The organism is Kolteria novifilia (genome assembly GCA_007748055.1).
Classification (GTDB): domain Bacteria; phylum Planctomycetota; class Planctomycetia; order Kolteriales; family Kolteriaceae; genus Kolteria; species Kolteria novifilia.
Genome location: CP036279.1, coordinates 1 through 57,671, shown reverse-complemented (window position 1 = coordinate 57,671; position 57,671 = coordinate 1). Strand labels below are relative to the sequence as shown.

The 57,671-nt window shown below is 62.7% G+C and carries 45 protein-coding genes (1 of these 45 running past the window's edge); 24 read left to right on the top strand and 21 right to left on the bottom strand.

Annotated elements, in window-relative coordinates; all coding sequences use genetic code 11:
- The 10 genes from fusA to Pan216_RS00180 all read right to left on the bottom strand — a co-directional run.
- Positions 1–357 carry the 5' end (the start) of an elongation factor G gene (fusA, locus tag Pan216_RS00225; RefSeq protein WP_145253247.1) on the bottom strand. It extends 1,686 nt beyond the left edge of the window, so 357 of the gene's 2,043 nt are visible here — the first part of the coding sequence; it begins with the start codon at positions 355–357; its stop codon lies off the left edge, out of view.
- A 52-nt stretch (positions 358–409) separates the two neighbouring features.
- Positions 410–1,129: a 1-(5-phosphoribosyl)-5-[(5-phosphoribosylamino)methylideneamino]imidazole-4-carboxamide isomerase gene (hisA, locus tag Pan216_RS00220; protein ID WP_145253245.1), complete on the bottom strand. Its 720-nt coding sequence runs from the start codon at positions 1,127–1,129 to the stop codon at positions 410–412.
- Between the two features lie 98 nt (positions 1,130–1,227).
- Positions 1,228–1,836 (bottom strand): imidazole glycerol phosphate synthase subunit HisH, encoded by a 609-nt coding sequence (hisH, locus tag Pan216_RS00215; protein ID WP_145253243.1) that lies wholly within the window; start codon positions 1,834–1,836, stop codon positions 1,228–1,230.
- 1 nt (position 1,837) lies between these two features.
- Complete coding sequence (locus Pan216_RS00210; RefSeq protein WP_145253241.1) at positions 1,838–2,428, bottom strand: redoxin family protein; 591 nt, start codon at positions 2,426–2,428, stop codon at positions 1,838–1,840.
- Positions 2,429–2,613: 185 nt separating this feature from the next.
- Positions 2,614–2,937, bottom strand: coding sequence for a hypothetical protein (locus Pan216_RS00205; protein ID WP_145253239.1), 324 nt, complete (start codon positions 2,935–2,937; stop codon positions 2,614–2,616).
- 583 nt (positions 2,938–3,520) lie between these two features.
- Complete coding sequence (locus Pan216_RS00200) at positions 3,521–4,327, bottom strand: sterol desaturase family protein (RefSeq protein ID WP_419193091.1); 807 nt, start codon at positions 4,325–4,327, stop codon at positions 3,521–3,523.
- 9 nt (positions 4,328–4,336) lie between these two features.
- The gene (locus Pan216_RS00195; RefSeq protein ID WP_145253237.1) at positions 4,337–5,560 is read right to left on the bottom strand and encodes an amidohydrolase family protein; all 1,224 of its coding nucleotides are present in this window, start codon (positions 5,558–5,560) and stop codon (positions 4,337–4,339) included.
- Complete coding sequence (lysA, locus tag Pan216_RS00190; protein ID WP_145253235.1) at positions 5,557–6,825, bottom strand: diaminopimelate decarboxylase; 1,269 nt, start codon at positions 6,823–6,825, stop codon at positions 5,557–5,559. Before lysA ends, Pan216_RS00195 begins: the two co-directional genes overlap by 4 nt.
- A 133-nt stretch (positions 6,826–6,958) precedes the next feature.
- On the bottom strand, positions 6,959–7,966 hold the full coding sequence (locus Pan216_RS00185) for a C-terminal binding protein (protein WP_145253233.1): 1,008 nt from the start codon (positions 7,964–7,966) through the stop codon (positions 6,959–6,961).
- Positions 7,967–8,099: 133 nt separating this feature from the next.
- A complete protein-coding gene (locus Pan216_RS00180; protein ID WP_145253231.1) occupies positions 8,100–10,337 on the bottom strand; it encodes a transglutaminase family protein in 2,238 nt (745 codons plus the stop codon).
- A gap of 329 nt (positions 10,338–10,666) precedes the next feature.
- Here Pan216_RS00180 and Pan216_RS00175 point away from each other — a divergent pair, with 329 nt between their 5' ends.
- From Pan216_RS00175 to Pan216_RS00140, 8 genes are all read left to right on the top strand, one after another.
- Positions 10,667–13,162, top strand: coding sequence for an ATP-binding cassette domain-containing protein (locus Pan216_RS00175; protein ID WP_145253229.1), 2,496 nt, complete (start codon positions 10,667–10,669; stop codon positions 13,160–13,162).
- Positions 13,159–14,136, top strand: a complete 978-nt coding sequence (locus Pan216_RS00170) for an ABC transporter permease (protein ID WP_145253227.1) — start codon at positions 13,159–13,161, stop codon at positions 14,134–14,136. The genes Pan216_RS00175 and Pan216_RS00170 overlap by 4 nt, the downstream gene beginning before the upstream one ends.
- A 239-nt stretch (positions 14,137–14,375) precedes the next feature.
- The gene (locus Pan216_RS00165; protein ID WP_145253225.1) at positions 14,376–15,395 is read left to right on the top strand and encodes a substrate-binding domain-containing protein; all 1,020 of its coding nucleotides are present in this window, start codon (positions 14,376–14,378) and stop codon (positions 15,393–15,395) included.
- Positions 15,396–15,703: 308 nt separating this feature from the next.
- A complete protein-coding gene (locus tag Pan216_RS00160) occupies positions 15,704–16,132 on the top strand; it encodes a secondary thiamine-phosphate synthase enzyme YjbQ (protein WP_145253223.1) in 429 nt (142 codons plus the stop codon).
- On the top strand, positions 16,129–16,932 hold the full coding sequence (locus tag Pan216_RS00155) for a HisA/HisF-related TIM barrel protein (RefSeq protein ID WP_419193090.1): 804 nt from the start codon (positions 16,129–16,131) through the stop codon (positions 16,930–16,932). The genes Pan216_RS00160 and Pan216_RS00155 overlap by 4 nt, the downstream gene beginning before the upstream one ends.
- A 26-nt stretch (positions 16,933–16,958) precedes the next feature.
- Positions 16,959–18,362 carry a hypothetical protein gene (locus Pan216_RS00150; RefSeq protein ID WP_145253219.1) on the top strand — a complete coding sequence of 468 codons (1,404 nt, stop codon included), beginning with the start codon at positions 16,959–16,961 and terminating at the stop codon, positions 18,360–18,362.
- 545 nt (positions 18,363–18,907) lie between these two features.
- Positions 18,908–19,426 carry a flavodoxin gene (locus Pan216_RS00145; RefSeq protein WP_145253217.1) on the top strand — a complete coding sequence of 173 codons (519 nt, stop codon included), beginning with the start codon at positions 18,908–18,910 and terminating at the stop codon, positions 19,424–19,426.
- Between the two features lie 46 nt (positions 19,427–19,472).
- Positions 19,473–19,832 carry a DUF4951 domain-containing protein gene (locus Pan216_RS00140; protein ID WP_145253215.1) on the top strand — a complete coding sequence of 120 codons (360 nt, stop codon included), beginning with the start codon at positions 19,473–19,475 and terminating at the stop codon, positions 19,830–19,832.
- Positions 19,833–19,837: 5 nt separating this feature from the next.
- Here the strand turns inward: Pan216_RS00140 and Pan216_RS00135 are convergent, their stop codons facing one another.
- Positions 19,838–20,596, bottom strand: a complete 759-nt coding sequence (locus Pan216_RS00135) for a class I SAM-dependent methyltransferase (protein ID WP_145253213.1) — start codon at positions 20,594–20,596, stop codon at positions 19,838–19,840.
- Positions 20,597–20,770: 174 nt separating this feature from the next.
- On the opposite strand from Pan216_RS00135, the gene Pan216_RS00130 reads away from it, so the two are divergent.
- Positions 20,771–21,955 (top strand): hypothetical protein, encoded by a 1,185-nt coding sequence (locus Pan216_RS00130; RefSeq protein ID WP_145253211.1) that lies wholly within the window; start codon positions 20,771–20,773, stop codon positions 21,953–21,955.
- 284 nt (positions 21,956–22,239) lie between these two features.
- On the opposite strand, the gene Pan216_RS00125 is transcribed toward Pan216_RS00130, so the two are convergent.
- Complete coding sequence (locus tag Pan216_RS00125) at positions 22,240–23,637, bottom strand: serine/threonine-protein kinase (protein WP_419193089.1); 1,398 nt, start codon at positions 23,635–23,637, stop codon at positions 22,240–22,242.
- Positions 23,638–24,594: 957 nt separating this feature from the next.
- Here Pan216_RS00125 and Pan216_RS00120 point away from each other — a divergent pair.
- Positions 24,595–25,824, top strand: coding sequence for a hemolysin family protein (locus Pan216_RS00120; protein ID WP_145253207.1), 1,230 nt, complete (start codon positions 24,595–24,597; stop codon positions 25,822–25,824).
- 291 nt (positions 25,825–26,115) lie between these two features.
- Here Pan216_RS00120 and Pan216_RS00115 read toward each other — a convergent pair whose 3' ends face one another.
- Entirely contained in the window at positions 26,116–26,481 is a 366-nt protein-coding gene (locus tag Pan216_RS00115) for a hypothetical protein (protein ID WP_145253205.1), read from the bottom strand.
- A gap of 157 nt (positions 26,482–26,638) precedes the next feature.
- Here Pan216_RS00115 and Pan216_RS00110 point away from each other — a divergent pair, with 157 nt between their 5' ends.
- From Pan216_RS00110 to ilvD, 8 genes are all read left to right on the top strand, one after another.
- On the top strand, positions 26,639–27,394 hold the full coding sequence (locus Pan216_RS00110) for a tyrosine-protein phosphatase (protein ID WP_145253203.1): 756 nt from the start codon (positions 26,639–26,641) through the stop codon (positions 27,392–27,394).
- Positions 27,395–27,746: 352 nt separating this feature from the next.
- Complete coding sequence (locus tag Pan216_RS00105) at positions 27,747–28,025, top strand: hypothetical protein (RefSeq protein WP_145253201.1); 279 nt, start codon at positions 27,747–27,749, stop codon at positions 28,023–28,025.
- Positions 28,026–28,213: 188 nt separating this feature from the next.
- Positions 28,214–29,638 (top strand): type 1 periplasmic-binding domain-containing protein, encoded by a 1,425-nt coding sequence (locus Pan216_RS00100; RefSeq protein ID WP_145253199.1) that lies wholly within the window; start codon positions 28,214–28,216, stop codon positions 29,636–29,638.
- A 403-nt stretch (positions 29,639–30,041) separates the two neighbouring features.
- Positions 30,042–31,487, top strand: coding sequence for a sensor histidine kinase (locus Pan216_RS00095; protein WP_145253197.1), 1,446 nt, complete (start codon positions 30,042–30,044; stop codon positions 31,485–31,487).
- 220 nt (positions 31,488–31,707) lie between these two features.
- Positions 31,708–32,469, top strand: coding sequence for a motility protein A (locus Pan216_RS00090; RefSeq protein ID WP_145253195.1), 762 nt, complete (start codon positions 31,708–31,710; stop codon positions 32,467–32,469).
- Positions 32,470–32,499: 30 nt separating this feature from the next.
- Positions 32,500–33,240, top strand: a complete 741-nt coding sequence (locus tag Pan216_RS00085; protein ID WP_145253193.1) for an OmpA/MotB family protein — start codon at positions 32,500–32,502, stop codon at positions 33,238–33,240.
- 267 nt (positions 33,241–33,507) lie between these two features.
- Positions 33,508–34,230, top strand: a complete 723-nt coding sequence (locus tag Pan216_RS00080; protein WP_145253191.1) for a flagellar motor protein MotB — start codon at positions 33,508–33,510, stop codon at positions 34,228–34,230.
- Between the two features lie 261 nt (positions 34,231–34,491).
- A complete protein-coding gene (gene ilvD / locus Pan216_RS00075) occupies positions 34,492–36,195 on the top strand; it encodes a dihydroxy-acid dehydratase (RefSeq protein WP_145253189.1) in 1,704 nt (567 codons plus the stop codon).
- Here ilvD and Pan216_RS00070 read toward each other — a convergent pair.
- A complete protein-coding gene (locus Pan216_RS00070) occupies positions 36,189–36,572 on the bottom strand; it encodes a YccF domain-containing protein (RefSeq protein ID WP_145263502.1) in 384 nt (127 codons plus the stop codon). The genes ilvD and Pan216_RS00070 overlap by 7 nt on opposite strands.
- Positions 36,573–37,223: 651 nt before the next feature.
- A complete protein-coding gene (locus Pan216_RS00065) occupies positions 37,224–38,003 on the bottom strand; it encodes a metallophosphoesterase family protein (RefSeq protein WP_145253187.1) in 780 nt (259 codons plus the stop codon).
- 437 nt (positions 38,004–38,440) lie between these two features.
- Between Pan216_RS00065 and clpB the strand changes: the two genes are divergently transcribed.
- From clpB to Pan216_RS00035, 6 genes are all read left to right on the top strand, one after another.
- Positions 38,441–41,047, top strand: coding sequence for an ATP-dependent chaperone ClpB (gene clpB, locus Pan216_RS00060; protein ID WP_145253185.1), 2,607 nt, complete (start codon positions 38,441–38,443; stop codon positions 41,045–41,047).
- 138 nt (positions 41,048–41,185) lie between these two features.
- Positions 41,186–42,394 (top strand): lactonase family protein, encoded by a 1,209-nt coding sequence (locus Pan216_RS00055; protein WP_145253183.1) that lies wholly within the window; start codon positions 41,186–41,188, stop codon positions 42,392–42,394.
- A 102-nt stretch (positions 42,395–42,496) separates the two neighbouring features.
- Positions 42,497–43,051, top strand: a complete 555-nt coding sequence (locus Pan216_RS00050; RefSeq protein WP_145253181.1) for a hypothetical protein — start codon at positions 42,497–42,499, stop codon at positions 43,049–43,051.
- 512 nt (positions 43,052–43,563) lie between these two features.
- On the top strand, positions 43,564–44,811 hold the full coding sequence (locus Pan216_RS00045) for an efflux RND transporter periplasmic adaptor subunit (protein ID WP_145253179.1): 1,248 nt from the start codon (positions 43,564–43,566) through the stop codon (positions 44,809–44,811).
- A gap of 343 nt (positions 44,812–45,154) precedes the next feature.
- On the top strand, positions 45,155–48,355 hold the full coding sequence (locus Pan216_RS00040; RefSeq protein WP_145253177.1) for an efflux RND transporter permease subunit: 3,201 nt from the start codon (positions 45,155–45,157) through the stop codon (positions 48,353–48,355).
- A 204-nt stretch (positions 48,356–48,559) separates the two neighbouring features.
- Positions 48,560–49,651, top strand: coding sequence for a potassium channel family protein (locus tag Pan216_RS00035; RefSeq protein ID WP_145253175.1), 1,092 nt, complete (start codon positions 48,560–48,562; stop codon positions 49,649–49,651).
- A gap of 17 nt (positions 49,652–49,668) precedes the next feature.
- On the opposite strand, the gene Pan216_RS00030 is transcribed toward Pan216_RS00035, so the two are convergent.
- From Pan216_RS00030 to Pan216_RS00005, 6 genes are all read right to left on the bottom strand, one after another.
- On the bottom strand, positions 49,669–50,358 hold the full coding sequence (locus tag Pan216_RS00030) for a DNA alkylation repair protein (RefSeq protein ID WP_145253173.1): 690 nt from the start codon (positions 50,356–50,358) through the stop codon (positions 49,669–49,671).
- 244 nt (positions 50,359–50,602) lie between these two features.
- On the bottom strand, positions 50,603–51,703 hold the full coding sequence (locus Pan216_RS00025) for a DUF1559 domain-containing protein (protein WP_145263500.1): 1,101 nt from the start codon (positions 51,701–51,703) through the stop codon (positions 50,603–50,605).
- Positions 51,704–52,230: 527 nt separating this feature from the next.
- Positions 52,231–54,765, bottom strand: coding sequence for a DNA gyrase subunit B (locus tag Pan216_RS00020; RefSeq protein WP_145253171.1), 2,535 nt, complete (start codon positions 54,763–54,765; stop codon positions 52,231–52,233).
- A 205-nt stretch (positions 54,766–54,970) separates the two neighbouring features.
- Complete coding sequence (locus Pan216_RS00015; protein ID WP_145253169.1) at positions 54,971–55,270, bottom strand: DciA family protein; 300 nt, start codon at positions 55,268–55,270, stop codon at positions 54,971–54,973.
- 2 nt (positions 55,271–55,272) lie between these two features.
- Positions 55,273–56,379, bottom strand: coding sequence for a DNA polymerase III subunit beta (gene dnaN / locus Pan216_RS00010; protein ID WP_145253167.1), 1,107 nt, complete (start codon positions 56,377–56,379; stop codon positions 55,273–55,275).
- A gap of 278 nt (positions 56,380–56,657) precedes the next feature.
- Positions 56,658–57,671, bottom strand: coding sequence for a DnaA ATPase domain-containing protein (locus Pan216_RS00005; RefSeq protein WP_145263498.1), 1,014 nt, complete (start codon positions 57,669–57,671; stop codon positions 56,658–56,660).

Sequence of the window (57,671 nt, the reverse complement as noted above, 5' to 3'; positions counted from 1 at the left end):
GAACATGCGGCGGGTGTTGACTTCGATGCCGCGATGGGCGTCGATGACGATGACGGCGGTCTCGACATTGTGGATCGCGCTGATCGCTTGCCCTTGGAAATCGGGCGAGCCGGGGGTGTCGATCATCTGGATGCGTTTGCCATCCCATTCGAGATGACAGAGGGAGGAATCGATCGAGTGTTTGCGATGTTTCTCTTCTTCGTCGAAGTCGAGCAGGCTGGTTCCGTCATCGACGGAGCCCTTGCGATCGGTGGCTTTGGCGGAGAATAAGAGGGCGTCGCAGAGCGTTGTTTTGCCCACGGCTCCATGGCCCGCGAAAGCCAGGTTCCGAATACTGCGCACGGACACGTTCCCCATCTCCGCCTCTCCTCAAGTTGTGTGGACATTAACTCGAAATCGTATCGCGACCTCACACCGCCCCAAGTTGATTCAAGAGCTCCGGGAGCTTCACCTTTCCTTCATAAAGTGTGCGTCCCAGGATGCAAGCACCAATCCCCCGACGCTGGAGTTCCAGGACATCCTCAATCGTTGTCACCCCACCCGAGGCGATGACTTGATGCGGCGACGACTCGGCCAAGCGGCACGTCGCGTCGACATTCGGCCCCGACATCATCCCATCGCGCGCGATGTCGGTGTAGACAATCGCCGCCAACGGCGCCTCGGCGTAATGCTTGGCCAACTCGACCGCGGTCGTTTCCGAGGCCTGTAGCCAACCATCGGTTGCCACCATGCCGTCACGGGCGTCTAACCCTAGTACGAGTTTTCCGGGGAATCGTTCGCACGCGGAGGTGAACCATTCGGGATCGCGCACCGCGCGGGTCCCGATGATCGCTCGCGAAACTCCCAGGTCGAAGGCGGCCTTGATCGCATCGTCATCGCGCAGCCCGCCGCCGAGTTGGCACGGGATCTCGACGTCGGAAACGATGGCGCGGATGACGTCGGTGTTGACCGGTCGTCCTTCCTTGGCGCCGTCGAGGTCGACGAGGTGGAGGAAGTCGGCTCCCTCCTCTTTCCAGCGACGCGCGACCGCGACCGGGTCGGCGTCGAAGACGGTCTCTTGTCCGTAATCTCCCTGACGAAGCCTCACGCAGCTACCGCCGCGCAGGTCAATTGCGGGAATGACTTGCATGGTGCCCCTTTTGGCCAATCCACGCCCCAGACGACACGGACCCTTCCCAGGCCGCGCTCGCGGGGTCTCGTATCGTTGTCAGTGGCTTGGCACTCGAATCAGACGCGTGTGACAAAGTTCTCGAGAATTCCCAGGCCAACACGCTGGCTCTTCTCCGGATGAAACTGCGTCGCGAAGACGTTCTCTTTCCAAACCATCGATGTAAAGCTTACCCCATACTCGGTCTCGGTGGCAACGACCGAACGCTCCTGGGGAGCGACATAGTAGGAGTGAACGAAGTAGACGTGCGGGGACTCCGGAAGTCCCTCCAGGAGCGGCGGACGACGGACGACGTTGAGCCGGTTCCAACCCATATGCGGAACCTTCAGCTCCGCGGGAATCTCGAAACGAACGACCTCCCCGGGAATGATTCCCAGTCCCTCGTAGGTCCCGTACTCGTAGCTGCGGTCGAAGAGCATCTGTAGGCCGAGACAGATCCCGAGAAACGGGTTGCCTCCCTTGACGAATTCCTTAATCGGCTCGATCAAGTTCGCCTCGCGCAGGTGGGCCATCGCGTCGCGCATGGCGCCGACCCCGGGAAGGATAAGCTTGTCCGCTTTGGCGACGGCGTCGGGATCGCTCGTGATCTCGACCGCTCCCCCCACCTTCTCGACGGCCTTCTCCACACTACGAAGATTGCCCATCCCATAGTCAACGATCCGGATCATCTCAGTCCTCGTAGTCGATGGTGCAGCCAAACGGATCGGTCGACGGCACCGCGATCGGTTCGCCCGCGAGCATCTGCCGCGCGGCTTGGCGAACGTAGGGCTTCTTCACCTTCGACGCCTTCCAGTGGTCGTCGAGGGCGCCGCGGTAGACGAGCCGCCCCGCCTTGTCGAGAAGGAAGAACTCCGGCGTCACCGTCGCCCCAAAGCTCTTCCCGAGCCGTTGCGCGGGATCCTTGACGTACGGCATCGAGAGATCGTGTTCCTTCCCGAATGCCTTCATCTTGTCGAGACTCTCCCCGTTTTCCACCGAGACGTTCACCAGGACCGTCGCAATGCCCTGCTTCTTCAGCGATGCGGCGGTCTCCCGGATGCGGTCGAGGTAGAGTTCGCAATCGGGGCAAGCGATAGAAAAAAAGACGATGAGGAGGCCTTGATCGTTGGCGAAGTCCGCGGAGCCGTGGGTTTGGCCGTCGGTCCCCTCGAGCTTCGACCACGCCGGCGCGACTTGGCCCACCGAGAGCCCTTCCGCATGCGCGGCGAATCCGGTCGTGAACAACGTGACCGCGACGAGACTACCCCAAAGTCGGCGCATAGCGCCCTCCTTCCACGAGATCGGACCGGTCTCCGCGCCGAACCGACGGCCGGGGAACGGTCTTGGGTCGTCCCGATCACGGGAACGACAACGCTCATTGTGGAAGGTTCACCACGGCGGCGGCAAGGAGGCAACGTGCTGACGGGTTGAGAAGTCGGCGTTCGATACCGGCGGTTTGCGGGCTGCTACGCCGCGCGGTGGCTCTCGTTGATCGGAATGGTTTGCGGCTGGAGCGATCCTTCGCCCGCGGAGGACTTTTTGGTCTTGCGCTCCTCGAGGTAGTCGATGCCCTTGTCGACGCCGTCAAAAAGGTCGGGAATCGACGCCAGGACATTGAGGAACCCGAAGATGCAAAGCCCATGATGGGCTCCCATCGAGAAGGACGCCAGATCGTCCGAAAGACTCCCCCACGCCTCGCTCAAGCCGCTGAAGAGCAGCATCAGGCCGATTGAGAGTTTCGTAAAGGGGTGCGTCGTCACGCCGCGCACGGCACGCATGATCTTGGACATCGCAACAGCTCCATCCGCTGGGCATGGTCCGGTCTATGGTTGGCAAGGCGGTCCCCATAGCCGCGCGCGGACAATCGATCAAGAGTTCTTCCCCTCTCCCTGTGGGAGAGTGAGCCTCTTGTTCCCCTCTCCCCGTGGGAGACCGAGTCTCTTGTTCCCCTCTCCCTGTGGGAGAGGGGTTAGGGGTGAGGGGGCTTCTCTTCGACTGTACCCACTTCGACGATCGAGACCGAAGCTCCCTCACCCGGCTCGCCGCGCTCGCCGACCTCTCCCCAAGGAGAGGTAGGGAAAATCGATCATGAGTTCTTCCCCTCTCCCCGTGGAAGAGTGAGTCTCTTGTTCCCCTCTCCCCGTGGGAGAGTGAGTCTCTTGTTCCCCTCTCCCTGTGGGAGAGTGAGCCTGTTGTTCCCCTCTCCCTGTGGGAGAGGGGTTAGGGGTGAGGGGGCTTCTCTTCGACTGTTCCCACTTCGACGATCGAAACCGAAGCTCCCTCACCCGGCTCGCCGACCTCTCCCCAAGGAGAGGTGAGAAGCCGACGCCCACGCTTCACGAGGGCCGGGAGCATCAACCTCGTTCGCCCGCGCTAGCCTTTCTCGCCATCTGACTCCGGCGGCGGATGATCGACAAAGGGAGTCGTCAGCATTCCCCAGATTCCCTGCCAGCGCCGTTCGGGGAACTCGGGCAGGCCAAACCGAATCGCCCCGAGATCATCGCGAAATCGAAACGAACGCCCGATGCGATCCCACCACGAGAAGACCGCCGAGTAGTTGGAGTTCGTCTCGTCGCGAATCTCGGAATGGTGAACCTTGTGCATCCCCGGCGTGACCAGGATCGACCGCAGCGGCGCGTCCCAGCGGCCGACCGACACGTTGGCGTGGTGCCACTGCGTCACCGCCAGCAGGCAAAGGTCGTAGAGAACCACCTCCCACGCCGAGGCGCCGATCAGCGGAATCAGCCACAGCCGATTGAGCCGCGCCCCGAGGTGCTCGCCAAGATGAAAGCGGGTGGCGGTGGTGACATCCATCCGCGTGTCGGTGTGGTGCATGCGATGAAATCGCCAGAGAAACGGGATCTCGTGGTTGAGACGATGCCAGACATACATCGCCGCGTCGAGCAAGACGATCACCAGGACCACGCGCCAGAAGCCCGACCAGCCGAGTAGGCCGGTGAGCCCCGCGTGGCGCGTCTCGGTCCACTCGGCGACGAGGACGGTCGCGGTGCCGAAAAGGACGCCGATCAGGAGGTTGTTGCCCAGGGCGAGCGCGAGGTTGTTCCCCGCGTGCTTTAGTCGATGGTCGGCGAACGGTCGTGCCGGGGCGAAGGTCTCCCACAGCCAAAAACTGGCGAGAAAGAGAATCGGTAGGAGGGTGGTCATCGATGCCGCGATCATCGTGACCACCTACGACGTGATGCGATTCCCTTGGACAAAGACCGCCTCGACGCTGCCGGGAAAGGTGACTCCCTCGAAGGGGCTCCAACCGCACTTGGAGCGAATGTCGCCCCGTTCGACCGTCGTCGGCCGCGCGAGGTTCAAGACAGTGAACGTCGCGTCGTGCTCCGGCAACAGGTGACCGAGCGTCCCTTCATGGTAGCGGCTGTAGAACGCGCCCGGTTTCGCGGAGCAGATCATCGCGATCCGCTCCGGCGTGAATCCCTTCTCCAGCAACAACCACGTCACGAACGGCCCATAGGTGTCGAGGTGGGGTTGCCCCGAGATGCCCCGCGCCTTCTCCTCGAGAAGGTGGGGAGCGTGGTCGGTCGCGAGCATGTCGATCATGCCGTCGCGCAACCCTTCAAGCAAGGTCTCGCGGTCGGCCCGCGTCCGTAGCGGCGGATTCATCTGCATGAAGGTGCGATTCTCGGGTGTGATTCCCGCTTGATCGAAGAAGAGATGATGGGGCGTCACTTCGGTCGTGATCGGCAGCCCCATCGCCTTGGCGACGTAGATGTAGGGAAGGGCCTCGCCGACGGAGAGATGGGCGACGTGCCCATGAAAGCGATGCTTCTTGATCATCTCGATCGCGAAACGAACCGCCGTGACTTCGCAGATCGGGGGCCGTTTCTGTTCGTGCGTCCCCTCGGAGGAGTAGGAAGCCAGCAGTTCCGGATCCTCGCAGTGAAACGCGATGTACTTCCCGGAGTAGTCGGCCAGCGTCTCGTCGAGCTGCGCCTGGGTGCGGAAGAAGAGCTGCCCGATGCTCGGCCCCATGTAGGCCTTGTAGGGGACTTTCCGCTCGAGTGGCTTGGTCCCCGGACCAATGCCGGCGTAGAAGGTGAAGCCGACCGGACAGTCATCGGGGACGAGGGCCTCCTTGCGAGCATAGGCGGCTTCGTCGACGGGGGCGTCGGGATTGTTGGGCATGTCGGCGATATGGACGACGCCGCCGTGAATCGCCGCGGCCGCCGCGGTGGCGAATTCCTCCTTGTGGCACTCCTTGCCGCTCGGATCTTGGCGCGCATGGACGTGAACGTCGCCAAAGCCCGAGAAGATCAGGCAGTCATCGGAGAAGACGTGATCGGGGTCGCCCAAGCCGGTGCCGACCTCGACGATGCGCCCCTCGTCGACCCGAAGTTGAGCCTTTTTGACGCCGTCGATGTCGGCCAAACGTCCTTGAATGATCATGAATGCGTCGAAACCTCGTCACGATGGGGAATCACTTCGCCGGCGACGAGATCCGAGAAGGTCTGCCGTTTCCGCACGAGAATCGGGGAACCATCGCGAATTAGCACTTCCGCCGCCATCGGCATGGAGTTGTAGTTGGAACTCATCGCGAATCCATAGGCTCCCGCGCAGTGGATCGTCAAGAGATCGCCGACGCGGGCCTTCGGCAGCATCCGCGTATCGACGAATCCCCCTTCACGCTGCGTGAAGATATCGCCCGATTCGCACAACGGGCCGCCGACGACGACCTCTTGTTCCTCCGTCGACTCCTCGTGCGTCGGACAGATCGTCATCGGATGGTAGGCGCCATACATGACCGGCCGGGCGAGGTTGTTGAATCCCGCGTTGACCAGATAGAAGGTGTGGGCGCCAACGCGTTTGATCGCTCGGATCTCGCAAAGCAGATGGCCTGCCTCGGCCACGAGATAGCGACCCGGTTCGACTTCGAGTTGCACCGGACGACCAAGGCGCCGCTCGAGCGACTCCTTCGTCTTGAGCCAGAGCTGGGCATAAGCCCCGAGGTCGATCCGCGCCTCGCCCGCCTTGTAGGGGACAGGCAATCCGCCCCCGGCGCTGATGATCTTGATGGTGTTGGCGACGACGTCGGCCGCCTTCTCCATCGCTTGGCAAACGTGCGAAAGGTGCTCGAAGTCGGTCCCCGAGCCGATGTGCATGTGCAACCCGGTGATCTTGACCTCATACTCCTCCGCGATCCGGCGACAGTCGAGCAGTTGCTCGTGCCAAATGCCATGCTTGGAGGACTCGCCGCCCGTGTTCGTCTTCTGGCTGTGTCCATGTCCGAAGCCGGGGTTGAGCCGCAACGTCACTTCGCCGCCCGGCTTGCGGGCCCCGAACTGACTGATCATGTCGGGCGAGCCGCAATTGACACGAATGTCGTGCTGCACGACCAGGTCGAGGGCTTCGTGATCGAAGATGTCGGCGGTGTAGACGATCTGGCTCGGGAGGTAGCCCGCCAGCAGGGCTCGGTGGATCTCGCCGGCCGAGACGGCATCGACCTCGACGCCGCGATGATGCATCAGGTCGAGGATGGCGAGGTTCGAGCAGGCCTTCTGGGCGTAGCGGACCACCGGAAACGCGGAAAGATCTTTGATCCGCCGCTCGATCATCGATTCGTCGTAAAGGTAGCAAGGGGTTCCGAACTTGCGAGCGATCTCGCGCAGGTCGACGCCGGCGATCTCGGTGCGCAGGAGTGATTCTTCGTGCATCCGTGGGGTCCTTCTCTCTCGACGGTGGCCGGAAGCGGCACCGAGCAGACCGCCGAACGAATCGATGCGGGCCGCGGACGGTCCTGGCTTCCGTGGCTTCATTGTACGGAAGTGACGACGCCAGGCGGCGGGTCTAAGGTTCGCCGTCGAGTTTGGGAGAAAGGGGCGCACGCGGATCGACCAGGAAGTGGCGATTGACGACATTGACGGCGGGCGTCTTCTCGAGAAAGCGCCGAACTTCGAGCGCCGCCTTGCGTCGCATTTCGGGGAAGGCCTCGACGGAGTAAAACGCCGCGTGAGGCGTCATGATCACCCGGTCGTCCTGCCGCAGCTCTTCGCAAACAAGCGGTTCGGTCTCGAAAACATCTAGCCCCGCTCCGACCAGTCGTCCCGAGGCGAACCCCGCGAGAATCGCCTCGTGTTCGACGACCGCGCCCCGCGCCGTGTTGATCAAATAGGAGCCCACCGGCAGGAGGTCGATGGCCCGCCGGTCGATGAGATGCCGCGTCTCCTTGCTGGCCGGGCAGTGCACCGAAAGGAAGTTCGACTGAGGGAGCAACTCCTCGAGCGTGGCGGTTCGTTCCACGCCGAGGGCCTTCTCATACCCCGCTGGCTTGTAGGGATCGAAAAAGACGACCCGCATGCCAAACGCTCGGGCCCGAAGCGCCACCGCCGTCCCGATCCGTCCGCAGCCGACCAGCCCGAGGGTCTGCCCGCGAAGCCGCGGCGCCCCGAGCATCGTCTGGTACTGCCACTGGCTCTTGCGCATGCTCTGGTCGGTCGTCACCAAGCGCCGCGCGACCGCGAGGAGCAACATCAGCGTGTGGTCGGCGACCTCCTCGGTGCCGTAGTCGGGAACATTGCAGACCAGGATGCCCCGCGCCCCGGCCGCTTGGCGGTCGACGTTGTCGAAACCGACGCCGACGCGGACGACGCCGAGACAGCGATCGAGTCGTTCGATCAGGGCCGGACCGATCGGGACCTCGTGGAAGACGATCAGCGCGTCGGCTTCAGTCGCCCCACTCAGCAACTCTTCCTCGCTCGTCGCCTCGAGCACGCTAACGTCGGCGATGTCTCCGAGGACTTCCTCTTCGAATCTCGACTCCGTGAGAAAGTCGGTCACCACTACCCGAGGCCGCATCCCACCCCTCCTTCATGACTTGACGGCTACGAGATGAAGCTACGGGAACGGCGAGGCGGAAGCGAGCCGGAAGAAGGCATCGTCCGTGATGGTCGCGACGCGCGACGAAACGACGTGCGGTAGCGAAACGCGGTCACTCCACCGCGTTCGTGCTCGCGGCGACCTGTTCGCGGAGCATCTGGCGGAACTCGCGCAGACGAGTGAAATCGAATCCCGACGGCCGCTCCGAGAGGATCCAGTCGACATCGACCAGCGCCGCTTCGGGACGCATCGCACGATAGTGGAGATAAGCGCGAGTCATCCGCACGTCGGGAACGTCGGGAGCGATCGCCAAGATGGCGTCGAGGTAGCGAATCATCCGCTCGGGATTGGCCCGCGCCACCGCCGAGCCCCCCAGGTTTCGCAACATCCGGATGATGATCGCCTTGCTCGACACCGGCGCGAGATGCTCCTCGCGCAGAAGCGACCCGGTAATGTCGGCGACCTTTCGCTCCGCCTCGGCCCTCGTCAGCGCCTTGCCCCGATCGAAGACATCGATCAAGCCGCGATCGACGTCGCCCATCGTCTCGAGCCGGACGACGAAGTGCCCCGGCAACCCGACGCCCACCACCGGCAGCCCGATCCGTTGAGCCAACTCCATGTAGAGGATCGAAAGGGAGATCGGCAGGCCTTCCCGATCATCAATCACCTCGTTGAGGTAGCTGTTTGCGGGATTGCCGTAGTCGGTGCGGCTACCGTGAAAACCCATCTCCTCGAAGAGGAAACGGTTGAGGGCGGCGATCTTCTGCTGCTCGTTCGCGTCCTCCGCGATCTCCTCTTCGAGCTCGTCGGCCAACTGAGCGAACTCCCGCTCGTAGGAGGAGACGTCGAGTTCATCGTTGTCGAGTTGGGCGATGAGCAGCGCCGCCCGAATCAGGTCGATCTCCTCCTCCGGCTTGGCGGTCTCCTTGGCCAACTCGCCCCGTATCCGTTCCTCGTGGACCTTCTCGGCGAGGCGTTCGAGCAGGCGCGCTTCGCGTTGGAGCCGGCGGGCCTTGCGGCGCAGGGCCGTCACCGCGATCGGTCCCGATTTGGCCAAGCGCTCGACGCGGTCGGAGGACTCGACTTCCGCCGACAAGTCCGCGAGCAAACGATCGACCTCCTCGGCAAGCTCCTTCGGCACCGCCTCCCCCGAAACGGTTCGGCCGGCGGCGAACCCCTTGTACGACGCCTCGGTGTCGCGGAACTTGGCGAGTCCGACCTTGGAGCCGAACTCCTTCGCGTTCCACGGGTGCTCATGATTGACGACGAGCGAATCGTTGACGTAGGCCAAGATGCGATCGGGTTCGACGCGGACCCGCAGATGATTCCACTCTCCGGATTGGTAAGCCGGCGAGGCAACCTCCTCGAGGACACGCCAACTGAAAACGTCGGCTCCCTCGAAACGGCTCAGACGCAGCCGCCCTCCACTTGGGTAGAAGCCGTAGTGTCGGTCGCGACCATCGGCGGAGAAGATCAGCCCGGCCGCCCCGGCCTCATCCTCGAGGCGAACGTCGACGGCGATCTCGAAAGGAGGCTCGGGAGCCTTCTCGGCCGCGAGGAGCAGCGAACGGCCTCCGAAGCCGCGACCGAGCCCATCGACACGGATCGTTCCCGCGCGTTGACGCCAACGGGCCCCGAAGAGCGAGGTCCACTTGTCGGGATCGATCGCGCCAATGGTCAGCCAACGCTTCATCGGGATCGGGTTCGGATCGTCCATCAGCGTCTTGAGGTATTTGGTCGCCACCGCATAGGCGACGTTGGGCGTGCGCAGCGAACGTTGGCTCACAACCCCCTGGACCTTACCTTCGAGATCGAGCACCGGCCCGCCGCTGTTGCCTGGCTGCACCGGCATGCCGATCTGGATAAGCGGTTTCTCGTCCTCCTCCCGCATCGCCGAGACCGTCCCGGTGACAACGCTGTGGGTCAGCCCCAGCGGATTGCCGAAAACGACCACCTCCTCGCCGGCGCGAAGGCTGTCCTCCTCGGCCAAGGGCAACACGGGGAGTTCCTTGGCATCAATCCTGATCAGGGCTAGGTCGCGATGGCGATCGGAGGCGACCACCTCGGTGACGTCGAAGTGGCGTCCGTCGACAAGCTCGACTTGAATGGGCCGGGCCTCGCCGATGACGTGGAGGTTCGTCGCGATCAGCCCATCGGCGTCGACGATGAATCCCGTCCCGAGCCCCTCCCGGTCACCAGAGCGTCCCGAGTAGGTCACCACGACGACCGCATCGCGTGCGGCGGCGGCGATGTCGGCAGTCGACGGCTCCTCTCCCTTGGGTTCGGCGGCGTGGAGGGGAAGGACCATGCCCGCGAGTAGCATGACGAGCGCCGTTCGAGCGTGAGCCATGGAGGGGACTCCCAATCAACAATTCGGAGGGGCGAACGAGGAACGAGCGAACGGCTCGCGCAAAGGCCGAGCGCGCAATCTCCCGTCCCGCTCCATCCTAGCGTGGCTCGAGTCGGTCCTAAAATGAGAATGTGGGGAATGGTCGAATCCTCCCAGCGACGCCTGCCCGGCGACGCGCCCGTTGAGCCAAGTTGGTCGGTTCGGGGCTTGACGCTGTCGACGACGTTTAGCAGCATCGTCAACGACGGCCTGGTCTTCTCGGGAGATTTCCGCTCGCGGGGAACGGATGCTCGAAGGCGAGATCGGTCGAATGCCCACGGATCGCTCGCATGCCCCCACTGTTAGAAGCGTCGAACGTCTCGCGCCAGTTCCTCGGGGTCACCGCTCTCGATCGCGTCTCCCTCACCCTCCAAGCTGGGGAAATCCACGCCCTGGTCGGCGAAAACGGCGCGGGCAAATCGACCCTGATCGGCATCCTCTCGGGCGTGGTGACTCCCGACAATGGACGCATCCTCTTCCAGGGCGCTCAGGTCAGGATCGACAGTCCCCACGACGCCCGCAAGCTCGGCATCATCACCGTTCACCAGGAGCCGACGCTCTTTCCCACCCTCTCGGTCGCCGAGAACATGGCCTTCGCCGACGGTCTGCCAACGACGACGTGGGGAAGGGTCGACTGGAAGCGCGTCCGCGAGTCGGCCCGCCGAGCGACTGACTTGGTCGACGCGTCGATCGACGTCCGCGCGAGCGCCGAACGTCTCTCCATCGCCGAGCGTCACCTGGTTCAGCTCGCCACTGCGATGGCGAACGAGCCGCGGCTGCTGATCCTCGACGAACCGACGAGTAGCCTCTCCGGAGCCGAGAGCGAACGACTCTTCGACCGGCTCCAAGAACTTCGCCAACACGGCGCGGCGATCCTCTACGTCAGCCATCGCCAGCCTGACATCTTCCGGCTCGCCGACCGGATCACCGTTCTGCGCGACGGCCAACGAGTCTGGCACGGCGTCACCGGCAACATCGACCGTAGCAGCTTGGTCGAAGCGATGGTCGGTCGCGAGCGCGCCCCACTCTTCGGGTCACGAACGATCTCGGCCGAGACGCCCGCCGGGGCCACGCCACTTCTGAAGACAGTGGGTTTCACCGACGCGCGGGGGCGTTTCACCGACGTCGATTTGGTCGTTCATCCGCGGGAGGTTGTCGGTCTCTACGGACTGACGGGCTCTGGCCGAACGGAGTGGGCGCAGGTAGTCGCGGGTCTTCGCAAGCGTTCCAAGGGGAAGTTGGAGGTCAACGGCCAGGAGATCGTCATCAGTTCCCCGCGGGAAGCAATCGCGGCGGGCATCGCGTACTTGCCGGAAGATCGGCTTCACCAGGGAATCCTTCCGAACCTCTCGGTTCGCCAAAACACGGTCCTCGCGAACCTGCGGCAGATGGTTCGCTGGTGCTTGGTCCGGGGAAGCGCGGAGAAGGCCGCGACGGACGACATCCGCGACGAGCTTCAAATCAAGATGGAGGACCCGCGACAGCCGATCGCGCAACTCTCGGGTGGGAATCAGCAGAAGGTCGTGCTCGGCCGATGGCTGTTGACGCAGCCGAAGGTCTTCCTGCTCGATGAGCCGACGCGGGGCATCGACATCGCCTCGAAGGCGGAGATTCATCAGCTCATTCGCCAGCTTGCCAACTCCGGGTGCGCGGTCATTCTGATCAGTTCCGACCTGCCCGAGGTGATGGACCACACCGATCGCGTCGTCGTCTTTCGCGATGGCAAGGCCATCAAGAGCTATCCCGCGCGGGAGACATCGGCGCTAGCCATCGGCGACACCGCCATTCCCTCGGGCGACGACGACCAGGGACACCGTCGACAGCCGCGCACCCGACGTCGAACCCCCTGGGCCCTTGCGAGTGAAGGGGGTCTCTCGGTCGCGATCGTCTTGCTGGGACTGCTTCTCGCTTGGACCAATGGTCAGTTTCTCACGGGCGACAATCTCCTTCAGGTTCTCAGCAACGCCTCGGTCCTCTCCGTCATGGGTATCGGTTCGGCCGTCGTCATTCTGGCGGGTGGGATCGACATCTCCGTCGGTTCCCTGCTTGGACTCTCGGCGGGCGTCGCCGGCCTGATCCTCGGGTTGCCCGGTCCCGCCTGGCTGACGATTCCGCTGGCCATCGTGATGGCATTGGCGACCGGCTTCGCGGGAGGATGCCTCAACGCGACGCTGTCACTGCTCGGTCGCATCCATCCGATCGTGGTCACCCTCGGGACGATGACCCTCTTTCGAGGCCTCCTACAACTCTTAACCGGAGGGCGAGCGCTGACCAATATCCCTCCGGCCTTCGAGTCGTTGGTCACCGGTCGACTCCTCGGCGTCGAGGGAGCGATCGTGATCATGGCGCTGGTCGCGACACTCACCGGTTGCTGGCTCCAGCACACCAAGAGCGGTCGGAGTCTGTACGCCATCGGTTCCTCGCGGACGGCCGCGCGCGTCGTGGGACTCTCTCGCTGGCGTCTCTGGCTGCTCGCGTTCGGCGCCGGCGGCCTCTGCGCGGGGCTCGCGGGGCTGATGGAGCTTGCGCAAACGGGGACGATGCAGACACGATTGGGAATGGGCTACGAACTGCGCGCTATCGCCGCGGCGGTGGTGGGCGGGGTCGCGATCACCGGCGGCCGTGGCACGGTGATTGGGGTGCTGCTGGGGGCGATCCTCTTGGCGTTGGTGCAGAACGCGCTCGTCTTCTGGCAAGTCGGGGTCGAACAGAACGGCTTGGTGATGGGACTGCTCCTGCTGGCGGCGGTCGTTTTGCAACGTCTGGTGAGAACGAGAATATCGTGAGAACCGCCTGGCTCTCCACGGCGACGCGATTGTTGCCCGTGGCAATCTTGGGACTGATGGTGTGGCTGGTCTTCCGCTACGCCGCGCGGCCGTCGTACGTCCCACAGCTTTGGCGGCCGTGGGCCGAGATCGGCATGCTCGCGCTGGCGATGACTCCGGTCATCTTGATCGGTGGGATCGATCTGTCGATCGGCTCGATCGTCGCCCTCTCGGGTGTCGTGATCGGCGTTCTTTGGCGCGACGCGCAGCTCGTCTGGCCAATCGCCGTCCTGGGGGGCGTTCTCACCGGATTCCTCGCGGGAAGCTTCAACGGCGTTCTGGCTCTCGTTGGGATCGCGCCGCTGGTGGCGACCTTGGCGACGATGGCGCTCTATGCCGGGATCGCGTTGGCGCTGTGTGGCGTCCAACCGGTCTCGGGCATGCCCGCTGGCTTCACGATCCTGGGGCAGGGGTCGCTGGGAGTCATCCCACTACAGCTCTTTTATTTCGCAATCGCCACGATCATCTTCTACGTTCTCGTTCACCACACCGTCTTCGGTCGCTACCTCTACGCGATGGGCGACAACCGACTCGCCGCCCGATTCGCCGCGGTGCCGGTTCGCGGCATGGAATGGGCCGTCTACGCCCTATCCGGCACGATGGCTGGACTGGTGGCGGTCGCTTATACTGCACGCGGCGGAGGGATTCGCGCCGACACGACTCAAGGCATGGAATTAGTGGTCATCGCGTGCGTCGTGTTGGGAGGGACCCGCGTGACCGGCGGCGCGGGTGGCATCCCGCGGACCCTCTTGGGGATCGCGATCATCGCCAACCTCGAGATCGCTCTTGGGTTCCTAGGAGGGACAAGGCTTACCCTTCCCGGACTGAACGTGTCGTTCGCGATCGACGCCCACTCGCGTCAAGTCGTCATCGGCGTGCTCATGGTCGGCTTGGCGATTTGGAACGAGCGGCTGTCTCAACGGCGGCTGAGCTGACAAGCGAGGAGATGCCGTCGAGACGCGATCACGTTGTTCGCACCGGTTGACCGGCGAGCCCGTGGCAGCAAGCCTTGTGAGAGACTTGCGTGGGAGGTTGACCGAACAAGAGGTATTCTCCCCATGCTCACGACAAGCGTGGGCATCGCACCCTGAAGCTTAGAGTCACAGAAGTTCCGAATGTTGGATCGAATCTTCGACTGTCGAACGTTCACCCTTTCCGTTGGAGTCGTTCATCGATGCCCCGATTGCCCTCGCGGCTAGTCCGCCTGTTGATCCTTGGATGCTTGGGAACAGCGGCTGGCTGCGGGGCGGGGAGCGACGCGCCCACTACCGAGCCGGTCGCCTCCAAACGTCTCGTCATGGGGATGATGCCGAAGCTGGTCGGGATTCCTTACTTCAACGCATGCGAACGGGGAGCCCGAGAAGCGGCCGATGAGCTCGGCATCGATCTGGTCTTCGACGGACCACAAACCGACAGCGCCGATCAGCAGGCGGCGATGATCGACCTCTGGATCGGCAAGGGCTTCGACATCATCGCGATCGCTCCCAACGACCCGGTACGCGTGGCTCCCGCCCTCAAGCGCGCTCGCGAGGCGGGGATTCTCGTGGTGACCTTCGACGCGGACGCCGATGAAACGGCGTCGGGACGGGACCTCTTCGTCAATCAAGCCTCCGCGGAGTCGATCGGGAACTCGCTGGTCGACGTCCTCGCGGAGGGCATTGGCGGAAAGGGGACCGCCGTGATCGTCACCGGAACGGCCACCGCGGCGAATCTCAACGACTGGATCGCCATCATGAAACGTCGGCTAAAGGAGCACTACCCCGAGATCGAACTCCTTCCGACACTCGTTCCCAACGAAGACCAGAACCGCGCCCGACAAATGACCGCCGACGTCCTCAACGCCCATCCGGAACTCGACGGGATTTTGGGAATCACGTCGCTAGCGTTGCCCGCGGTCGCCGAGTCGGTCGCGGCGTCGGGCAGATCGGGCGAGATCTTCGTCACCGGCCTGAGCCTGCCGAACGTGGTCCGTCCCTACCTGGAGAATGGGACCGTCAAGAAGTTCGTGCTTTGGAATCCGGTCGATCTCGGCTACCTGACCGTCGCCGCCGCGAAACAACTCGCGGAGAAGAAGCTCAACAATGGCGTTCAGCCGGTCGGCCGGCTCAAGGATGTCGACGTCAGCGAAGATACCGTCATCCTCGGGCCTCCCATCATCTTTGATGAGACCAACGTCGAACTCTACGACTTCTGAGGTCTCCGGATGCGGAGCCTTCCGGGTGCCATGCCCACCGCTCGAGGTGGGCATGCTGGAAAGGCCCACCGTTCGAGGTGGGCATGCTCGAAGAACTCACCTTTCCGATGGGGAAGCTCGATAGGCTCGCTTTTCAGGTGGGCTATGCGCGAGACGCCCCTATTTCTCCTGCCCGACGGACCCGCGTCCCTTACGATAGACTGGAGTCAACGACATCAAATCGGTTCGTGATGAAGCACCGGAGCATTTCAGCCTGACCGTTGTCCGAACCCGTCCTTGCCCCCGGTGCACTCCGTCTGGAGAAAAGCATGCCCGTTCAAACCCATCGTTGCGAAGTCGATAGCCAAGGCAACGCCCAAGTCCTGCACATGACGGCCCGGGTCCAGTCGTGCCTCGCCGAGGGGACCATCACCGACGGTATCGTCACCGTCTTCGTCGTCGGGTCGACCGCGTCGATCACCACGACCGAGTTCGAACCGGGACTCGTCAACACCGACCTCAAGTCGGCATACGAACGGGTCGCCCCCGAGGACGGCTACTACGAGCACGAAGCGACCTGGAACGACGACAACGGCCATTCCCACGTCCGCGCCAGTCTCACCGGCCCATCGATCACCGTGCCGCTTGTCGATGGCCGCTTGGTCCTGGGGACTTGGCAGCAAATCGTCCTGATCGACTTCGACACCCGCCCCCGACAACGCGAGATCGTCGTCCAGGTCGTCGGAGAGACTCGGTGAACATTGTCCCGGCGATCGACCTTCTCGGCGGACACGTCGTCCACGGCGTCGCCGGCCAGCGGAGCAACTACTCTCCCATCGCGTCGGTCCTCGCGTCAGGAAGCGATCCGCGGGTGATCGCCGCGGCCCTGCGCAAGTTCGGCTTCCGCCGAGCCTACATCGCCGATCTCGACGCGATCGCCGGCGGTGACTTCGATCCCGAAATCCTCGATGTCGCTTTTGAACGAGGGCTACGACTCTGGATTGACGCCGGCCAACGAAACGCCGTGACACCCGCCTGGGCCGACCATCCCGCGATCGACCGACTCGTCACAGGCCTCGAGACGCTCGAATCCCCGGAGGCGCTCGATGCGTTGGTCGACCGGATGGGACCCGAACGGCTTCTGTTCTCGCTCGACATGAACGAGGGAAGGGCGCTCACCGCGAGTGAGCGCTGGCCCGAATCGACCGAGGAGATCGTCGAGCGGGTCCGGACCGCGGGGGTTCGTCACGTGCTGCTCCTCGATCTCGCCCGGGTCGGTCTTGGCCGGGGGACGGGGACCGAGGCGCTCACCGGTTCCATCCGGATGGAGCGGCCCGATCTCACGGTGAGCGTCGGCGGCGGCATTCAGACCCTTGAGGAGCTGATTCGATTCGAGACCCTGGGCGTCGAGGCGGTCCTGGTCGCCTCGGCCCTACACGACGGGAGTCTTTCCCGGGCCGATTTGGGTCGTTGGCTGGCGACGGATGATCCCGTCGATAAAACGCTGGCTCTCGGGGGCGTCGAGGCTATAACGCACCGAAAGCCGGGTCCGGGCTGACGCCTCGAGCTGAAACGACGCCAAGCATGGCATCCGTAACGGGAACCACGATGACCGACGACCGTTTCGATTTGCGCAACGTGGAACTGCGTGAGGTGATTCCTTGGGTTCATCTCTTTCGCGGCTTCCGAATCGCCCTTGATTTGAAGAAACTCGCCCTCGGGGCCGCGGGCGCCGTCCTGATGGCATTCGGGTGGAGCTTCATCGCCCTCTGGTTCATCGGCGAACGACCGACCGCGCCAGAAAAACCCGAAGGCGCCACGGGCGATCAACTGAGCCACTACGAGCTCGAGCAGCTCGAGTACCAAGAGCGCCTGAACTCCTACAACGCGCTCGAAGAGTCCCGCTACATGCCGTGGGATCAAGCCGAACGCGGCACGGACGTCTACCGCAGTGTCCTCGATCCCAGCGGCAAGGGCTGGCGCGGCGGCATTCCCGCCTCGGCGTTTCTGACCCTCGAGCCCATTCGACGCCTTCTCTTCCCGGCGGGCCTGACGCTACGCGGCCCCTGGGCGGCGATCCCCGGCACGCTGCTGATGGCGTGGACCCTCCTGGTTTGGTCCCTCTTTGGTGGCGCGATCACGCGGATCTCCGCGGTCCAAGTTGCTCGCGACGGTCACGTCGGTCTCGGCGAGGCACTGACTTTCGTCATTCGCCGCTACTTGAGCTACCTCGGCGCCCCGGTCTTCCCGTTCTTGGGCGTCGTCTTCATCGTCATCCTGTGCGCGATCGCCGGCTTTATCCTCTCGATCATTCCGGGAATCGATGTCCTCGCGGGAATCATCTGGTTTCTTCCGCTCGCGGCCGGCTTCGTGATGACGATCATGCTCTTCGGCCTGGTGCTCGGCTGGCCCTTGATGTTCGCGGCGATCAGCGCCGAAGCGACCGAGAGCTTCGACTCGCTGAGCCGATCGTACAGCTACGTCCTGACGCGTCCGTGGCACTACCTCTTCTACTCGGTGCTCGCGATCCTCTATGGGGCGATCGTCATGGTTTTCGTCACGGCCTTCTCCTACGCCGTGCTGCACATGTCGCAGTACTCGGTGGCTTGGGGCGGTGGCGAGACGGAACTGCGGCAACTCTACGCATACGTCCCGCTCGCGGGGGGCTGGCGGGAAAGCTTCGGGCCCGAAGCCGATTCGCCAACGGGAACGACCTACGTCTCGGCTCTCTTTGTGGGCCTTTGGGCGCATGTCTTCTTCCTGGGCATCGTCGGCTTCGCGTATAGCTACTTCTGGTCGCAGTCGACGATCATCTACTTCCTGCTGCGTCGCGACGTCGACGAGACCGAGTTCGAGGAAGTCTTCATTGAGGAAGAGGACGACGAACCCTTCCCGACGGCCCCACCGACGTTGACCGATCCCTCCGGCAAGGACGACAAGGGGGGCGATCCCTCGCTCCCGATCGTCGATCCGCCCCAGGGAAGCTAGCACCACCCCATCCCGCCCGAGGGGCTCGCTCTTGAGCCCTCGGGAGCGTCACGCGCCCCTTTTTCCGAGACCCTGCCCCCGAACCTCCCGCGAGGAGGCACGCGCGTGGATTGCTCGCTCTCTCTCCCTCTAACTTCATGCCTTTTCTTCCATAACCTCTTTTATGATTTGCCCTTACATCGCACGCCCCGCTTCCGTGACGTCACTGGCGGTGGCGGTGGATCGAGGGACGGGGAACACCGATCCGTCATCCTTCCCGGGAATCGGCGTGGATGGGTGGCCGGGATGACCGTTGAAAATGTGGGGAAACGGTCTTGATTCTTCATGTCACCTGGCTAGGTTTGTTTTTGGATTGGAATGAGATTGAGTCTCATTGTCTTGTTGTGCGGTCCGAAATTGAACCGTCGTCTCAGCCGACGCCACGACGTGATTGGTTCCAATCGACCAACCTTCACTTGATGATGCCCACGCGACGTCGACGGTGCCCCTAGGCCCCTACGCGTCGCCGGGGTCGGCAGGCAACTTTTCTCTGAGGAGACCCACCCATGAAGACAGCCATCGTCTACGGATCGACGACGGGGAATACCGAAACTTCCGCGTCCCTCATCGCCGATGAGTTCGGACGCGATGACTGTGACGTCCTCGATGTCGGGACCATCGAACCAGCCAAGTTCGTCGAGTACGACTTTATCATCGTCGGCGTACCCACCTGGAACATCGGCGAAATGCAGGACGATTGGGCCGGCATGCTTGAGAAACTCGAGGGGATCGACCTCTCGGGCAAGCGGCTGGCCATCTTCGGACTCGGTGACTGCGTCGGGTACCCCGACACCTTCGTCGACGCGATGGGCGAACTCTGGGCCGCTTTCCAGCCCCTCTACATCGACCTGGTCGGGATCTGGTCCATCGAGGAGTATGAGTTCGAAGCGTCCAAGGGTCTCTACGACGAGGAACACTTCGTCGGCTTGGTTCTCGACGAGGACCAGGAGCCGGAACTTTCCGCCGAGCGCATCGAACGCTGGGTCGCCCAACTCAAGGAAGAGATCGGAGCCGCCACCGCCTAGCAGCTCGCTGTCCGCGGTATGATCATCGTCAAGGAGTCGCCACTCGATGCCCCAACCACCCAGTGCCTCGCGAACGACACGGATGCCGGCCCAGCCTCCAGCGAACGCCGTCAGACGTCTTTCCGTCCCCAGCCTCCCCGACTCGATCAGTCACTCGACCTTCGGCCATGCGATGATCGGTTGGGGAGTCGGCTTGCGGGGGGCGGCCCAGCGACTGGCGAACATCGGTTCCAATGACTTTCGCGACCTTCCGCTCACGGAAATGCAATTGCGGCGTTGGTGGCACTTTTTTCGCAATGTCCATCGCATCAACCCCAAGCACCCGTGTGCTTGCCTCCGGGCCGAGTTGCTCCGGCATGCCTTGCACCAGTGCTCTCAAAAGCACGCCGGGGCCACCTCGCACTGATCTCATCACGACATGGGCAAACGTCGCGCCTTGATCCTCACGTAGGGCGCGACGAAGCGTCCGCGATGGCCGTGCGATCCGCTGATCGCGAACCGCTCCCCCCGATAGGGTTCGCGCAAGTCTTCGATGACGAGCCCCTGTCGACACAATTCCCCCACCAGTTCCTCCCAGCGATGGAGATACTCGATCGCCCCCTCTTCCCGATAGCGACCATCCTCGACACTCGGAAGCGAGGTCGTTCGGTAGTACTCCAGACCGACGACGAATTCGTTGGAGCTGCACTGACGCGTGACCTGCAGGCTTGTCGGCGTCTTGTGCTGGCTGATGTAGAGCCCACCACCACGCAGCACGCGAGCGATCTCGGCGTAGACCTTGCCGATGTCGCTGACGTAGCAGGTGCTGACCGGTTGGTGGACGATGTCGAACGTCGCCGAACCCAGCATCGGAAGATGATCCATGGAGGCTTCGATCGCGCGCACGTCGAGTTCCCGGCGTTTGGCCTCGCGCACGTCGAGACTCAGCATCTCCGGACTGAGGTCGACGACGGTGACGCTGGCGCCGGCACTCGCGTAGAGGATCGACTGCCATCCCCCGCCGGAAGCCAGACAAAGCACGTCGAGCCCCGCCACGCTCCGCGGCAACCAGCCCCGAGAGTCGAGCGTCCCCAGCGGATCGCGGCACTCCCGATCGGTCGCCACTTTAGAGAAGTTGTTCCGCGCCTGGGCAATCTGGTCCCAAGCGGCTTTGTTTTTCTTCTGGGACATTCCGACGGCACCTCTCGCGAATGACTTGCTTCCCCCAGTCTCCGTCGACGCGCCCTCCGGAGACAAGCCCAACTATCCCCCGTCGTCCGCGAACCGCTCTGCTTGACGCATCGGCGCATCACCGGTAGAGGAGATCGACGATCGAATCGGCTACCTTGCCCTGGAGATGCATCCTTGACGTCGCTGAAACGGCTTCTTTATTCGCATTGCTTCGCCTCTCTGCTGCTCATCGCCTGGTTCGCCGAAGCTGGCGTTTCCGCGCGGGCTTGCCCATTCTGCGCTCAGATGGGCAAATCGCTCTCCGACGATGTCGAGGAAGCGCGAGTGGTCCTCTTCGGACTCCTGACCGATGCTCGCGTCTTTCCCGATGCCGACCTCGGGCAACCCAACGGCGAAACAACTATCAACATCGAGAAGGTCATCAAAGCCGATCCGATCCTCGCCGGTCGCCGCAAGATCAAGCTTCCCCGCTACATCGCCGCCGCCGACGACGATCGAGCCGACTACATCATCTTCGGGGACGTCATCGAGGGGGAAATCGATCCCTATCGCGGCATCCCGGTCGAGGAACGAGCCTTCGTCAACTACCTGGTCGGCGCGGTCGACCGCCGTGCGAAGGATCCCAAGCAACGGCTCGGCTACTTCTTCCAGTTCCTCGACCACGACGATCCGACCATCGGCACCGACGCCTACAAGGAGTTCTCCGTCGCTCCATTCAAGGAAGTCGCGGCCGCCGGCCCGAGTTTCGATCGCCGCCGGCTCATCGGCTGGTTGACGAACGGGAGCCTTCCCGCCTACCAGATGGGACTGTGCGGGTGCTTGCTCGGCGTTTGCGGTCACGCCGAGGATGCCAAGATCTTGCGTGAGTTGATCGACGACGAATCGAAACGTCCGCCAACGGGGGTCGATGGGCTGATGGGGGGGTATTGCCTTCTCGCCCCGAAGGAGGGAATCGCCCACGTGCAGACGATCCTCGGCGACACGTCGAGCGACTTCAACCAACGCTACGCCGCGTTGCGAGCCCTTCGCTTCGTGCTCGACGAGATGCCGCAAGTCGATCGCGCGCGCCTGCTCGCGGGGATGAAGCCGGCGCTCGAGCTCACCGATCAGACCGATCTAGTGATCGACGAACTTCGCAAACGCGAGGCCTGGGACCTGACCGCGACGATCGTGGCCCTCCACGACGATCCGCGGATGAGCGATCGCATCATCCGTCGCGCCATCATTGCGTTCGCGTTGGAGTCCCCTCGTCCGGAGGCCAAGGAACTGATCTCCTCACTCGAGCAGTCCAACCCCGACTGGATCGTCGACGCCAAGCGCATCCTCGAGTTCCAGCGTCTCCGCGACAAGGGAACGTAGGCCTTCCGATGATCCCCCCTGCTGAAGGGGGTTCCAATTCAACGTCACCCCGTCGTCCAAGGGGAACAGCAGGGGGTTTGGTTCTTGCTTCGTTGGATTGAATGTGGAAGTCGAAAGGAAAGAAGAAGAGATCCCCTCTATCTCCCAAGCCAAGCCCGCCAGGATTGCTCAGGGCCCCCGGCTCGACAAGGGGGGAGCAATGAATAGGACGAAAGCCCTTGGGTAAGGGGGGAGAAAGAGACCAGATGCACTGTCAAGACCTGACTTTCGGGTGCCACGGGCCGCTAACCGAGGATCTCTTCGCGGAGCTGTTCGTTGGATTTCTGAAGACGTTGCTTCGGGTCGTCGCTGGCCATGAGGAAGGACTTGAGGCAGCGAATCAGCAACATCCCGCGACGCGTGAGCTCTTCGCCGGGCAAACCACCGCCACGGACAATCGTCTCGACCACGCGAACGCCGCTGTGCGGCGAGATGTTCGAGGTGGTGATCTCGAGCAAAAGCCCCTTACTTCGAAGGTGGAACCACCGCTTCGATTGCCCACGCAGCCGTAGCACCGTCCGCTCGGACTGGCAATTGATCAGTTCCGCGCCGAGGGCATCCATGAACCCCCGGAGCTTGTGGGCGTAGATCTCCAGTGGCAGGAACGCGAGAAAGGTCGCTTTGACCCGCTCCTCGGTCACGGAGACGCCGGAAAGCGTTTCCGTCGGGGCTTTGGGCAAGGCCCGAGGAATGCGGATCGTGTCCTTCTGGCCGTTCGACTCGGCCCGCTCCTCGCGGTGACGCACAAAGTGCGCTTTCGCCGGTTCGACGGGAGCGACCGGATCGTCGACATCGTAGGGAGCCGGCGTCATCATCATCGAGGTCCCGAGTCCCGTCGCCTCGAGAAGGGCTCGCGCGAAGGCTCGGCACGAGGGGTAACGATGACTCGGGTCTCGTTGAATCGCGCGGGCGACGATGGATCGATCACTCGCCGGCAAGGGGGCGAGGTTCGGCTTGCCCGTCAGATGGAGATAGATGAGCTGGCGAACGTCGGGCGCCTCGAAGGGTCGCTCGCCCGTCAGGAGTTCCTGATACATCACCGCCAAGCTGTACTGATCGGCAGTGTCCTCGACTTGACCATCGAAGAGTTCCGGCGGAGCGTAGGGAGGGCTGATCGCCATTCCCGACACGCTCATTTGCGTGTTGCCCGGCTGGACGAGCCCGAAGTCGGCGACCTTGACATGGCCCGACGAGAGGAGCAGATTGCCCGGTTTGACGTCGAGGTGCTGGAGGCCATGCTCCTTGTTCATGACGTCGAGCACTTCGGCCGCCTCGACCAGGTAGCGGAGCAGCTCGTCGCGCGGGATGCCTCGTTTGTTCTGCTTGCGACACTCGGCGAAGCGCTCGTCGAGGCTCTTGTCGGCGAGTTCCATCACGATGACGAGAAAGGCGTCGTCGATGACCTCGAACCGTTCGATCGAGAGCAGGAAGGGATGGCGCAGCGCGCGGACTTTGCGCAGGCCGTCCAATTCGCGAACGTTGAGCGGCTCGCGCGAGGACTCGACCGGTGCGACCTTGATCGCCTTGGAGAGCCCGCCGGGAGCTTCGGCTTCCCAAACCTCTCCGAATCCGCCACGCCCGATGTGACGGATCAGGCGGTAGCCCGGAATCAACTGCGCATTCGGCTTGAGCAAGTTCGCCATCAGGGCTTCACTTTGTGGAGTACGTCCAATCCGGACAGTCATCGCGTCATGCCTGCCCAGCGGTACATGAATACGTCCATTGCGCTAACTTCCCGCTCCCAACAAGTGGTAGTACGAAGCGTAGACGCCTGGACGCGAAATTCTCTTTGCGAGATGAACCCTCTCAAGGGGCGTTCCAGGCCACCAGCTCGACGAATAGGTTCCTTGGATCTTTCGCTCTGAGGGCCCCGAGGTCAAGCGCATAGGCCATCGCTTTCGACACATGTCGGCGCGACAACCCATCCAAGTGCTCAACCTTGCGACGACGGTCGACACCGTCGCGCACGGACCCTCGCGTGGACACACTCCCCAGAAGCGTCGTCGCACGCATCTCGAAGGAACCTACTGCCAGCCTCGACGAGGACACGCCCAATCGGACTGCGTTCGACTCTTCGCCTTGAAGTACTTCCCTGTCAGAGGGGCGATGTCCCGGCCGTGAGAACATCGGGCACCAAGTGCCGACGAGCGAACATCCAATCTCCTAGCCTTCGACGGGTTCCCGATCCGCGAATAGCGAGAGGGTGCACTCGCTCAGGAACCGCCGCGGGGTCGACCCATCCCGTGGATGGCGAAGAAACCGCCGTCGAAAAACCACGTCCCCCCAGGGAACATTTATCGTCGCTAGGAGCACTGCTGAGGTTAGTATAGAATACAAATCCATGCCGTGTGCCGAACTTCAAGCTCGGCGCCACGCGGCCGACCGAGAACTTCGGGCGGCCCCAGTCGTGGAAAACCAGCCCGCGAAGGGTCGCTTCAACCTATCTTTGACTTGAAACCCAGGGGGGTAGTCCAGTACGATCTGGACGTGATGATCACACAGATTTTTCCAACACCATTGACGGTCCAGGATCTCCACGTCGACATGAATGACGTTCGTCACCGATCCCCACGACGATGGAATCTCGAAGGTAGGACTCGATGCCAGCCATCCTAACGGTCGCGGGCATCACCCTGCTGGGTTCCTTCATCTGTTCCCTTCTCGAAGCCGTCCTCTACACGGTGACGCCCTCCCAAGTGGAACTGCTGCGAAAACGACAAGTTTTCGGGGCCGATCTCTTGGCGCGGTTGCGGACCGACATGCAGGAACCGATCGCCGCGATCTTGACCATCAACACGATCACTCACACCGTCGGCGCCGCCTGGTGCGGAGCCTTGGTCGGCCACAACTACGGCGACTTCGCGCTGGGGATTTTCGCCGCGGTCTTCACCTTGGCGATCCTCTTCGTGACCGAAATCGTCCCCAAGAGTCTCGGCGTCACCTACGCCTATCAGATGGCCCCTTGGATCGCCTGGCCGATCCAAGTGCAAATTTGGCTGATCTGGCCGGTCGTGAAGATCTCGGCGCTGGTGATGGCGCTCTTCACCCAGAAGGACGAGAACCTCTTCCCCACCGAAGAGGAGATCATGGCGATGACCCGCTTGGCGATGAAGGGAGGCGAGCTACGTCCGCAGGAACTGGCGTGGGTCGAGAACTCGCTGCGACTCGATCAAGTCAAGGCGGCCGACTTGATGACGCCGCGCACCGTCGTCTACAGCCTTCCCGCCGACCTCCCGATCGAGGACGTCAAGGAACGTAGCCGGCACTGGGTCCACAGTCGCCTGCCCCTCACCGAGGACCAAGACCCCGACCAGATCGTCGGCATGGTCCATCGTCGCGACGTTTTCGACGCATTCGTCCGCCCCAAACCGGCGGTCAAGACGCTACGGGACATCAAGCGCGATCTCGAGTTCGTTCCCGAGTCGATGCGCGGGCACCAACTGCTCGACAAGTTCATCAAGGAGAAGCGACACATGGTCGGCGTCATCTCCGAGTATGGCGGCTTCGAAGGGGTCGTCACGCTCGAAGATGTGCTCGAGTGCCTGCTCGGCGACGAGATTGTCGACGAACACGATCGGCATGCCGACCTGCAAAAGGTGGCGCGCGAACGGGCCAAGGCCCGGGCGAAGGAACTCGCGCGGATTCGTGCCGAAGAACGGATGCTGACCAAGGACGCGTCGCAAGACCCGTCGACCGACGGGGAAACGTCGTCGGAAGAAACGGCGCCGACCAACGACCAGTCGCTCGCGATCTCCGACGCCGATTCCGGCCCCAAGCCGTCTCAGCCCTCCGACGAGCCCGGCCCCCCTTCTTCCAACAACAACCCGTAGGGCGGGCCTTACCATGCACCAGGGAGCGAAACCCCGGCTCCCGTATCTTCTCGTGCCTGATCGGATGAATTCATTGCCCAAGAGACTCTTGGGTGCCATGCCCATGTGGAGAACGCCGATGACTCAGCAGGCTCGCCCGCGAGAGGGGAGCGAGTCTTGATGAAGCGAACTCACCAATTAGGACACCAATGCCCCGTCGAGACCTGATGTTCGGGTACCACTGGCGGCTTGTCAGCCAGTGAGATCGAGTTACGTCACCGGCAATCCGAAGTTGGACGTTTGACCGTGCACCTAGAAAACGCTCGTCCAAGCAACCGCCTCGACGAGACCGAGCCCCCAAGACCCGCCGATCACCAGCGCCAACGCCGGCAAGACGAAGACCATCCAGTGCAGCAGAACGATGAGTGAATGGAAAAGCCGCCCTCGCGGGCTCCCCGCCAATTCGGGAGTGCGCCGAACCACGCGGCGCCAGCTCCAGGGTATCATCGCTCCAAATCCAATCATGCCAACGGCTAAGAGCACGATCGGGTGTGCCCGCCCCTCAAGGAGGAGCTTGCCCCCTCCGAGTCGGTCGACCATCAGTGCCGCGACCAGCAGAAGTGGCGGCAGGAGCATCTGCCATCGCCCTTCGCGGGTCATTGCCGTCAACAGCCCCACCCGATTCTCCCGCGAACTTGGCCTGGATCGAACGTGTCCCGTAGTTGAGAAGGCACCCCCACACTGCTAGAAAGCGCCGCGTGTCGGTGGTTACCAACCCCAACGAATTGGGAACAGGGATTTTCCCCTGCATCCGTCTGGCTTGGAGGCCGATTTGATGACACCGCCCGCGAACGAGACCCTGCCTGCCGAGGGCTGGATCGACATTCACAGCCACCTGTTGCCCGGGATCGACGACGGTTGCCTGAACCTCTCGCAATCGTTCGACTGCGTGGAGAAGCTCCTGGAGCGGGGTTTTTCGGGGACGATTTGCACTCCCCACATTTGGCCCGCCTTTTTCCCGGAAAACACGCCCGCCAACGTCGCCCGACGCGTCGAGCGACTCCGCGCCGAACTCGCTCAAGCGGGCATCGACTACGCGATCTGGGCAAGTGGGGAGGTCCGTATCGACGGCGACACGGTGCGGGTGCTGAAGGAGTTCGGCGTTCCCACCCTCGGGCCGAGCAAGAACGTCCTCGTCGATTTCTGGGACGAGAACTGGGACAACTCGGCGGAAGAGGTCTTTCGGTTCCTCCTCGACGGGGACTACCAACCGGTCCTCGCCCACCCAGAACGTATGTTGATTTCTGACAAGCAGTTAGACGAAGTCCTCGAACTTACCGAGCGGCTGGGCGTCTGGCTGCAAGGCAACTTCAACAGCATCTCCGGCGGTGAGGGACCACGGGCGACCGAGCTCGCCCGACGCTTCCTCGACGAGGACCGCTACTACGTCCTCGCGATGGATATGCACAAACCCGACAGCCTCCCAGGACGGTTCGAGGGGATGACACGCCTTGAGGACGAGTACGGCCAAGACCGCCTTCAAACGCTTCTTCATGAGCGTCCCCGTGAACTTCTGGCACCTGCCGGCTGAGCTCACCAGATAACCGATGGCCAACACCAGAGTTCTGGTGCTCCCCCCCTGGCCGTGTGCGCTTTTGCGCCGATTTTGGGCCATTTTGGTTCGGAATCGAGGCAAATCGGATGAAATCCGTCCCTTCTGAGCCCGAAATCAACCACTTTGGCACGTCCCCTGCGTTTAGATGACGGCACAGGCCTGTCCTCACCCGTCGTCACCCGGTTCCGTTGGAACGGCGATCGCTCCCCCAAGCGTGGTTGGTGACGACGGGTGGCAGGCCGCTTCACCACATCCAGAGGAACCCGGCGCGAGGGCGAACATCACCAAGCCGCCGCGTGAGCCGGGCCTCGAAGGAAGGAGATCTCGCGTGAAACCAGAATTGATGTTGAGCATCGTCGCGATCACCATTCATCTGATCGGATGGGGCAGTCTGGCCCTCGGCGCCCTTCGTCCTGTCCCCGCGATCCGTGAGATCGCCGACTCCCTACTGCTGGTGAGCCTCTTCGGACAGGGCATCGTCATTCTGGTCGCTTCTTTCTTCCACCTCGGTTGTGCTCTAACATCGGGATTGGCGCTGACGCTCTTGCTACTGTTGTCCATCCCGTCGCTCGCGCCGGAGCCGGCTCCCGAGTTCGGCACACGCTAGCAACCCGCTGATTGAGACGGCAGCGAATGGATCAAGGCGCTGCCAGGACAACTCACGACGATTCGCCCCTTCGGGTGCAAGTCTAACAGATCGGGCCCGACCGACCCGGCGAATCGACAGAAACCGATGGTGCCGGCGGCGAGGAATCGCCATCATGCCGGCCCGCCATCGTGACGGGATTGACGGCAATGACAGACCTTTGGCATAGTGCGGCCGGCGACCAGCGCTGGGATAGTCCCCACGCGACGAGTCATCTGTTGGAATCGACCACGGCGGACACGATGCCTGTCAGCAAGAGGATACTCCTGATCGCGCTCGGCGCCGTCGTCCTCTGCGCCGGCATCGCCGCGGTCGTCGCCTCGCGCTGGATCTCTCCGTCGGCCGACGTCAGCGAGGTCGGCGTCGTCTTCCCCGGCACCAACGAACGCCGCTGGGTCGACTTCGTCGCCGGCGTCAAACTCGCCGCCAAACGTCTCGACCTCGACGTGTCGACCCGCCGCGAGGCCCACGAATGCCTCGTCGAGCTCTCCCCCAAGCCGGTCCTCTTTCGCTGGTACCCCGACGTCGGCACCGGTAGCATTCACCGCCGCGTCACCGGCGCTTGCACTCAGTCCCAGCCTCCCGTCGCCCTCGTCGGCGCTCACAACAGCGTCCTGACCTTGGCGATCGCCGAGGCCCTGGCCGATTGCCCCGACCCCGACCGCGCTCCGGTCCTGCTGATGACCGAGGCGACCAAGGACGATTTGATCGACATCCACGCCGAGCGTTCGTTCCGCTTCGGTTTCAACAACTCACATCAAGCGAAGACCGTCGTCGATCGCCTCGTGACGTACTTTGCCGACGAGGGGTTCGCGAAGGCCAAGGTCCGGGCGATCATCGTCGATGTGGTCGACGATCCCTTCTCGGTCGACCTGGCTCACCGCTACAACAAGTCCCTCACGCAAGCGTTCGGCCCGATCGCCGTGGCGCCGCCCGCCGAGTTCGCCGGCCGCGACCCGCTCGACCCCGACGGTCCCTATTGGTCGCTGACCACCTCGACCGGTCGCTACGAAGACCCCAACCCCGAGGAGTGGGACCTCGCCCGAGCAACCATCGACCGCATGGCCGAGAACCCGCGAAATCGCTGGGTCTTGGTCCTGCCGGTGACGACGACACCGTTTCGTCGCTTCACCCACGCCCTGGAGGAGACGCTCCGCACTTGGTCGGATCCGGACGTCTCGAAGATGGTCCGCGAGCACTTGGTCCTCCTGTCGGGCGACTCGACCAACTATCACAGTTTCCGCGAGGTGGTCGGGCGGACGCCGGCGCCGTTTATCTTCTTCGATCACGTCAATCCGATCGATCCGTCGATCGTCACCGACTCGGATCGCTCGATCCCGACGCGAAGTCTCAACCGCGAGGTCGCCTTCACCCTGCTCAGCGCTTTGAAGCGGCTCGGGAAGGATGCCACGCCGACCACGCTCGCCGAGGAACTCGAGCACTACGTCCCGCCAGGCGCCACCGAGACGATGTTCCAGGACGGCGATCGTCGCGAAGGAGGCGGCGCGATCGTCGTCGTTCCCTCCGGTGACTTCAGTTCCTACGAGATGATCCTGCCACCCCATTGGCAGTAGACTGTCAAGAGCTTGCAGTCAAGGATCGGGAGATTGCTCCCCCTTGTCGAGTCAGGGGCGCCAAGCTGCCCTGGCGGGCTTGGCTTGTGTTCCTATTGCTCCCCCTTGTCCAAGGGGGAGATAGAGGGGGTCTTCCCGACGTCAGCCAATAGCCTGACCGACGATCCACGACCAAAAGACCTGTTCCCAATCCGTGTGGCGACGCGGTATGGTGGCGAACATCGTCCGGTCGGGATCCAACGCGCGACAGTTCTCCCCCTACTCGTGAGAACGACGTCGTCGCGTGGGCAAGAGCCAGGGCGGTTGCTTGGCTCGATGGACCATCGCTCATGACCCCTCGTTCCCGAGATCGAAAAACCGACCGTCATGCACCGGGAAGGACTTCTGTCCGCGGGGTCCATGGATGAAGCGGACCAGCATCAACCTCCTCCGTGAAATCGGCATCTCCGGACTCCTGACAATCCTCGGCATCGTCGCGCTGTTGGTGGTCGTGATCACCACCTTCGTCGCCCTCCGGCCCCCCACCGTCGAAGAGGTCGAACGCGATATCTGGGTCGACTGGGCCCGACTCGCGACCGACGCCCAAGGCCTCACCATCGTCGACCAACTCCGCGATCGCCGCCAAGCGGCCGGGCAACTCCTCGTCGAAACCCTCGGCAATCTCATCAACACCGAAGGTGACCGCTTTGTCGTCCGTACCGACGTCCGCGATATCCGTATTCGGGACATCGAGGACAACATCTTCGCCAACTGGCGCTCGAGCAGCGCCCTGGCGAGCGGCGATCACTGGCGCGAACTCGACATCGACCTCGTCGATCCCTTCGGCCAGAAGGTCGGCACCCTTGAGGTGAGCTACCAGTTCTACGGCGGCGGCCTCGAGTCCCTGCCCAACATTCGCCGGATCCAGACCCTCTACCGCGCGGCCCAAGTCCTGGTCGTCATCATCGCGATCGTCATCCTGGTCGCCCTCGGGGCCAATATCTCGCGGATTCGCGAACGCGCCGCCCGCCTGCGCAGCCAACAGGTCACGCTCGACCTCGCACGGCAGATGTGCCACGAACTGCGCAACGGACTCTGGGCCTTCTCTCTCGAGGGCCGCAATCTCCATCGCCTCTTCGAGATGATCGACCAATACGTCGACCAGAACGAGGAGGCCCTCGCCAAGGCTAGCGAACGGGTCGGACTCGAGGAGGTTCGCTTCAAGCGACTCCTGCGCACCTACTTAAAGCTTCTCGCGGAGCATCATCTCGATCCGCGCACCGACCTGGCCGCCTCCAACGACCTCGCCAAAGAGGCCCATCAGCGGATCGACTCCTTTTCGCGCTACATCAACCTCACCGTCGAACAGCTCGATCGCAACCTCCTGGGGATGGACGACGAATGGCATTCTGAAGTCGTCCGCCTCGGCGACGCCTGGGCGGAGGCCTGCAAACTGCTTGAGATGCGGCTTCGCTCCGAAGGAGTCACCACCAAGCGCGTGGGCGAAACGGAGCAGGACGCGGTTTGGGCCGATCGCCGAGCCCTGGTACACGTCTTCGTCAATCTTGCGAAGAACGCGGTGGAGGCGATGCGCGACTCGGCGGGCGATCGGATCATCACGGTCGCGCTCACACGTGAAGAAACGATGATGATTTGCGAAGTTCACAATCCGGGGCGTCCCATCCCCGCTGAATCACTACCGCATCTCTTCGAAGCGGGCTATTCCACCAAGCAGGGAGCATCGCGCGGCCAGGGTCTCGCGTTGGTCCATGAGGCGATCACCGCGATGGGGGGCCAAATCGACGTCACCAGCGACGCCGCCCAGGGAACCCGGTTCGTCCTGCGTTTGCCGCGCGCCGACCAGGAATGATCTCGACGCACCAGCATCCCTGACGCACGACTGGTGCATCCATGCCAAGGATCTTTGCGCGGAAACTTTGCGGATTCCGCGATGATAACCTAATCTTCTGAAGACGGAGCGAAGGTGCGCCCGTATCGTCACCCTCGCCGACGTGGACCAGGAAACAAGTGCGGCGCCTGACTCGTCACCAAGCGGCCGCATCCCTCTCAACCGACGGTTCACCGTACCCATGGACATCGCAACGCTCGTAGGGCTGATTGGAACCTTCACGCTCATCCTGATCGCGATCGGTTCCAATCTTCCCGGATTCATCGATCCCGCGTCGGTGGTCATCGTGATCGGAGGAGCCACTCTGACTGTAATGACGTCGATGCCGCTGGGACGCGTCCTCGGCCTGCACAAAGTCGTCATGAAGTCGGTCTTTACCCAAAGCAACGACCTCAAAGGACTTGCCTCGAAACTGGTCGAGTTCGCGACCGTCGCCCGCCGCGACGGCATCCTCGCTCTCGAAAACCACATCGACGACGACACCGACCCCTTCATCTCCACCGGCGTGCGGATGGCGGTCGATGGCACCGACCCGCAACTGATTGAGAAGCTCCTCTTCGCGGAGATCGAATCGCTCGCCGACCGCCACAAGAACGGCAAGGCGATCTGCGACCTGATGGGCAAGTACGCCCCCGCCTTCGGGATGATCGGCACCCTGATCGGCCTGGTGATCATGCTCTCGAACATGAGCGATCCCTCCGCGATCGGTCCCGGCATGGCGGTCGCGCTTCTGACCACGCTCTACGGCGCGGTCATGGCCAACGCGATCTTCCTGCCGATCGCCGACAAGCTCGCCTACTACTCGAAAGAGGAACTCAAGGCGCGCATGCTCATCCTCCAAGGGGTGATGGCGATTCAGTCGGGAGACAATCCCCGCATCGTCGAGCAGAAACTCAACGTCTTCCTCGCCCCCAGCGAGCGCGGCGGCCACGAAGAGGCGTAACCGACTTCCTTCCGTCGACGGGACGTGAGCATGGCAGATGACGACGAAGGCGGTGGCGTTCCCGATTGGGTCCTCACCTATGGCGACATGATGTCGTTGTTGCTCTGCTTCTTCGTCTTGATCTGCGCCATCAGCCAAATGAAGGAAGAGCCCAAGAACGCGGTCCTCGAGTCGGTCCTCGAACAGTTCGGCGACCCGGAAGTCGTCAAGATGTTCACCGCTTCCGAGGCCTTCAACAAAGCCGTCAAATTAAAAGGGCTCACCCTCGAGCAGATCGAACGGCGTAGCTCCAAGAATCGCAAGAAGGCTCTCGCCGGCTCCAAGGGGCCTCCGGGCAAACGCAAGCGTGTCGAGACCCTGCGCGACGGCCAACGACAGACCGTCGGTGGTCCGATCCTCTTCGAACCGGGATCGCCCTCGCTGACGCAGGAAGCCAAGGACGATCTCAAGCGCGTCGCCGATCAACTGCGCACCAAGCAGACGTTGATCGAGGTTCGCGGCTTTCTGCCACCGACGGGGCTTTCCGGAGGCAAGGGCTATCAAGACGCGCTGGAGCTGACCTACAAGCGGACCGAGGCGGTGGTCGCCAGCTTGGTCCGCGACGGGCTTCTGAACCGAGAGATCGTCAAAGTGACCCTCGCCTCGCCCGTTGAGGCCGCCACGATGCCGACGCTCAAGTCGGGCGAGAAGATGCGCGAACGCGTCGACATCCTGACCTATGACGAGGCGAGTTCCGACTTCGGCCGCGGCTCGATCCCGACCAGTGACTAGAGGGGCATGCGTCTCTGAATGTCAGTTGGTGGCACTCCCATCTCTCCCGTGGGAGAGGAAGCCTCTTGTTCCCCTCTCCCCGTGGGAGAGAAAGCCTCTTGTTCCCCTCTCCCCGTGGGAGAGGGGTTAGGGGTGAGGGGGTTCCGAGTGAGGGAACTCAGAATCCCTTCCGACGCACCGAGTCGTCGTCTCCCTCACCCGGCTCACGGCGTGTCCCGACCGTGACCGAAGGTGCCAACAGGAACGGAAAGTCGATGGAACCACATCATGGCTGACGATGACGACGAAGGTGGCGGCGTCCCCGATTGGGTTCTCACCTACGGCGATATGATGTCGCTATTGCTCTGCTTCTTCGTCTTGATCGCCGCGATGAGCGAGATCAAAAAGGACGAACAGATGGAGGCGATCGTCCGGTCCTTGATCAAGCAGTTCGGCGACAAGGAAACGATCAGTCGCTTCAACGAGTCCCAAGAACTCAGTCGCACCGACAAGAAGGAAGGGCGGATCCAGGACCCTACCGACGTCAAGGATCCCACCACGCGCAACCAAGCCGACGCCGGCTCCGAGGGCAAGGAGGGCGAGAAGCGCAAGACGGTCGTCGTTTCCGACGGTCGGCCGCAAGCGATTGGCGAGTCGATCTACTTTGACCCCGACTCCGCCACGCTCACCGACGACGATAAGAAGCAGCTCATGAAGAAGATGAACCGCCTGCGCGGCTTGCAGCACCTTGTCGAGATCCGCGCCTCGGTCTCCCCCGAGGATCGCTCCACCGAGGGATCCGCCGACCAAGGGATCGACTTGGCCTACCGCCGCGCCAAGGCGGTGGCCGACTACCTCGTCGACGAGGGAGGCCTCCGCCGCGAACTGGTCCGCTTGGCGTTCGACGCCCCTTCCACTACAAGAATGAGAGCCGGCGGCGATCGCGACTCCCCGAAGAACAACAGCGTCGAAGTGTTGACGCTCGAGGCGTCGCGCGTCGAGTACCACTAGCGCCCTGTTGGTCCGGGAATCTTGGGTGCTACTGGATGCTCGCCAGTGCGAACAAATGCTGTCGCCGTCAACGCGAACTTGGATGTTTGACAGGACATGATTCGTCTTGAAAGTTGATCGTCAACCCGAGGCGCGGCGTTGATCGGCCCCGGAGCACCACCACGAGTGGCATGACGTCGGCGAGTTGAGAAGAGCCGATCCCTCCCGAGCGCCGCATCGACGTCCGCTCCCGACGCCTTCCACATGGGGAACCACCGAACGATGTCGCAGCGTCTCAATTGGAACAGCCACGAACTGACCGCTGGCTGGCAGCAGGGCACGAAGGCCTTCTACTACGGACTCGGCCTCGAGGACAAGGATCTCGCCCAACCGCAGGTCGGCATCGGCGTCCCCTTGCTCGACGGCAATCTCTGTAACCAGCACGCCTACGAACTGGCCGGGAAGATCGCCGAAGGCTGCCGTGACGTCGGCATGCTCGGATTCCCTTTCGGCGTCCCCGCCGTCAGCGACAACATCTCGCAGGGCCACGAAGGAGGCAACGCGAGTCTCCCCTCTCGAAACATGATCGCCAGCGGCGCCGAGGCGGTCGTCAGCGCTCACCGCTACGACGCGCTCGTCGGCCTCCACCACTGCGACAAGAACGGCCCCGGCTTCGCGATGGCCCTCGCCCGACTCAACGTCCCGGGGCTCATCGTCGGCGGCGGCACGATCATGCCCGGCTCGCATCACGGCCGACCGGTCACGATCCTCGATGTGTACGACTCGCAAGCGGCCGCGGGGGTGGGAGCGATCTCGCGCGAGGAAGCCGACCAGATCCTCCGCGTCGCCTGCCCCGGACCGGGCGGTTGCGGCATCGCGGCCTCATTCAACACCTGGGGCATCGTCCTCGAGGCCCTCGGCCTGATGCTCCCCGAGAGCAGTTCCATCCCCGCGATCGCCGACGTCAAACGGGACGAGTGCCAACGGGCCGGCAGCGCGGTCCGCCGCCTCCTTGAGCAAGGGACCCGGCCACGCGACATCCTGACCGAGCGGGCCTTCCGCAACGCCGCCCGAGCCCTGGCCGCCGCGGGAGGCTCGACCAACGGCATCCTCCACTTGCTGGCTCTGGCGCGCGAAGCGGGGGTCGCCTTTGGCCTGCGCGAGATTCAAGCGATCATGCGCCAGACCCCGGTCTTGTGCGACTTCGCCCCGCGCGGCAAAGGGACGATGGTCGACCTCCACGAGTTGGGCGGGACGCCGGTCTTGCTGAAGCACCTGCTCGATGGCGGGTTCCTCGACGGCGATGCCCTGACGGTGACTGGCAAGACCCTCGCGGAGAACCTCGCCGACGCCCGTCCGCTCGCGACCGAGCAGCAGCTAATCGCGCCGCTGGATGCTCCGCTGAAGCCTCACGCCGACATCCAGATCTGCTTCGGAAACCTCGCCCCCGACGGTATCGTCTTCAAGGTCTCGAGCCTGAAGGAGACTCACTTTCGCGGGAAAGCGGTATGCTTCGAGGACCCGCGGGCGATCGTCGAGGCGGTCAACGTCGGCAAGATCCAGCCGGGCAGCGTCATCGTGCTGCGGCAAATGGGCCCCGTCGCCACGGGGATGCCCGAGGTCCTGGTCGCCACCGCGGCCCTCGCGACCCCGACACTCGAAGGGAAAGTCGCGTTCGTCTCCGACACCCGCGTCTCGGGCGTCTCGCACGGAGCGATCGGCGTCCACTGCTCGCCCGAGGCAGCCGTGGGAGGGCCGATCGCGCTGCTCCAAGACGGCGACCCGATCTCGTTCGATCTTCTCGAAGGAACCATCACCGTCCACATCAGTGACGACGAGCTGGCAGCGCGGCGCGGCGCCTGGCAGCCCCCGGCGCTTCGCTACCCGCGCGGCTACTTGGCGGAGTTCGCCTCCACGGTGACGCAAGCCAGCGAGGGCTGCGTCCCCAAGGCGATCCTCGACGGATCGGTCATTCGGACTCAGTAGCGCTCCACGTCCCGCAAGTCCCGGCCGAAGGGCAGCAGCGAGAGGATGATCAGCTTCAGGTGCTGCCACGCGAACGGAATCCCGATGATCGTGATCGCGCAGAGCCCCGCCGAAACCAGATGGGCAAGCGCGATCTCCCACCCGAAGAAGATGATCCAGATCGCGTTAAAGATGAGCCGTAGCGGGCTATTGGCGTCTTCCAGCTCCACCACTTCCTTGCCGAAAGGGCAGAAGATCGCGACCCCGAGCTTGATCGACTGAATGCCGAACGGAATCCCGATAATCGTCAGGCAGAGGATCAGTCCCCCCAAAATGTACCCGAGCCCGGCGAACAGCCCGCCGAAGATGAGCCAGAGGATATTTCCAAGGCAGCTCAATTCATCCCTTCCCAGTGACATGGTTCTCTCCACGCACATTGGCCACGCTAGTCTTCAATTCTAGCCGTCGTTAATTCGTTGCGAATTCGGGGTTCTTGGGTCAAGAGCGACGCAACGGAAGAACTTCCGGTCTAGAAAACCCTTCCAGGGTTTTGAGATGGTGGTCCTTCCTATCCCAGGGTGCGCGAAGCGCGACCCTGGGCTTCATTAGTCAATGCCTTCGGCATAGGGACAGGAAACCCGTTGTTCTGGCAATGCCACCCAACGCGGCCGTGGCATTCCCCTTTAGGGGGAGATCGTCCACCGCGTCTCATGTCACTCAATGGCGTGACCTACGGGAACGTTCAACGCGGCCGTGGTATTCCGTGATGGTGACACATCGTCCACCGCGTCTCGTGTCACTCAATGGCGTGACCTACGGGAACGTTCAACGCGGCCGTGGTATTCCCCTTTAGGGGGAGATCGTCCACCGCGTCTCGTGTCACTCAATGGCGTGACCTACGGGAATTTGCAACACGTTTACCGAACCGCACCGCGACGGGTTTCCCTTCCGAACGGCAACGCCGTTCTCTGATGAAGCCCAGGGTCGCGCTTCGCGCACCCTGGGTAGCGAACCATCGGAAACACCAACCCCGCAAGGGGTTGTCTCGTCTACAGCTCCCACACCGTGACACGGACCTCTTCGTAATCGCTGCCGGTGTTAATCATGGGAAAACCGAAGACCTCGGTGCGGAGCGGTTTGTGGGTGTGGCCGCAGAAGAGCGCCGCGGGCTTGGGGTCGCGAGCGAGGATGATCTTCCCCAGCAGACTATTGGTCCCGTACGCCCCGTAGAAACTGCGCGGCCAGCCGCAAAGCTCCACAAAGGGCAGTGTGTGCGTCACGACGATGACCGGTCGTCCCCGTGCCAGGGCGGCGTCGTAGCGACGCTCGAAGCGATGGGCGACCTCCGCCGCGATCTCGGGGTTCGTCTTCCCGCGCCGGTCGATGAGCCAGTCATTCCAGCCCAAACCGCCGTGACGGTAGGCTTCGTAGTCCTCCACGGGGATCTCGGGATCGCCGCCGCTGTAGTCGTAGTGACCGTAGCTGCCGACGACGGTGCAGGAGGGGGTCTCGAGGTTCCTCTCTTCGAGGTAGACCGCTCCCTCCGGCGACGGCTGTTTCCAGAGAATGTCGTAACGCTGGTGCCAAAGCTCGTGGTTACCCATCACCCAGCCGACCGAACAGCTCGGCCAGCGTTCGCGGACCTCGCCCACCGTGCGGGCGACGTCGTCGGGCATCCCGTTGTCGCCGCCGATGAGCACCACATCGGCCGTGATCTCCCGAAGTTCCTCGAACCCCAGGGCAATCTCGAGGTTGTTGAGCCACTCGTCCAGATGCAAGTCGGTCAGGTGCACGATCGTCGGCATTCCACAGCCTTTCCAGGTCGTCATGGGGCGGTTCCGGGTGGCCCAGGTTGCTCGTCAACCTGGGTGGCGCTGCCACAAGAGGCTTCTCTATGGATGTGGTCTTCAGGCATCCCCACCAAGCAACCGGACGATGCGTGTCGGAATTCAAGACACTGGCTCATCGAAACGTTGGCGGGCCTGTTCCTTCACCCACTTCAAGAGAATAGGAGTCTTCCAAGGACCACTGCGTCCGTCGCACGCCCAGACTGGCGAGCAATTTGGACCACCCAGGGAAATAGTCTGGAGTAGCTCTTCTTTTTATGGACCCGTTGTCGCTACGATGCGGTCGACTGCGTCGATCGAGTCGCCTGCCTACGCTCGGTCACTCTTCCCCGGCGGACGCCCCTTGATCGGGTGCGTAGAATTCCAGCGGGATCCTCATCCTTGCGACAACGACCCACAACTCAAGCGCGAGAGTGACGATGGCGATTCGCTTCGACAAGTTCACCGTGAAGGCCCAACAGGCCGTTCAGCAAGCTCAGTCCTTGGCCTCGGACCGCGACCAACAAACGGTCGAGCCGGTCCACCTCCTCGCGGCCCTTCTCGACGAGGGCGAGGGGATTGTTCGGCCGCTGCTCAACAAACTTGGCGTCAATGTCGAGCAGATGGACAGCATCGTCCATTCCGAAATGGATCGACTTCCCAAAGTCAGCGGCGTCGGCGGGGGCGAATACCTCTCCCCGACACTGAAGAAGTCCCTTGAGGACGCTCAACGTCGCGCCGAGCAAATGCGCGACGACTACACCAGCACCGAGCACCTCCTGCTCGCTCTCTCCGCGACCGAGAAGACCAACGAGATCTTTCGCGTCCACGGCGTCGGCGAGAAGGAGATCCTGCAGGCGCTGCAATCGGTTCGCGGCACCGGACGCGTTAGCGACCAGAACCCCGAAGAGAAGTATCAGGCCCTCGAACGCTACGGCCGCGACCTCGTTCAACTCGCCCGCCGGGGCAAGCTCGATCCGGTCATCGGTCGCGATGGCGAGATCCGGCGCGTCATCCAAGTCCTTAGTCGCCGGACGAAGAACAACCCAGTCCTCATCGGCGAGGCGGGTGTCGGAAAGACCGCGATCGTCGAGGGACTCGCCCAGCGGATCGTCAACGGCGATGTCCCCGAGGGCCTCAAGGACAAGAGCGTCATCGCCCTCGATCTCGGGGCGTTGATCGCAGGCACCAAGTATCGCGGCGAGTTCGAGGACCGGCTCAAGGCGGTCCTGCGCGAGATCGACGAGGCCGAAGGGAAGGTCGTCCTCTTCATCGACGAGATGCATACCGTCGTCGGCGCCGGTTCGGCCGAGGGGGCGGTCGACGCGTCGAACCTGCTCAAGCCGGCACTTGCCCGGGGCGAACTGCACTGCGTCGGCGCCACGACCCTCGACGAATACCGCAAGCACATCGAGAAGGACCCCGCCCTCGAACGGCGCTTCCAACCGGTCTTCGTCGGCGAACCGAGTCTCGAGGACACCATCGCGATCCTTCGCGGACTCAAGGAGCGCTACGACGTTCACCACGGCGTTCGCATCAGCGACCCCGCGCTCATCGCCGCCGCGAAGCTTTCGCAGCGTTACATCACCGATCGCCAACTCCCCGACAAGGCGATTGACCTCATTGATGAAGCCGCGAGCCGATTGCGGATGGAGATCGACAGCATGCCGACGGAGCTTGACGAGCTACGTCGCAAGATGCTGCAACTGGAGATCGAACGCGAGGCCCTCAAGAAGGAGCCCGACGAGGGGAGCCGGCAACAGCTCGACCAGGTGGAGAAGCGACTCGCCGAACTGGCCGAGCAACGGACCGGACTGGAGACGCGTTGGCAGAACGAGAAACAGCACATCACCGCGCTGAAAGAAGAGACCGAACAGCTCGAAGAGGCGAAGGTCGAGCTTGAGCGCGTGCAGCGCGAGGGGAATCTCGAGAAGGCGGCCGAGATCCGCTACAGCCGCATCCCCGCCCTGGAGCAGCAACTCAAGGAGTCGGAGGCGAAGCTCAAGGAGATCCAAGGCGACGGCTCGCTGCTCAAGCAGGAAGTGACCGCCGAGGACATCGCCGAGATCGTCAGTTCGTGGACCGGCGTGCCGGTCTCGAAGATGCTCGAAGGGGAGAAAGAGAAACTTCTCCAGATGGAGCAGCGACTCGGCCAGCGCGTCATCGGTCAAGAGGAGGCACTCACCGCTCTCTCGCACGCGGTCCGGCGCGCTCGTGCGGGCTTGCAGGATCCGAATCGTCCGATTGGCTCGTTCCTCTTCCTCGGTCCGACCGGCGTCGGCAAGACCGAGACCTGCAAAGCCCTCGCGGAATTTCTCTTCGACGACGAGCAAGCGATCGTCCGACTCGACATGAGCGAGTACATGGAGAAGCATTCGGTCGCGCGGATGATCGGGGCCCCTCCCGGATACGTCGGTTTCGAGGAAGGGGGACGGCTTACGGAAGCGGTTCGGCGCCGGCCCTACTCGGTCGTCCTTCTCGACGAGGTGGAGAAAGCCCACCGCGACGTCTTCAACGTCCTGCTGCAAGTGCTCGACGACGGCCGCTTGACCGATGGGCAGGGCCGGACCGTCGATTTCAAGAACACCGTCATCATCATGACCAGCAACATCGGCAGCCAGTTCATCAGCGAACTGGGCGGGGCCGACGAGGAGCTGATGCGACGGCGCGTGACGGAGACGCTTCGGGAGCATTTCCTGCCGGAGTTCCTCAACCGCATCGACGAGGTGATCATCTTCCACAACCTCGATCGTCGGCAGCTTCGCCAGATCGTCCGCATCCAGCTCGAGCGGTTGACCCAACTCTTGGCGGAGAACCAGATCACGATCGACGTGACCGAGGCCGCTCTCGACGCGATCGCCGACGAGGGCTTCGATCCGGTCTATGGTGCTCGGCCCTTGAAGCGGGTCATTCAGCAGAAGATCCAGAACCCGCTCGCGACCGAGATCCTCGAGGGCAAGCACGCGCCCGGATCGAGTCTGCTCGTCAATCACGTCGACGATGGGTTTGTGATCGTACCGAAGGAGGAAAAAAGCTCGGCATCGTGAGATACTGGGGAAGAGTGAGCGGGTGAACGGGAGTGAGGAGACTGAAGGAGCGAAGACCCCCCTAATTCCCCCCTTGGACAAGGGGGGATGTAGAGACGTAGAAAGCAAGCAACCTTACCTAGACAGCAGGAGAACCGAATGATTCGTCGATGGGGATGGAAGGTATTGGGCTTGGCGGCGGTGGTGCTGCTCGCGGGAATCGCGGGAGGGAGCACGACGGGTGTCGCGGTGGCGGAGGACAACGTCTCGGTCAGCACCGAACGCCCGGAAAAGATGCTGGTCTACGTCGGCACGTTCACCCGCGGCAAAAACGGCAGCAAGGGGATCTACGTCTACGAACTCGACATGAAGACCGGCTTGCTCGAACCGGTCAGCACCGCGAGCGACGATCAGAACCCCGGCTTCCTGGCGATCCATCCGAACAAGCGCTTCCTCTACGCCGTCAACACGATGCCCGGCGGCAAGGGGAAGAACAACGGCGGCGTCTCGGCCTACGCGATCGACCCCAAGACCGGCAAGTTGACCTTCCTCAACCGGCAGGCCTCCGAGGGCAACGGGCCGTGTCACCTCGCGGTCGATGCGACGGGTAAGAACGTCCTCGTCGCCAACTATGGCAGCGGCAGTATCGCCAGCCTGCCCGTCGGCCCCGATGGCAAACTGAAGAAGGCCGCCTCGGCGATCCAGCACGAGGGCTCGAGCATTCACCCGACGCGGCAGAAGGGACCGCACGCCCACTCGATCAACGCCGATCCCGATGGCAAGTTCGCTTTCGCCGCCGACCTCGGTCTCGATCAGGTCATCGGCTACAAGATCGACCCCTCGACCGGCAAACTGATCCCCACCAACAGCGTGAGGGTTCCCGCCGGCGGCGGACCGCGGCATTTCACGTTTCATCCCAGCGGCAAGTTCGCCTACGTGATCAACGAGCTGAACTCGACGATCACCGCGTTCGTCTACGATCCGGCGACCGGGATGCTCACGCCTTACCAGAACATCGGGACGCTGCCGCTGGGAGTCGTGCCGAAGAACACCACCGCCGAGGTGCAAGTTCATCCGTCGGGCAAGTTCCTCTACGGTTCCAATCGTGGGCATGACAGCATCGCGGTCTTCGCCATCAACGAGCAGAACGGCAAGCTGACGGCGCTCGAGCATGTCTCGACGCAGGGCGAAACACCGCGCAACTTCGGCATCGACCCAACGGGCAAGTTCCTGCTCGTCGCGAATCAGAACACCGACAACGTCGTGGTGTTCGAGATCGACCCCGAAACCGGTCGACTGACGTCGACGGGCATCGAGGTGAAGATTCCCTCGCCGGTTTGTGTGAAGTTCCTGCCCAAGGCGAAGTGATTGGTCAGAAGACCGCACAAATGCGTGAACCAAACGCCGCCCGGACCCTTCCTTGGAGAGGAGTCTCGGCGGCGTTGGTGCGTTTTTGAGAAGTGACAGAGGGTGAGTACGATGAGCGATCTCGGCGTCACTGGGAGACGAGCGAGGAAACGTCACACCGGTTTTCCGATGCTTTCGCTGTTCGCTGCCTTTGCTCTTGGTTTGATCTCCACGGGTTTTTTGGCCGACGACAACGCGATTGACTCCGGGCACTACGGCGATTGTCGCTACCGCATCTCGATCGATTCAAAGGCGGACAAGAACATCGAAGCCATTGCCAACGACCTTGGCGTAGCGATCTGGGGCAAGGACATTGGCCCCAACATGCTCTGGAGAACTCCGAAGAACCCAGGCTGCTGCCTACGATTGGAAGTGAGGCCTTGGATTCCCACTGGTCAGCAGGGCTTCGTGATCAATGTTCAACACGGCGGTGCGTTGGTCACCGCCACGGATATCAAGCAGCTTCGCGCTGCGGCGGATCAGCTCAAGACATCGATGATAGTACACCGCGGGAGGCCCCATCTACCGTTGGGGCTCCAAAGCAACTACCCGCTGGCGATCACGACGAAGAGTCCCGAATTGTCCCAAGATGAGGGAGAAAGAAGCGGTTCGGGGTAGCAGAAGATGCTACCTCTCCGAACGGCAACGCCGTTCTCGAGCAGAGCCCAGGGTCGCGCTTCGCGCACCCTGGGGACCAAACCGAGGAGAAATCCACCTCCTTGGGGTTGTCCAAACGCGAGGTGCTGAACTGGTGATGAGTGCGAACCCCTCAAGGGATTCCGATTAGAAAACCCTTCCAGGTTTTGGGTTGTGGATCACTCGACCCTGGGCTTCGCTAGTCAATGCCTTCGGCATAGACCCAAAGACTTCGCTGCGTTGCCGGCGGTTTGACGCGGCAACCTAGAGAAGGGCGCATCGCTCGTTCGCCCGAGGCTCAACGTCGACGAGGGACTTCCGACGTCGCCGCCCAGCGCCCTAGGTCGCAGAGGAATCGGGACCAGCCAGGAGCGTTCCTCGACGCGTGCTTGGCTTCCGCTCACGCTTCGAAACTCCTAGAACAAGAAGCGGAGAAGGGGATTGATTCCCGACTCCGACCACCACACGCGACAATCTCGCGACAAGGAAGTTTCATGCGCATCATCAAGATTGTCGGGCTCTTGTTCCTTGGCGTCTTCGCATTGCGCGGCATCTCGACGCTCTGGGAAACCAAACGCCCGGATCCCCCCAAGGCGAAAATCACCCCGCCCGTCGTTCGGATCGTCACGCTACAAAGCGAAAGTTTCGCCCGCCGCGTCGAGCGCCATGCCCGCTTGCAACCGCGACGCAAATGGCAGATCGCCCTCGAAGTGAGCGGTCGGCTCGCACAGCGGCCGGTGGAGAATGGCGACCTTCTCGAGCGCGGAGCCCTGGTGCTCGCGCTCGATCCCGAGCCGTTCGTGGCCAACCTCGAACATGGCGAAGCGATGCTCCGCCAAGCCCAGGCCCGAACGACCCTCGCCGGCGAGATCCTCGAACGGATCAAGCGGCTCTACAAGACGAAATCCGCTTCCCGCGAGGAACTCGACCAGGAACAGGCGGACCTCGACGCCTCGCTCGCGGTCGTCGCCGCGGCCCAAGCCGACGTTCGCAAGGACCGCTACGACTTGGAGCATTGCCGCTGGGCCGCTCCGGCGCCGGGGATCGTCAGCGCTCTCTCGACCGAAGTGGGCGAGTTCGTTCGCGAGGGGGACGTGCTCGGCGAGTTCTCGCAAGTCGACTCGCTGTTGGTGAAAGTGCTCGTCCCCTGGGATATCCGCCGAGGGGTGGAACCGGGCACGAAGGGGGTGGTGGTCGATGGTTGGCAGCGCGAGCATTCCGCGACGCTGCTTTATGCCGCCGCCGTGCAAAGCGGGCAGACGGGTCAGTTCGAACTCGAGTTCGAAGTCCCCAATCCGACCGGCGAGCTTCTTTCGGGCGAGCCGGTGGTGGTGCGGTTCGAGTCAGGGGCTCCCATCGAGCGACTGCGTGTTCCCCGGAATTCGATCTTCGAAGAGTACGGTCAGTGGCGCGCCCTCGTCCCAGGCGAGCGGCCGGACGACTCCACCGAGCCCTTCCTGGCTCGCAGTGTGCCGATCACCCAAGGGGGCGGCGATCCGGGAGAAGGTTGGGTCGAGGTCTATACGGGACTTCGGCCGGGCCAGGAGATCCTTGTTCCCAGCCGGGTTGCCGCGTTGCGTGACGGCACCCGCATCGTCGAGGGACGCGTGACGGACGTCTGGCTTCCTCCCTACGCGACGCCGACCAAGCGTTCCTCGTCGCTGGCGGATCTCGATGCTCCCGCCGAGTCGGTGCTCGACGACAGCCAAGTGTCGACGCCGATCCAAGAGGATTCCCCATGATCGCGGTGGAGATGGAGCTTCCCACCATGCCGAGCACGAGATGTCATCCTCTTATTACCTCTCCTTGGGGAGAGGTCGGCGAACGCAGTGAGCCGGGTGAGGGAGTTTCCGGCTCGGGAGGACAAGCGATTTTTTCGAAGACGAAGCCCCTCACCCCTAACCCCTCTCCCACAGGGAGAGGGGAACAAGAGGTTCACTCTCCCACAGGGAGAGGGGAACAAGAGGCTCACTCTCCCACAGGGAGAAGGGGAACAAGAGGCTCACTCTCCCACAGGGAGAGGGAAATCCAACGTCTCGACATCGAGCGTTGGACCGACCACTGGGAAGGAGAATCGGTAACGCCATGCCATTGATGCGCTTCGTGTTGAAGCACCGAATCTTCTTCAACCTGCTCTTCTACCTCCTGCTGCTCGCGGGCTGGATGGTCTACCTGCGGCTGCCGGTCGACGTCTATCCCGATGTTCCGTTCAACGAGGCCTCGATCCGCGCGGTGTGGCCCGGAGCCACCGCGAAGGAAGTCGAACTTCTCGTCACCCAGAAGCTCGAGGACGAGATCCTTTCGGTCCAGGACATCGTGAAGGTCCGATCGGTCAGCGCTCGCGATCGGTCGACGCTCAACGTCAAGTTCGAGGAGAATCTCTCGACGCAGCAGTTTCAGAACCGCGTTCAGGATCTGCGGGCGGCGGTCAATCGCGTCCACGACTTGCCGTCCGAGATGGAAGAGACCGTCGTGCAAGCCCTCAGCGCATGGGACGTCTTTCCGCTCTGCCAAGTGGTGATCAGCGCCGGTGACGCGGGCGAACCCTTCACGGACGACTTGGAGTTCCAGGTCCGGCAGGTGACCCGGCGACTCGAAGCGGAACTGCGCGACGTCCCCGGCGTTCAGAAGGTCCTCGCCTCCTTCCGCGATCCGGAGATCCACATCAAAGTCCGCCTCGAGGACCTCTGGCAACTCGGCTACACCCTCGACGAACTGGCCGATCGCCTTCGGCGACTCAACCAGGACTTCTCCGCCGGACAGCTCAATCTCAGTTCGACCCAGTTCATCCTGATGACTAAGGGCGGGCTCGAGGATCCGAAAAAACTCGAGGATCTCGCCCTCTTCGAACGCCGCGATTTGGGACCGGTTCGCCTCGGCGATGTCGCGACGGTCAGCGCCGGCTTCGAGGAGGAGATCACTCGCGAGCGTTTCAATCAGCGACCCTGCCTGACGCTCGCGATCGTGAAGGAACTCAACGCCGACTCGGTGTCGATCGTCCAAAGCGTCAAGAGGGCGGTCGAGGAGTTCAAGGAGGCGCAATCGCTTCCCGAGAACGTCAACATCGACGTCATCAACGATGCGTCCCAGATCATCCGCAGCCGAATCAACATCCTCAAGCGGAACCTCGCCGGCGGTCTCGTGCTAGTCGGTGCGCTGTTGTGGATCACCGTCGGAGCCCGCAACGCGTTTCTCGCGCTACTGGGGATTCCGTTCTCGGTCCTCTCGGCGTTCATCCTCTTTCCGGTACTGGGACTGACCCTCAACGCGATCAGCCTCTTCAGTCTCGTGCTCGTTTCGGGCATGGTGGTCGATGACGCGATCGTCGTGCTCGAGTCGATCTACCAGAAGGTTGAGTCGGGGCTCGAGATCGAGGAAGCAGTCATCCGCGGCAGTTCCGAAGTCCTGATGCCGGTGGTCAGCGCTTCGCTTACGACGATCGCCGCGTTCTTGCCGATGCTCATGACCGAGGGGATCATGGGCAAGTACTTCAGCATCATCCCCAAGACGGTCGTGGTGGTGCTGATCGCTTCCCTGGTCGAGTGCTTTTTCATCCTCCCGGTGCACTACCTCGATCTCCATCATCTGCACGAACGGCTCGGCAAACGCTTTCGCGACCGTTTCGGCGGGACAAAAAAGGCCGAATCCACGAGCGAGAAGGAACCGGCTCGGGGCGACCAGATCTTCAAGCGAACCGCGGACGCGTTCGCAAGCCTGACGGAACGGCTGATCGAATACCCTTGGCGGATGATCGTCGCGGGCGTGCTGCTCGTCGTCGCCTCGGGCATGCTTACCAAGTACATTCCCGTCGAGCTCTTTCCGTCGGACTTTCAGATCTACGCGGTGACGGTGCGGCTTCCGGAAGGCTCCACGCTCGAACGGAGCCTCGAGGCGGCGGTCTATATCGAGAAGCATCTGCAACCCCAGGTCGACGACGATGAGGTTCAGTACTTCTTCGCCAACGTCGGGCAGTCCTACAGCCCCGACAACCTTCTCGACATGTCGCCCGACCAGGCGCAGGTGCTGGTCTTCATGCACGAGGACGAGAAGCACCCCGACCGACGGCTGGAGAAGACGCGTCGGAATCTCGAGGAGGCCTTCGCGAAACCGGGCGCGCCGCCCCTTCGCAGCATGATCGTCGACTCGCCCAACGACGGGCCGCCGACGGGTAAGCCGGTCATGCTTCGGATGCAGATCGCCGACTACGAACTGGGCGAACGGCTGGCCGATCGGGTCGCCGAGTTTCTCAGGACGCAGCCCGGCGTCCACTCGATTCAGACCGATCTCGATCGCGGTCCGCTCAGTGTCGATCTGTTGCTCCGTTCGGAAGCCCGCGACTTGGAAGGATTCGACGAGTCGCAGGTCGGGCTTGTCTTTCAGTCGGCCAACTTCGGCATCAAGGTGGGAACCTTCAAGGATCCTCGCTATGGCGAAGCGTACGACATGCGGCTTCTACTCGACAAGAAGGACCGGCGCGATCTTCAGGGACTGACCGCGGCGCCGGTGCGACATCCCCGTTCGGGACATCTCCTTCCCGTCAGTCAAGTCGCGACCCAGGAGGCTCATTCGAGCTTCAAGGGACGACCGCACTACGGAGGACGGCGCAATGTCACGGTCACCGCCGAAGTCGACTCCGCCGTCACCACCTCCAGCGAGGTCAACGCGCGGCTCGACGAGTGGCTCCAGGAGAGCGGCATCGCGGCGGCTTGCGAGAACACCCAGTTGGGAGGCGAGTTCGAGGAGACGCGCAAGTCGTTCGACTCGATGAGCCGAGCCTTCATCCTCGCGGTCATCCTGATCTACATCATCCTCGCGTCCCAGTTCGGCAGCTACGCCCAACCGATCGTGATCCTGGCGGCGGTTCCCTTCGCGTTCGTCGGCGTCGTGCTCGGGCTTTTGGCGATGAACATTCCCTTCACGATGACCAGCTTCACCGCGGTGATCGGCTTGGCGGGGATCGTCGTCAACGACACCATCGTCTACGTCGCGACGGTCAATCGATTCCGCCGGGAGGAGGGGTTGAGCCAGTCGCGGTCGATCATCGAGGGGGTTCGCGTCCGATTGCGGCCAATCGTCATGACCTCCGTGACGACGATCCTCGGACTCTTGCCGATGGCGATCGGAATCGGCGGCTTCAGCAAGATCTGGTCCCCGTTCGCGGCGACGATGAGCTTCGGGCTGACCAGTGCTCTCTTGTTGACGCTGCTGGTGGTGCCGTGCCTACTTCAAGTCATCGGTGTCCCCGGCGGCAAGGAGACGTCCGAGGAGAGCGACGCTCTCGCGTAGCCACCTTCGCCCGATCTGTCACGACACCACCGACTCCCAGCGGCTGACCAGCGTCCCCTGGAGCCCCGCGATCCATCTCGCCGGGTGCCAAGGGAACGATGAACCTGGACCGGCCTTGATCCACCGCAACTACTATAAGAGGGGTGGGGAGTCAGCGAGCGCGCCGCCGTGCTCCGGAGACATGCCAACGCGTGAGGGAAATAGATGCCAGAACGACCTCCCGGACTCGATAGTCGGGAGTACTCGTCGGTCCATCCGTCGTTGATGATGACCGGATCATGGGCTCATTGGGTCCCTCAAGATCCGTATCGTCGGCTACGGCGAGGCATCTTCGCGTTGGTCTTCACCTCGGTGACCGGCGTCGCCGCGTACGTGATGCTCGCCGGATTGAGCTTCGTCGAAGCCTTCTATATGCTGATCATCACGATCTCAACCGTGGGCTATGGGGAGATCGGACCTATTTCGCCGTGGGCTCGGGCGGTCAACTGCTACGTCATTCTGGTGGGCATCACGGCGGGTGCGTACACCTTCGGTGGATTGGTGCAGATGATGGCGGAAGGGCACATCGAACAGTTCGTCGCGGGCGCCAGCAAGAACCGCAGGATCGAGGGCCTCCGCGACCACCACATCATCTGTGGTTACGGACGCATGGGCGAACTGATCTGCGAGCACTTGGCCAAGCGAAACAAGCTCTTCGTGCTGGTTGAGTTCGACCCGCTCCGGGCGAGCGCCGCCTCGGTCAACAATTACCTCTGCGTCACCGGCGACGCGACCGAGGAGGAGACGCTTCGCCGCGCCGGCATCAAACGGGCCCGGAGTTTGGTCTGTGTCCTGCCCAGCGACGCGGACAACGTCTTCGTCACACTGACCGGTCGGGACATGAACCCGAACCTCTTTATCACCTCTCGGGCGGAGCAACCGGCGACCGAGAAGAAACTCTTGCAGGCGGGAGCCGACCGCGTCGTCGCCCCCCAGGTGATCGGCGCTCAGCACATCACCAACCTTCTCTTTCGGCCGACGACCGTCGACATCCTGGAACTGGTCACCGGCCGCCAGAGCGTCGATCTCGAACTCACCGAACTGACCATCCCCGAAGGGGGTATCATTCACGGCCAAACGTTGGCCCAAGCCGAGATCCGCCGCAAGACCGGCGTCATCGTCGTCGCCATCAAACGGACCGACGGCGAACTCCTCGTCAATCCCGACAGTCACATCGCCCTCTACTCCGGCGACACCATCGTCATCCTCGGCAAGCGCGAGAACATCGACAGCTTCAGCCGCCAATTCGCGACCTAGCGGCGACGGTCTGGCAACTATCGCCGCGACGCGCTCTTCTTTCGTTGGTGCTCGACCGTCTTGCGAATGTAAGCGGCGGCATCGGGCGTCTTGCAGTTGGTCGCGCCGTGGTCGACCTCGACCTTACCGATGCGCTTGGCGGCGGCGAGTGCCCGCTTCTCCAGAATGGAATTGCGAACGCCAATCGCGATCAACGCCCCGTTCATCGCGTGCCGGACACGATTCGGACGTTCGTGAATGTGGGCCTCGATCGCGTCGATCCGGGCCGCAAGCTCTTCATCCTCCAAGCCGGGATCATTCATCGCCAGATGGGCGAGCACGTTCCAGCCACACGCGGCGATCCACTCCGTCCGCGACTTGATCCATTGGTCGGCGCGTTGTCGGGCGGTGGACGTATTCCCGACGAGCTTGGCGAACATCCCGCCCAGGACATCGTCGTCGAGATCATTGACCCAGGCGTCGAGCTTGCGGGCGGTCATTGCGGCGGGATCGGCGATCAGGGTGGCGAGGATGCGGGCGTCGTGATTGCCGGACGACCAAAGTGCCTCGGCGAGGACTTGGTCGGTCTTGATGCGTTTCTGGAGTTTGTAGAGTTCGGCGTAACTGACCCCGAACTGGTGGGCGTTGACGCCGTGGCGGGCGTAGATCTTGCGATTTTGCTCGGTGCCGAGCGACTCGAGTTCGCGAAGGAGGTCGGTTGGTGTCATCGCCTCCTCAACGGGCGCCTAATGGACTGTTCCAACGTTAAGTTGGTGTTGGTGCAACCCTAACCCTTTCGCACTGGCTGACAAGCGGCCAGTGGCACCCCAAAGCCTAGCTCGTTGCGTCAAATCTCGGCCCTTGGATCGTGCGGAGGATTGCCCAATCATAGGCGTCTTCTGCATGCCCACCGCGAGCGTGGGCATGGCACCCCAAGAACTCTGTAGTCAATGAATGAATCAATCAGGGCTGCTAGGGCTGCTCCGTGACCGCGGCGGTCGGAGGACCGGCGGGATCGTGGAGGAGCGGCGACGTATTGTTGGCCGTCTCGCCTCCGGCCTTGGTCCCGAGACTTCCCCAGACGCCGAAGGGTGACTCGTTGTGGAGCTGCTCGAGCGTTCCCTCGGCGGAGAGGTTTCCGTGGTCGACCGCGTCGGTGATGAACGAGACCGAACCGTCGGCATAGACGACGTTGACCCCACCCTTGTGGCGACTACTGACCGTGAAGTGGCCCCATCCCTCGCTGTCGTTGCTCACGCATGAGAGACTATTGGGAGGGACAACGGTGTTAAATCCGGAATAGTAGGGCCGGCCATCACTCCAGCGGACGCCGGGAAAGCGCCTCGGGTCGTTCTTGCCCCATGAGCCGATGCCGGGCCACGCCATCATGCAGTCTTGCGGAGCCGCTTCGGTAACCTTGAGGACCACGTTGGCGACGGTATCTTCCCGGTTCTCGTTGTTGCCCGCGACTTTCTCCGCGAAGAGGAGGGTTCGCGAGAGTCCGTCGGAGACATCGGCGAGCGAGGTTCTTCCGTTGGGCGAAAAGATTCCCCGCGTGTCGGCGACGCGATCGTTGTCCTTGACCAGATCGCCGACGCACGCCTTGTAGTTGAGCTGTCCGGTCCAACCCTCGCAACGATTCGCGGGGAGGCGCAGATCACTCGGGCAGCGGAAGATCGAGAAATCCCGATTGAGGTAGCTCCGCGCCTCTGGATGCCCATTCTGCCAGCCGCCGAGAACCGTTCCCCGATCGATGGCTTTTTGAAACTTGTCGTACGCCGCTTGCTCGTCGAGCAGCGGGAGCAAGCGATAGGTCCAACTGATCGGCTTGGGGCTCTTCCCCTCGCCCATGATGTCGACCGACAGCGGCGGAAAGAGCCGGTTGCTGTCGACGTAAGCCGCCACCGCTTGGCCGAGATTCTTCAGGTTATTGGCGCAGTGGGTCCGACGCGCGCTTTCGCGAGCGCGCTGGACGGCGGGCATGAGGAGGGCCACTAGGGCCCCAATGATCGCGATGACCACGAGCAATTCCACGAGGGTAAAGGCGTGGCGCTCCCAGCGATGCCGAATCATCTCAGACTCCAGAGTAGGGTGTTTGGCAGGAATGCAAGAGAAAGGAAGCACCCTGCCAGGTTCGCCGGATTCGGGGAAAGAATGTGCCTCCGGGGCATGCTACCAACTGAACGTGCCCAACGCCAACCATTCCGTGGCCTTGAACACCGATTTCATTCGATCGAGCCGCAATGACTCCGTTCGACGGCAGCGGGCACTCTATCTAACCCTGTCCGTTCGAGTTCGGATCGACAACCTTCCGAGATTCGAACGAGAAATTTGGCGCGGCTCTCGTCGCCGGCTCCCCTCGACCACGCCGGGATACTCAAACGACGCCGTTTCTTCGCCAAATGTTCACGTCGTGACCCCTCCGGCGGATTCTCTCCATCCGACCATTCAACGATGGAGATATAGGCGCTTTCTTCCGGCACGGCGAACTTTCTCGACCACGAGCATCGAGGCGACTTCCTCCGGACATGGCTCGTGCCATCAGCGAACAGCCGGGGGGCGGGATCGCAGGCCGACCCCCGTTTGAATCGACACTCGGCTCAGGCGTGGTAGTCGAGATTGCGCACTTCAAGAGCGTGACGCTCGATGAACTCGCGCCGCGGTTCGACTTGATCGCCCATCAGAACCCGAAACATCTCGTCGGCGGTCGCCGCGTCCTCGACCCGAACGCGAATGAGCCGACGCTGACTCGGATCCATGGTGGTGTTCCAAAGCTCCTCGTCGTTCATCTCACCCAGACCCTTGAAGCGATGGATCTCGCGACCCTTGCGGCCGTGCTCGGTGATGACGACGACCAACTCGCGAATCGTCTCCAGCGGCTCGGGCTGATCGCCGCCGTTGCTGAGGAAGTAGCGCGGTTGCGGCTCCTCTCCCGGCCGGAGCTGGACGGGGAAGAAGTCCTCGGTGGTGATGCCAAGTTCCTCGATCCGGCGGATGTGCCTGTTGATCGTCCGAACCTCGTGGAGTTCGAGGATCTGGAACGCGGTTCCTTCGTCCTCCTCCTCGGGCTCGGCGGGCTGGCTCGCGTCCCCTTCGACCGCTTCTTCCGACTCCTCCACTTCGGGGGGTCGGTGCTCGTTGATGAAGGATTCGAGCTCCTCGGTGGTGTAGAACCAGTGCTCCTCGCCACCACGACGGACCTCGAACATTGGGAACTCGCCCTTGGTCGAGTCGCGTCGTTCGAAGAACTCCGTCAGGTCGATATCTCGTCGTTCGAGCGTCTGAAGGGCGGCTTCGAACTCGCTGAGGACTTCGACCAGTTCCTTCATGCTGCCCTCGCCGACGGCGGAGCCGTCGGGGCGTTCCAAGCCGGCGCCGACCAGACCGTTGTCGATCAACTCGCGGCGCATCTCCTCTTCCGTCTGCACGAAGCGACTCTTCTTCTTGTAGGTCACCTTGTAGAGGGGCGGCTGGGCGATGTAGACGTGGCCGGCTTTGACCAGTTCGGGGATCTGCCGGTAGAGGAAAGTGAGCAGCAGCGTCCGGATGTGCGAGCCGTCGACATCCGCGTCCGTCATGATGACGACCTTCTCGTAGTTTCGCTTCTCGAGGTCGACGTCGAGCCCGACCCCCACGCCGATCGCCTTGATGATGTTGAGGACTTCCTCGTTACCGAGGACGCGGTCGATCCGCGCCTTCTCGACGTTGAGGATCTTTCCCTTGAGCGGGAGAATCGCTTGGAAGTTTCGGTCGCGACCGCTGACCGCGGTGCCGCCGGCGGAGTCACCTTCGACGAGGAAGACTTCGCACTTGGTGGCGTCCTTCTCGATGCAATCGAAGAGTTTGCCGGGAAGGTCGCTTCCCAAGAGCGCGCCCTTGCGCTGACGAGCCATCTCGCGGGCCTTGCGACTGGCTTCGCGAGCTTCGGCGGCGAGAATTCCCTTCTCGATCACCTTCTTGGCGATCTTCGGATTCTCCTCGAGGTAGGTCGAAAGCTGCTCGTTGCAGATGGCCTGGACGACACTTTCGACCTCGGGGTTACCGAGACGGGTCTTGGTTTGACCGCCGAATTGCGGGTTGGGGACGCGAACGCTGATGACCGCGGTGAGTCCCTCGCGGAAGTCCTCGCCCGAGGGGGTCTTGTCGGCTTTGAAGAGGTTGTTCTGCTTGCCGTAGGTGTTGAGCGTCCGCGTCAAGGCATTGCGGAAGCCGGAAAGGTGGGCTCCACCGTCGATGGTGTTGATGTTGTTACAGTAACTCAGAACGTTCTCGTTGTAAGACGTGTTGTATTGGAAGGCGATGTCCGCCTCGATCACGCCGGTCGCTTCCTCGTCTCCCTCGACCGCTTGAACCTCTCGGCTCCCCGAGAGGGCGATGACATCCTCGTGGATCACGGTTTCGTTGCGGTTGAGGTGCTGAACGAACTCGAGGAGCCCGTTCTCGCTGTAGTAGACTTCGTTGGTACCGCTTTCGTCGTCCCCGAGCGTGATGCGTACGCCGGGATTGAGGAAGCCGAGATCGCGAAGGCGCGCCTCGAGGGTCGCGATCCGGAACTTCGTGTCGGGGAAGACATCGCCGTCGGGTTGGAAGGTGATCTTCGTGCCCGAACCCTTCGCTTCACCGACCTCGCGGACGGGAGCGACCGGAACACCCCGGGCGCATTCGAAGACGTACTTTTTCCCACCGCGACGGACTTCGGCGCGAAGCCACTCGGAGAGGGCGTTGACGGCGGTGATACCGACGCCGTGCAACCCGCCGCTGACCTTGTAGGACTTCTTGTCGAACTTGCCGCCGGCGTGGATTTCGGTGAGCACGACCTGCAGCGCGGAGACTTGCTTGTCGGCGTGCATGTCGACGGGAATGCCGCGGCCGTCGTCGGAGATGGTGACGCTGCCGTCGAGGTTGAGGTGCACCCCGATCGTCGTGCAGTGCCCGGCCATCGCCTCATCGATCGAGTTATCGACGACCTCGTAGATGAGGTGGTGCAAGCCGGCGCTGCTGGTCGAGCCGATGTACATCGCCGGACGCTTGCGGATACCGTCGACCCCTTCGAGGACGCGAATACTCTCGCCGCCGTAATCGGCCGGGGAGGGCGTCTCGTCGCCGGTCGGCTGTTCCGATTCGTTCTCGCTCATCGCTGGTTCTTCCTTTTCCTCTATCTCGCGAGAGTGGTGTCGCCGATCGTGGCCGCTTCGGGTCGGCTTTCGCCCCAACCCTCGTCGTTGGTCGACGACACTTCTTTCCTCGAGGATGAGTGGGTGATCGCGAAATCGCTCGCGGACCACCCGCCACGATCTCCTGACGGCGCGGCGCCGGGATGGTTACCGGGGTCGACGAGTCTCAGGAGCGCCTGAAACGCAATGATTGCACTCGATGGTGCGTGACGTTGTCGCGAAGTTGCTCGAGCAGCTCTTCCTTGCGGAAGCTCTCGAGCTCATGGAGAAGGGCCGCGTTGTCCACCAGAATCTCGAGCACTCCTCGTCGCAGCGACCCGACCCGCGTCCGCTTCTTGAGCGAATCGCCGGCGACGCGCCGCCAAGCCGACTCGAGTTCCATCTGCGCGGTCATCTCGCTCAGACCGTGCCGAGCGAGGATTCTGCCCAGAAGATCGCCGATCTTCTTCGGACGATGGGTCGTCATCGCTAGCGCTCCCGCGTCAGCGGCATGACGACGTAGCTGTAGCCGTCACGGGTTTTGAGCACCGACGCCTTCTTCGCGTCGGTCATCCCGAGGATGATCTCTTCCTCGTCGTCGAGCACCCGCAGCGCGTCGAGCAACAGTTGCGGGTCGAACGTGACGATCAACTCCTCCCCGTCGTAGCCGATCGGCAGACGGACCTCCGATTGCCCGACGTCCGAGGCACGACTTTCGAGCGTGAGCATCCCCTCGGAGAAGCGAAAGTCGACCCCCTTGGACTCGCCGGTCGTCACGATCTTCGCCTGTCGCACCGCCGCTTGGAAGGTCCCGACGGTGAGCGGAACTTGCACGCCGGTTTCGCTGGGGATGACGTCCTGGTAGCGCGGGAAACGGCCCTCGACCAGACGGCTATAGACCGTCACCTTGCTCGATCGTAACAGGATATCGTTGTCGCTGAGTGCAATTTCAATCTCTTCTTCGGGATCGAGGACTGTTTTTTGCACCAGCGTGAGCGTTCGCGGCGGCACCAACGAAAGTTGCTCGGGGCGTTCCCCCTCGAGCGTCACTTGCCCGGGCATCAACGCCAAGCGCTTCCCGTCGGTCGAGACCATCTGCATTTTGTCGTCGACGAAGTCGATCAGCAGCGAGTGAAGGGCGTAGCGCGAGTTCTCCGGCGCGACCGAGAAGTGAGTGCGCTTCACCATCGTCGCCAAAACCCCCGCCTTGATACGATGTCCCTTCCGATCACCAAAATCGGGGATCTCGGGAAACTGGAGAGGATCGGAGGCGGGGAGCTCAAATCGGCTCGCGGCGCCGGCGATGGTGATACCGCTGTCGGTCGCTTCGATCTCGAGCATCTCGTCAGGCAGCTCACGCAAGATCATCCCGACCTCGGAGGTCCGCAGGACGGCCTGCCCCGGCTCCTGGATCTGTAGCCCGCTGACTTGGTAGCGGACGCCCATCTCCAGATCGGTGGCGAGCAGCACCGATTGCTCCTGAGACGCTTCGAGCTTGATCTGCGTCAGGATTGGCTTGGTGCTTCTCGCGGGGACAACACTGCTGACGACTTGGAATGCGGTCAACAAGCCTTCCCGATTGGCGGTGAGTTTCATCAATCACATCCGGTTTTTCATTCAGTATTCTTATTTTTTACCGCCCGGGTCATTGTCGACAACCAAGCACACGCTGCTACAAGTCACGTCGTTCAAGGGTGTTGCGACGATGTCATCACTGATTCTTCATGTGAGGATCGTGTTAACGACTCTGGTGATACCCCGTTCGAAGCTTGGTGATGATGATCGTAGGTTTTGATGACTCCTCGTTTGGGTCCGGTTTGGGCACGCCCAGTGACGATGTACCAACACGGTCGTTGACGCGTATTCCCCAAATCTTAACCTCGCAGCATCGACCGGATTTCCCGAGCCGATCTTGCGTAAAAAGAGCTGTTCTGACGGACTTCCTCACCGATCTTTCGGCAGGCGTACAGCACCGTCGTGTGGTCGCGGCCGCCAAAGAAGCTCCCGATCTCCGTCAGCGGCGCCGTCGTCATCTCGCGGGCGAGGTACATCGCCATCTGACGGGCCTGGACGAGTGACTGAAGCCGGCTCGCCGAGCGGACCTTGTTCAAGTCGACGTGGAAGTACTGACACGCCTCGCGGGCGACGTCGGCGATGGTCAATTGCTGCGCGGCATGCTTTTCGAGCGTGTCCTTGACCTCCGGCAAACCGATGGGCCGGCCGTTGCCGTTGCGATGCTCGGCGAAGTGGTGGATGACGCCGTGCAGCTCGCGGATGCTGCGGACCTCGCGGCACAGGAAGCGCGACGCGGTCTTCGCGAGATTGACCTCGAGCCACTGACACTGCTGCTCGAGAATGTCCTGCATGAGCCGTTCGCGGGGCGTCTCGATGTTGACCACCAGCCCGCTTTGGAACCGGGTCCGCATCGCGGTCGGCAGGTCGGTCATCTCCGCGGGGGCCAAGCGGCTGGTCAGCACGAGCTGGCGGCTGTCGGCGACGAGGCGGTTGAACGCGTGGTAGAGTTCCTCGAGCGCGGCCGGGCGATTGATGAGCGTGTGAACATCATCGATCAAGAGGACGTCGAGCTTCCAAAGTTGCTGGCGAAACTCGGGGGTCGTCTTCTCCTGCCACGCCTGCTCGCATTCCTCGAGGAACTCGCCGGCGGGGATCGAGAGAATGTTCCAATCGGGATGGTCCTCCTCGAAGCGGTTGCGCAACGCGTAGAGCATGTGCGTTTTGCCGACACTGGGAGGTCCAAAGATAAAGAGGGGATTGTAACGCTCGCCAGGATCGTGGATCACTTTGTTGAGTGCCGAGATCGCCAAGACGTTTTCTTCACCCCGAACCAGCGACTCCAACGCGTATTCATTCGGGTTCGCTTCCACCAT

Bases quoted from the DNA above. Each gene is read 5' to 3' on its own strand.
- Pan216_RS00185 (WP_145253233.1), bottom strand. From the start codon at position 7,966: ATGCGGCCTCGGGTAGTGGTGACCGACTTTCTCACGGAGTCGAGATTC.
- Pan216_RS00085 (WP_145253193.1), top strand. From the start codon at position 32,500: ATGGCAGATGACGACGAAGGCGGTGGCGTTCCCGATTGGGTCCTCACC.
- clpB (WP_145253185.1), top strand. From the start codon at position 38,441: ATGGCGATTCGCTTCGACAAGTTCACCGTGAAGGCCCAACAGGCCGTT.
- Pan216_RS00205 (WP_145253239.1), bottom strand. From the start codon at position 2,937: ATGTCCAAGATCATGCGTGCCGTGCGCGGCGTGACGACGCACCCCTTT.
- Pan216_RS00045 (WP_145253179.1), top strand. From the start codon at position 43,564: ATGCGCATCATCAAGATTGTCGGGCTCTTGTTCCTTGGCGTCTTCGCA.
- Pan216_RS00210 (WP_145253241.1), bottom strand. From the start codon at position 2,428: ATGCGCCGACTTTGGGGTAGTCTCGTCGCGGTCACGTTGTTCACGACC.
- Pan216_RS00020 (WP_145253171.1), bottom strand. From the start codon at position 54,765: ATGAGCGAGAACGAATCGGAACAGCCGACCGGCGACGAGACGCCCTCC.
- hisA (WP_145253245.1), bottom strand. From the start codon at position 1,129: ATGCAAGTCATTCCCGCAATTGACCTGCGCGGCGGTAGCTGCGTGAGG.
- Pan216_RS00040 (WP_145253177.1), top strand. From the start codon at position 45,155: ATGCCATTGATGCGCTTCGTGTTGAAGCACCGAATCTTCTTCAACCTG.
- Pan216_RS00200 (WP_419193091.1), bottom strand. From the start codon at position 4,327: ATGATCGCGGCATCGATGACCACCCTCCTACCGATTCTCTTTCTCGCC.
- Pan216_RS00150 (WP_145253219.1), top strand. From the start codon at position 16,959: ATGGCATCCGTAACGGGAACCACGATGACCGACGACCGTTTCGATTTG.
- Pan216_RS00165 (WP_145253225.1), top strand. From the start codon at position 14,376: ATGCCCCGATTGCCCTCGCGGCTAGTCCGCCTGTTGATCCTTGGATGC.
- Pan216_RS00110 (WP_145253203.1), top strand. From the start codon at position 26,639: ATGACACCGCCCGCGAACGAGACCCTGCCTGCCGAGGGCTGGATCGAC.
- Pan216_RS00090 (WP_145253195.1), top strand. From the start codon at position 31,708: ATGGACATCGCAACGCTCGTAGGGCTGATTGGAACCTTCACGCTCATC.
- Pan216_RS00100 (WP_145253199.1), top strand. From the start codon at position 28,214: ATGACAGACCTTTGGCATAGTGCGGCCGGCGACCAGCGCTGGGATAGT.
- Pan216_RS00145 (WP_145253217.1), top strand. From the start codon at position 18,908: ATGAAGACAGCCATCGTCTACGGATCGACGACGGGGAATACCGAAACT.
- Pan216_RS00180 (WP_145253231.1), bottom strand. From the start codon at position 10,337: ATGGCTCACGCTCGAACGGCGCTCGTCATGCTACTCGCGGGCATGGTC.
- Pan216_RS00160 (WP_145253223.1), top strand. From the start codon at position 15,704: ATGCCCGTTCAAACCCATCGTTGCGAAGTCGATAGCCAAGGCAACGCC.
- Pan216_RS00035 (WP_145253175.1), top strand. From the start codon at position 48,560: ATGCCAGAACGACCTCCCGGACTCGATAGTCGGGAGTACTCGTCGGTC.
- dnaN (WP_145253167.1), bottom strand. From the start codon at position 56,379: ATGAAACTCACCGCCAATCGGGAAGGCTTGTTGACCGCATTCCAAGTC.
- Pan216_RS00095 (WP_145253197.1), top strand. From the start codon at position 30,042: ATGAAGCGGACCAGCATCAACCTCCTCCGTGAAATCGGCATCTCCGGA.
- Pan216_RS00030 (WP_145253173.1), bottom strand. From the start codon at position 50,358: ATGACACCAACCGACCTCCTTCGCGAACTCGAGTCGCTCGGCACCGAG.
- Pan216_RS00195 (WP_145253237.1), bottom strand. From the start codon at position 5,560: ATGATCATTCAAGGACGTTTGGCCGACATCGACGGCGTCAAAAAGGCT.
- Pan216_RS00055 (WP_145253183.1), top strand. From the start codon at position 41,186: ATGATTCGTCGATGGGGATGGAAGGTATTGGGCTTGGCGGCGGTGGTG.
- Pan216_RS00025 (WP_145263500.1), bottom strand. From the start codon at position 51,703: ATGATTCGGCATCGCTGGGAGCGCCACGCCTTTACCCTCGTGGAATTG.
- Pan216_RS00080 (WP_145253191.1), top strand. From the start codon at position 33,508: ATGGCTGACGATGACGACGAAGGTGGCGGCGTCCCCGATTGGGTTCTC.
- Pan216_RS00120 (WP_145253207.1), top strand. From the start codon at position 24,595: ATGCCAGCCATCCTAACGGTCGCGGGCATCACCCTGCTGGGTTCCTTC.
- lysA (WP_145253235.1), bottom strand. From the start codon at position 6,825: ATGCACGAAGAATCACTCCTGCGCACCGAGATCGCCGGCGTCGACCTG.
- Pan216_RS00015 (WP_145253169.1), bottom strand. From the start codon at position 55,270: ATGACGACCCATCGTCCGAAGAAGATCGGCGATCTTCTGGGCAGAATC.
- hisH (WP_145253243.1), bottom strand. From the start codon at position 1,836: ATGATCCGGATCGTTGACTATGGGATGGGCAATCTTCGTAGTGTGGAG.
- Pan216_RS00125 (WP_419193089.1), bottom strand. From the start codon at position 23,637: ATGGCGAACTTGCTCAAGCCGAATGCGCAGTTGATTCCGGGCTACCGC.
- ilvD (WP_145253189.1), top strand. From the start codon at position 34,492: ATGTCGCAGCGTCTCAATTGGAACAGCCACGAACTGACCGCTGGCTGG.
- Pan216_RS00065 (WP_145253187.1), bottom strand. From the start codon at position 38,003: ATGACGACCTGGAAAGGCTGTGGAATGCCGACGATCGTGCACCTGACC.
- Pan216_RS00140 (WP_145253215.1), top strand. From the start codon at position 19,473: ATGCCCCAACCACCCAGTGCCTCGCGAACGACACGGATGCCGGCCCAG.
- Pan216_RS00005 (WP_145263498.1), bottom strand. From the start codon at position 57,671: ATGGTGGAAGCGAACCCGAATGAATACGCGTTGGAGTCGCTGGTTCGG.
- Pan216_RS00135 (WP_145253213.1), bottom strand. From the start codon at position 20,596: ATGTCCCAGAAGAAAAACAAAGCCGCTTGGGACCAGATTGCCCAGGCG.
- Pan216_RS00175 (WP_145253229.1), top strand. From the start codon at position 10,667: ATGCCCCCACTGTTAGAAGCGTCGAACGTCTCGCGCCAGTTCCTCGGG.